Origin of the sequence: Butyrivibrio sp. FCS006, assembly GCF_000424525.1 — a bacterium.
Lineage (GTDB): Bacteria > Bacillota > Clostridia > Lachnospirales > Lachnospiraceae > Butyrivibrio.
Genome location: NZ_AUKB01000008.1, coordinates 519,042 through 576,712, shown reverse-complemented (window position 1 = coordinate 576,712; position 57,671 = coordinate 519,042). Strand labels below are relative to the sequence as shown.

Annotated in this window: 57 protein-coding genes and 1 riboswitch (2 of these 58 cut by a window edge); of the genes, 52 read left to right on the top strand and 5 right to left on the bottom strand. The window is 41.4% G+C overall.

The genetic code is table 11. The features are described 5' to 3' along the window. From G633_RS0102575 to G633_RS0102545, 7 genes are all read left to right on the top strand, one after another. On the top strand, positions 1 to 16 hold the final stretch of the coding sequence (locus tag G633_RS0102575) for a hypothetical protein (protein WP_207638098.1). 944 nt of this gene lie to the left of the window's left edge; only the last 16 of its 960 coding nucleotides appear in the window; its start codon lies beyond the left edge, outside the window; it ends in the stop codon at positions 14 to 16. Between the two features lie 23 nt (positions 17 to 39). Then, positions 40 to 348 (top strand): hypothetical protein, encoded by a 309-nt coding sequence (locus G633_RS0102570; protein WP_026518966.1) that lies wholly within the window; start codon positions 40 to 42, stop codon positions 346 to 348. A 4-nt stretch (positions 349 to 352) separates the two neighbouring features. Beyond that, positions 353 to 955 carry a hypothetical protein gene (locus G633_RS0102565; RefSeq protein ID WP_026518965.1) on the top strand — a complete coding sequence of 201 codons (603 nt, stop codon included), beginning with the start codon at positions 353 to 355 and terminating at the stop codon, positions 953 to 955. A gap of 147 nt (positions 956 to 1,102) precedes the next feature. Further along, positions 1,103 to 2,062: a glycosyltransferase family 2 protein gene (locus G633_RS0102560; RefSeq protein ID WP_026518964.1), complete on the top strand. Its 960-nt coding sequence runs from the start codon at positions 1,103 to 1,105 to the stop codon at positions 2,060 to 2,062. Between the two features lie 26 nt (positions 2,063 to 2,088). Beyond that, positions 2,089 to 2,910: an Mrp/NBP35 family ATP-binding protein gene (locus tag G633_RS0102555; RefSeq protein WP_026518963.1), complete on the top strand. Its 822-nt coding sequence runs from the start codon at positions 2,089 to 2,091 to the stop codon at positions 2,908 to 2,910. Between the two features lie 28 nt (positions 2,911 to 2,938). Then, positions 2,939 to 4,291: an AI-2E family transporter gene (locus tag G633_RS17130; protein WP_051199859.1), complete on the top strand. Its 1,353-nt coding sequence runs from the start codon at positions 2,939 to 2,941 to the stop codon at positions 4,289 to 4,291. A 99-nt stretch (positions 4,292 to 4,390) separates the two neighbouring features. After that, positions 4,391 to 5,425 (top strand): branched-chain amino acid aminotransferase, encoded by a 1,035-nt coding sequence (locus tag G633_RS0102545; RefSeq protein ID WP_022767083.1) that lies wholly within the window; start codon positions 4,391 to 4,393, stop codon positions 5,423 to 5,425. 41 nt (positions 5,426 to 5,466) lie between these two features. Here G633_RS0102545 and G633_RS0102540 read toward each other — a convergent pair whose 3' ends face one another. Then, positions 5,467 to 6,327, bottom strand: a complete 861-nt coding sequence (locus G633_RS0102540) for an AraC family transcriptional regulator (RefSeq protein ID WP_026518962.1) — start codon at positions 6,325 to 6,327, stop codon at positions 5,467 to 5,469. Between the two features lie 256 nt (positions 6,328 to 6,583). Between G633_RS0102540 and rpmF the strand changes: the two genes are divergently transcribed. From rpmF to G633_RS0102375, 33 genes are all read left to right on the top strand, one after another. Next, on the top strand, positions 6,584 to 6,766 hold the full coding sequence (gene rpmF, locus G633_RS0102535; protein WP_022764007.1) for a 50S ribosomal protein L32: 183 nt from the start codon (positions 6,584 to 6,586) through the stop codon (positions 6,764 to 6,766). Between the two features lie 146 nt (positions 6,767 to 6,912). Continuing rightward, entirely contained in the window at positions 6,913 to 7,917 is a 1,005-nt protein-coding gene (gene plsX, locus G633_RS0102530; protein ID WP_026518961.1) for a phosphate acyltransferase PlsX, read from the top strand. A gap of 40 nt (positions 7,918 to 7,957) precedes the next feature. Then, positions 7,958 to 8,194 carry an acyl carrier protein gene (gene acpP, locus G633_RS0102525; RefSeq protein WP_022767086.1) on the top strand — a complete coding sequence of 79 codons (237 nt, stop codon included), beginning with the start codon at positions 7,958 to 7,960 and terminating at the stop codon, positions 8,192 to 8,194. 55 nt (positions 8,195 to 8,249) lie between these two features. Beyond that, entirely contained in the window at positions 8,250 to 8,945 is a 696-nt protein-coding gene (gene rnc, locus G633_RS0102520) for a ribonuclease III (RefSeq protein ID WP_196804216.1), read from the top strand. After that, complete coding sequence (gene smc / locus G633_RS0102515) at positions 8,945 to 12,502, top strand: chromosome segregation protein SMC (RefSeq protein ID WP_026518959.1); 3,558 nt, start codon at positions 8,945 to 8,947, stop codon at positions 12,500 to 12,502. Before rnc ends, smc begins: the two co-directional genes overlap by 1 nt. Next, the gene (ftsY, locus tag G633_RS17125; RefSeq protein ID WP_051199858.1) at positions 12,502 to 13,491 is read left to right on the top strand and encodes a signal recognition particle-docking protein FtsY; all 990 of its coding nucleotides are present in this window, start codon (positions 12,502 to 12,504) and stop codon (positions 13,489 to 13,491) included. Before smc ends, ftsY begins: the two co-directional genes overlap by 1 nt. Then, positions 13,484 to 14,710: a threonine ammonia-lyase gene (ilvA, locus tag G633_RS0102505; protein WP_026518958.1), complete on the top strand. Its 1,227-nt coding sequence runs from the start codon at positions 13,484 to 13,486 to the stop codon at positions 14,708 to 14,710. Before ftsY ends, ilvA begins: the two co-directional genes overlap by 8 nt. After that, positions 14,710 to 15,588 (top strand): YitT family protein, encoded by an 879-nt coding sequence (locus G633_RS0102500; RefSeq protein WP_022767091.1) that lies wholly within the window; start codon positions 14,710 to 14,712, stop codon positions 15,586 to 15,588. The genes ilvA and G633_RS0102500 overlap by 1 nt, the downstream gene beginning before the upstream one ends. Before the next feature lie 3 nt (positions 15,589 to 15,591). Next, complete coding sequence (locus G633_RS17120; RefSeq protein ID WP_051199857.1) at positions 15,592 to 16,677, top strand: glycoside hydrolase family 25 protein; 1,086 nt, start codon at positions 15,592 to 15,594, stop codon at positions 16,675 to 16,677. 1 nt (position 16,678) lies between these two features. After that, positions 16,679 to 17,545 carry an AraC family transcriptional regulator gene (locus tag G633_RS0102490; protein WP_051199856.1) on the top strand — a complete coding sequence of 289 codons (867 nt, stop codon included), beginning with the start codon at positions 16,679 to 16,681 and terminating at the stop codon, positions 17,543 to 17,545. Positions 17,546 to 17,624: 79 nt separating this feature from the next. Then, positions 17,625 to 17,945 carry a YlxM family DNA-binding protein gene (ylxM, locus tag G633_RS0102485; RefSeq protein WP_026518956.1) on the top strand — a complete coding sequence of 107 codons (321 nt, stop codon included), beginning with the start codon at positions 17,625 to 17,627 and terminating at the stop codon, positions 17,943 to 17,945. After that, a complete protein-coding gene (ffh, locus tag G633_RS0102480) occupies positions 17,945 to 19,318 on the top strand; it encodes a signal recognition particle protein (RefSeq protein WP_022767095.1) in 1,374 nt (457 codons plus the stop codon). The genes ylxM and ffh overlap by 1 nt, the downstream gene beginning before the upstream one ends. An 83-nt stretch (positions 19,319 to 19,401) precedes the next feature. After that, on the top strand, positions 19,402 to 19,647 hold the full coding sequence (rpsP, locus tag G633_RS0102475; protein ID WP_022763995.1) for a 30S ribosomal protein S16: 246 nt from the start codon (positions 19,402 to 19,404) through the stop codon (positions 19,645 to 19,647). 36 nt (positions 19,648 to 19,683) lie between these two features. Continuing rightward, complete coding sequence (locus tag G633_RS0102470) at positions 19,684 to 19,911, top strand: KH domain-containing protein (protein WP_022767096.1); 228 nt, start codon at positions 19,684 to 19,686, stop codon at positions 19,909 to 19,911. 56 nt (positions 19,912 to 19,967) lie between these two features. Beyond that, positions 19,968 to 20,726, top strand: a complete 759-nt coding sequence (gene trmD / locus G633_RS0102465) for a tRNA (guanosine(37)-N1)-methyltransferase TrmD (protein ID WP_022767097.1) — start codon at positions 19,968 to 19,970, stop codon at positions 20,724 to 20,726. Then, positions 20,727 to 21,242, top strand: a complete 516-nt coding sequence (rimM, locus tag G633_RS0102460; protein ID WP_022767098.1) for a ribosome maturation factor RimM — start codon at positions 20,727 to 20,729, stop codon at positions 21,240 to 21,242. Between the two features lie 118 nt (positions 21,243 to 21,360). Next, positions 21,361 to 22,137, top strand: coding sequence for a uridine phosphorylase (gene udp, locus G633_RS0102455; RefSeq protein ID WP_022767099.1), 777 nt, complete (start codon positions 21,361 to 21,363; stop codon positions 22,135 to 22,137). A gap of 52 nt (positions 22,138 to 22,189) precedes the next feature. Then, on the top strand, positions 22,190 to 23,410 hold the full coding sequence (locus G633_RS0102450) for a BMP family lipoprotein (protein ID WP_022767100.1): 1,221 nt from the start codon (positions 22,190 to 22,192) through the stop codon (positions 23,408 to 23,410). A gap of 120 nt (positions 23,411 to 23,530) precedes the next feature. Beyond that, complete coding sequence (locus G633_RS0102445) at positions 23,531 to 25,045, top strand: ABC transporter ATP-binding protein (protein ID WP_026512294.1); 1,515 nt, start codon at positions 23,531 to 23,533, stop codon at positions 25,043 to 25,045. Further along, positions 25,045 to 26,196 carry an ABC transporter permease gene (locus tag G633_RS0102440; protein ID WP_022767102.1) on the top strand — a complete coding sequence of 384 codons (1,152 nt, stop codon included), beginning with the start codon at positions 25,045 to 25,047 and terminating at the stop codon, positions 26,194 to 26,196. The genes G633_RS0102445 and G633_RS0102440 overlap by 1 nt, the downstream gene beginning before the upstream one ends. Next, positions 26,196 to 27,137, top strand: coding sequence for an ABC transporter permease (locus G633_RS0102435; protein ID WP_022767103.1), 942 nt, complete (start codon positions 26,196 to 26,198; stop codon positions 27,135 to 27,137). The genes G633_RS0102440 and G633_RS0102435 overlap by 1 nt, the downstream gene beginning before the upstream one ends. Then, positions 27,137 to 27,574 (top strand): cytidine deaminase, encoded by a 438-nt coding sequence (locus G633_RS0102430; RefSeq protein ID WP_442852339.1) that lies wholly within the window; start codon positions 27,137 to 27,139, stop codon positions 27,572 to 27,574. The genes G633_RS0102435 and G633_RS0102430 overlap by 1 nt, the downstream gene beginning before the upstream one ends. A gap of 106 nt (positions 27,575 to 27,680) precedes the next feature. Continuing rightward, entirely contained in the window at positions 27,681 to 28,031 is a 351-nt protein-coding gene (rplS, locus tag G633_RS0102425; RefSeq protein ID WP_022763985.1) for a 50S ribosomal protein L19, read from the top strand. Positions 28,032 to 28,100: 69 nt separating this feature from the next. Next, positions 28,101 to 28,700 carry a signal peptidase I gene (lepB, locus tag G633_RS0102420; RefSeq protein ID WP_022767105.1) on the top strand — a complete coding sequence of 200 codons (600 nt, stop codon included), beginning with the start codon at positions 28,101 to 28,103 and terminating at the stop codon, positions 28,698 to 28,700. A 14-nt stretch (positions 28,701 to 28,714) separates the two neighbouring features. After that, positions 28,715 to 29,587 (top strand): ribosome biogenesis GTPase YlqF, encoded by an 873-nt coding sequence (gene ylqF, locus G633_RS0102415; protein ID WP_022767106.1) that lies wholly within the window; start codon positions 28,715 to 28,717, stop codon positions 29,585 to 29,587. A gap of 31 nt (positions 29,588 to 29,618) precedes the next feature. Then, a complete protein-coding gene (lepB, locus tag G633_RS0102410) occupies positions 29,619 to 30,152 on the top strand; it encodes a signal peptidase I (RefSeq protein WP_022767107.1) in 534 nt (177 codons plus the stop codon). Next, entirely contained in the window at positions 30,152 to 30,805 is a 654-nt protein-coding gene (locus G633_RS0102405) for a ribonuclease HII (protein ID WP_022767108.1), read from the top strand. Before lepB (G633_RS0102410) ends, G633_RS0102405 begins: the two co-directional genes overlap by 1 nt. Beyond that, positions 30,802 to 32,532, top strand: coding sequence for a flagellar hook-length control protein FliK (gene fliK / locus G633_RS0102400; RefSeq protein ID WP_026518955.1), 1,731 nt, complete (start codon positions 30,802 to 30,804; stop codon positions 32,530 to 32,532). Before G633_RS0102405 ends, fliK begins: the two co-directional genes overlap by 4 nt. A gap of 9 nt (positions 32,533 to 32,541) precedes the next feature. Continuing rightward, positions 32,542 to 32,841, top strand: a complete 300-nt coding sequence (locus G633_RS0102395; protein ID WP_022767110.1) for an EscU/YscU/HrcU family type III secretion system export apparatus switch protein — start codon at positions 32,542 to 32,544, stop codon at positions 32,839 to 32,841. A 12-nt stretch (positions 32,842 to 32,853) separates the two neighbouring features. Continuing rightward, positions 32,854 to 33,216 carry a YraN family protein gene (locus G633_RS0102390; protein ID WP_022767111.1) on the top strand — a complete coding sequence of 121 codons (363 nt, stop codon included), beginning with the start codon at positions 32,854 to 32,856 and terminating at the stop codon, positions 33,214 to 33,216. A 24-nt stretch (positions 33,217 to 33,240) separates the two neighbouring features. After that, positions 33,241 to 34,113 (top strand): peptidoglycan editing factor PgeF, encoded by an 873-nt coding sequence (gene pgeF / locus G633_RS0102385; protein WP_022767112.1) that lies wholly within the window; start codon positions 33,241 to 33,243, stop codon positions 34,111 to 34,113. Positions 34,114 to 34,217: 104 nt separating this feature from the next. Continuing rightward, positions 34,218 to 34,913, top strand: a complete 696-nt coding sequence (locus G633_RS0102380; RefSeq protein WP_022767113.1) for a response regulator transcription factor — start codon at positions 34,218 to 34,220, stop codon at positions 34,911 to 34,913. Continuing rightward, complete coding sequence (locus G633_RS0102375; protein WP_022767114.1) at positions 34,910 to 37,396, top strand: sensor histidine kinase; 2,487 nt, start codon at positions 34,910 to 34,912, stop codon at positions 37,394 to 37,396. The genes G633_RS0102380 and G633_RS0102375 overlap by 4 nt, the downstream gene beginning before the upstream one ends. 45 nt (positions 37,397 to 37,441) lie before the next feature. Here G633_RS0102375 and G633_RS0102370 read toward each other — a convergent pair whose 3' ends face one another. After that, positions 37,442 to 38,638, bottom strand: a complete 1,197-nt coding sequence (locus tag G633_RS0102370) for a ribose-phosphate pyrophosphokinase (protein ID WP_022767115.1) — start codon at positions 38,636 to 38,638, stop codon at positions 37,442 to 37,444. Between the two features lie 106 nt (positions 38,639 to 38,744). Here G633_RS0102370 and G633_RS0102365 point away from each other — a divergent pair, with 106 nt between their 5' ends. The 4 genes from G633_RS0102365 to G633_RS0102350 are packed head-to-tail and all read left to right on the top strand — an operon-like array spanning position 38,745 to position 43,156. Beyond that, positions 38,745 to 40,091 (top strand): DUF512 domain-containing protein, encoded by a 1,347-nt coding sequence (locus tag G633_RS0102365; RefSeq protein ID WP_022767116.1) that lies wholly within the window; start codon positions 38,745 to 38,747, stop codon positions 40,089 to 40,091. A 16-nt stretch (positions 40,092 to 40,107) separates the two neighbouring features. Beyond that, positions 40,108 to 41,436, top strand: coding sequence for a ribosome biogenesis GTPase Der (gene der / locus G633_RS0102360; protein WP_022767117.1), 1,329 nt, complete (start codon positions 40,108 to 40,110; stop codon positions 41,434 to 41,436). A 1-nt stretch (position 41,437) separates the two neighbouring features. Beyond that, positions 41,438 to 42,118, top strand: a complete 681-nt coding sequence (locus G633_RS0102355) for a glycerol-3-phosphate acyltransferase (RefSeq protein WP_026518954.1) — start codon at positions 41,438 to 41,440, stop codon at positions 42,116 to 42,118. Between the two features lie 15 nt (positions 42,119 to 42,133). Next, complete coding sequence (locus G633_RS0102350; RefSeq protein WP_026518953.1) at positions 42,134 to 43,156, top strand: NAD(P)H-dependent glycerol-3-phosphate dehydrogenase; 1,023 nt, start codon at positions 42,134 to 42,136, stop codon at positions 43,154 to 43,156. Between the two features lie 49 nt (positions 43,157 to 43,205). Here G633_RS0102350 and G633_RS17115 read toward each other — a convergent pair whose 3' ends face one another. Beyond that, complete coding sequence (locus G633_RS17115; RefSeq protein WP_051199855.1) at positions 43,206 to 43,817, bottom strand: folate family ECF transporter S component; 612 nt, start codon at positions 43,815 to 43,817, stop codon at positions 43,206 to 43,208. A gap of 60 nt (positions 43,818 to 43,877) precedes the next feature. Further along, a riboswitch (THF riboswitch) is annotated at positions 43,878 to 43,974 on the bottom strand. Positions 43,975 to 44,081: 107 nt separating this feature from the next. Between G633_RS17115 and G633_RS0102340 the strand changes: the two genes are divergently transcribed. Continuing rightward, a complete protein-coding gene (locus tag G633_RS0102340) occupies positions 44,082 to 45,575 on the top strand; it encodes a carboxypeptidase M32 (protein WP_026518952.1) in 1,494 nt (497 codons plus the stop codon). A gap of 11 nt (positions 45,576 to 45,586) precedes the next feature. Next, on the top strand, positions 45,587 to 46,807 hold the full coding sequence (gene tyrS, locus G633_RS0102335; protein WP_026518951.1) for a tyrosine--tRNA ligase: 1,221 nt from the start codon (positions 45,587 to 45,589) through the stop codon (positions 46,805 to 46,807). Positions 46,808 to 47,035: 228 nt separating this feature from the next. Here the strand turns inward: tyrS and fsa are convergent, their stop codons facing one another. Further along, positions 47,036 to 47,689 (bottom strand): fructose-6-phosphate aldolase, encoded by a 654-nt coding sequence (gene fsa / locus G633_RS0102330; protein ID WP_022767123.1) that lies wholly within the window; start codon positions 47,687 to 47,689, stop codon positions 47,036 to 47,038. 165 nt (positions 47,690 to 47,854) lie between these two features. Here fsa and G633_RS0102325 point away from each other — a divergent pair, with 165 nt between their 5' ends. From G633_RS0102325 to G633_RS0102310, 4 genes are read left to right on the top strand one after another with little or no spacing between them, the layout of a single operon-like run. After that, a complete protein-coding gene (locus tag G633_RS0102325) occupies positions 47,855 to 50,419 on the top strand; it encodes a heavy metal translocating P-type ATPase (protein ID WP_026518950.1) in 2,565 nt (854 codons plus the stop codon). Between the two features lie 51 nt (positions 50,420 to 50,470). Continuing rightward, the gene (locus tag G633_RS0102320; protein WP_022767125.1) at positions 50,471 to 50,908 is read left to right on the top strand and encodes a dUTP diphosphatase; all 438 of its coding nucleotides are present in this window, start codon (positions 50,471 to 50,473) and stop codon (positions 50,906 to 50,908) included. A gap of 21 nt (positions 50,909 to 50,929) precedes the next feature. Then, positions 50,930 to 52,393, top strand: a complete 1,464-nt coding sequence (gene gltX / locus G633_RS0102315; RefSeq protein WP_022767126.1) for a glutamate--tRNA ligase — start codon at positions 50,930 to 50,932, stop codon at positions 52,391 to 52,393. Next, complete coding sequence (locus G633_RS0102310) at positions 52,383 to 54,308, top strand: ATP-dependent helicase (RefSeq protein WP_026518949.1); 1,926 nt, start codon at positions 52,383 to 52,385, stop codon at positions 54,306 to 54,308. The genes gltX and G633_RS0102310 overlap by 11 nt, the downstream gene beginning before the upstream one ends. On the opposite strand, the gene G633_RS0102305 is transcribed toward G633_RS0102310, so the two are convergent. Beyond that, on the bottom strand, positions 54,242 to 54,613 hold the full coding sequence (locus G633_RS0102305; RefSeq protein WP_022767128.1) for a DUF1292 domain-containing protein: 372 nt from the start codon (positions 54,611 to 54,613) through the stop codon (positions 54,242 to 54,244). The two genes, G633_RS0102310 and G633_RS0102305, sit on opposite strands and share 67 nt — an antisense overlap. A 163-nt stretch (positions 54,614 to 54,776) precedes the next feature. On the opposite strand from G633_RS0102305, the gene G633_RS0102300 reads away from it, so the two are divergent. Both G633_RS0102300 and pepT read left to right on the top strand, forming a co-directional pair. Next, positions 54,777 to 56,738 (top strand): alpha-amylase family glycosyl hydrolase, encoded by a 1,962-nt coding sequence (locus G633_RS0102300; RefSeq protein WP_196804215.1) that lies wholly within the window; start codon positions 54,777 to 54,779, stop codon positions 56,736 to 56,738. Then, positions 56,735 to 57,671: the 5' portion of a peptidase T gene (gene pepT, locus G633_RS0102295; protein WP_026518947.1), read on the top strand. It continues 296 nt past the right edge of the window; 937 of the gene's 1,233 nt are visible here — the first part of the coding sequence; its start codon is at positions 56,735 to 56,737; the stop codon falls past the right edge of the window. The genes G633_RS0102300 and pepT overlap by 4 nt, the downstream gene beginning before the upstream one ends.

Here is a 57,671-nt window from a genome sequence, read left to right as displayed (position 1 = left end):
TTCAACATCCCATTAAAGATTTGGAAGTTGTGAGGTAATATGAAGATTAATGCACTGTTAAGAAAAAAGATAAGGTCAAAATGTGGAGAGACCCTGACAGAAACGTTGTCGGCTCTTCTTATAATCGTGCCTGCCATGGTAATGCTTGCGGGAGCTATTGTCACAGCAGCAAGGATAAATTTCGAGGCCAGAAATTCAAAAGCCACGTCGCTACCGGAACTTACCGAGACGACCGGCACAGCAGGGAGCATAACAGGTTCCGGTGCTGTCAGCTTTACCGGATCTATCAGCTGGTGCAATGAAACTGATGCCGATGGCAAAAAGTCAATCTTTTATTATTTCAGGTAAACGTATGAAAAATATTGCGAAGAAGATTAAAAGCAAATTAAAGAAAAGCAGAGGATTTACTATTGCCGAGCTGTTGTTTTCGGTTATTATCCTGATGCTCTCAACTTCAGTGATAATACAGTGTTTTAACTTAGGCGTTGGAAATGTAGTACGAGAGACAAGGGCATCAGAGGCACAGCTTTTGTGTTCTGCGCTGGCGTCATCTCTACAGAATGAACTGACCTACGCAAGGGACATAGAAATTGAAGGCGGAAAGCTTAAGACGTATTTCAGCAGCTCCAGGAAAATGGGTGAAGGCAGCAAGATTGAAGTCGATTCTAATGGTGAGATAAGGATCAAGAATGCTATGGGTGAAGATTATCCTCTTGTGACTAAGACGAATTATACCGCAGCAAACAGGGCTGCAGTAAAGAGCAGTGATACATATTTCCTGAAAGCATATCTTGATGGAAACGCAATACAGTGGAATAGCACAGATCAAGTATTCATAGTAACACTCTGGGTTGATGATGCCTCCAAAGGAGCTCTTACAGCTGCTGAGGCTAAACAAAAGGCTCTGGCATATACCCAGTTCAGAGTTAAACCTCTCACAGTTGTTAGCAACTAAGGAAGTCAAAATAACCGTCCCCATGACTTATAAACGCCACAGTTTAAGCAAACTGTGGCGCTTTTTTGAATTTCCATGGTATCTATGGTGATTTTTAGCTAAATGTATTATTATAAGAGGGTATGAGAATTATTTGGAGGATATAATATGGGAAGGCTTTTCTGCGTTATCCCTTGCTATAACGAGCAAGAGGTTCTGCCGACTACTTCATCCCTTCTTCGGGACAAATTACACGCTTTAATTGAACAAAACAAGATTTCTTCTGATAGCAGAATTGTTTTTGTTAATGACGGTTCAAGAGATGCAACCTGGGAGATAATAAAGGCTCTTCATGATGAGGATGAGATTTTTCAGGGAATCAATCTCTCCAAGAATATGGGCCATCAGAATGCGCTCCTTGCCGGACTTATGACTGCAAAAGACCTTTGTGATGCAGCCATTTCTCTCGATGCGGATCTTCAGGATGACATAAATGCCATTGATGAAATGATCGATAAGTTCAACGAGGGCTGCGATGTTGTTTATGGTGTAAGAAGCGCCAGAAAAACTGACACATTCTTTAAGAGAACAACAGCAGAAGGCTTTTATAAGCTTATGGACAAGCTTGGTGCCAAGACGGTTTATAACCATGCGGATTACAGACTGATGTCCAGAAGAGCTCTTTTAGGCCTTGCAGAGTTTGGTGAAGTTAATCTGTTCCTCAGAGGAATAGTTCCCATGGTTGGCTATAAGAGCGACGTTGTTTACTACGAAAGAGCCGAGAGGTTTGCAGGAGAGAGCAAGTATCCGTTAAAAAAGATGCTTAGTTTTGCAATTGAAGGAATAACAAGCCTTTCAACAAAGCCAATCAAAATGATCACAGGACTTGGCTTTTTCATCTTTATTGTGAGCATTGCAGTTCTGATCTATTCGCTTGTAAGATACTTTACAGGAAATACTATTCAGGGCTGGACAACAACAGTGATTTCAGTATGGGCCATCGGAGGTCTTATGATGATCTCCCTTGGGGTTATTGGCGAGTATATAGGCAAGATTTACCTTGAGACCAAGAACAGGCCAAGGTTTATCATAGAATCTTATCTCGGTGACGAGAAGGATCAGAAATAAATTCAGAAACAGAGGTAGTAGAAATTATGGCAAACGGACATGGCAAGAAGCCGGAAGATTTTAAGAAACAGATGGAAGATAGCATGAGAGCTCCCTTAAATGAGAACTCTTCGGTTAAAAAGGTTATCGGAATCGTAAGTGGTAAGGGAGGCGTAGGAAAGAGCCTTGTAACAGGTCTTTCGGCATCTCTGATGAATAAAAAGGGCTATAAGACAGCAATTATGGATGCTGATATTACAGGACCATCCATACCTAAGATGTTTGGAATAGGCAAGCTGAACTTTGCCGACGAGAATGGGAATATGCTTCCGGCTACAACAGAAGGCGGAATGAAGGTAATGTCTCTTAATATGCTCATGGAAAATGAGACTGATCCCGTTATCTGGAGAGGACCTGTGATCGCAGGAATCGTTAAACAGTTCTGGTCAGATGTAAACTGGGGCGATATAGATTACATGTTTGTTGATATGCCTCCGGGAACAGGTGATGTGCCTCTTACAGTATTCCAGTCACTTCCCGTTGACGGAATAATTGTGGTAGCAACTCCTCAGGAGCTTGTGGGAATGATAGTCGATAAGGCTATAAATATGGCCAAGATGATGAATATTCCTGTTCTTGGCATTGTTGAAAACATGAGCTATATGGAATGCCCACACTGTGGTGAGCCAATCTATATCTTTGGTGAGAGTAAGCTTGACGCTTATGCAGCTTCAAGGGGACTTGATGTACTTGGAAGAATTCCTATGAATCCTGATTTTGCTTCCAAGTGTGATGGAGGAAAAGCAGAAGATATCGAAGTAGATTGCCTGGACAGTCTTGTTTATGTGCTTGATGGAATGACAGAATAATACTCATATTTATTCTGAGGTAAAAGAGATGAAGAATAAGCCAAATCAAAACCAAATAACCTGGGGCATCACAATATTTTTTGTTGCTGTAGGGACACTTCTTGCTTATTACATTATTTTCCATGGCAGGACATTCCTTTCAACGCTGAATAACATGCTGGATTCAATTTCCGGCGTAATTATGGGCGTGGTTTTGGCATATATACTGATACCTATGCTAAATGGCATTGAGAGAACGATTTTGATCCCTATATATAAGAGAAGAGGAATCGATGTCTCTTTTTCCAAAGATGCAGATTGGAAAAAGAGAAAGCAGATGAGAGGCATAGCAGTTCTTATTACTATTGCCATATTTATTTTGCTGGTCTATACACTTCTTATCATCATTATTCCTCAGCTTGTAAGCAGTATTCGAGAGATCATAAATAATCTGCCGGATTATATCAAAAAGGTTGATGACTACTCCAATTCACTTCTTGATAATAATCCCGATCTGCAGGAACTTATAGATTCGCAGCTGGATTCATACTATGCAACATTATCTGTGTTCATCACAAGGAACATTAAACCTTATCTTCCTGAATGGCAGACGGTTCTTAAGGTTGCTTCAAAAAGTGTAATGTCAGGCGTAAGCGCGATAATCAACATTATAGTCGGTGTCATTGTTGCTATTTATGTTCTTAATTCTAAAGAGAGATTTACGACCAGGGGCAAAAAGATTGCTTATTCTCTCTTTAAAGAAAATGTAGCCAACGAGCTTATATCGGCATTCAGATTTACACACAGAACCTTTGAGAGCTTTATTGGCGGTAAGATTGTTGATTCTATAATTATCGGTATCATTTGCTATATAGGATGCAAGATATTGAAGATAGATTATCCTGTGCTGATTTCGGTTATAGTTGGCGTTACAAATGTAATTCCGTTCTTTGGACCATATATCGGAGGCGGAGCAGGAGCTCTTTTGCTGATATTGATCGATCCTATACAGGCCCTTATATTCCTGATCTTTGTTATTGTTCTTCAGCAGTTTGACGGAAATATTTTAGGACCATATATACTTGGAGGCTCAACAGGTCTTTCAAGCTTCTGGGTTATATTCTCGATCATGTTCTTTGGAGGTCTATGGGGTATAGTTGGATGGCTCATCGGAGTTCCGATTTTTGCTGTATTCTATGCCTTTGTTGCAAGGATTACCAACCATTATCTGCGCAAAAAGAGCTTGAGTACCGATACCAGTGATTATTACGACCTTGCATATATTGAAAACGGTGAGTATAAGCCTTTAAGTGATCAGGCAAATACGAAGTATAATGCGGGTAGAAAAAAGGTATCCGGTCTCAAAAAGCTCTTTGACAGAAAGAAGACTACAAAGAAGTGATTTTTGGATAATGGGCACTTGACGTTAATTTATTTTGAATTATAATTGTTACTAATTAGTGCTTTGACGTGTTAAAGTACGGGAAGGGGAGCTGTTATTATGGCTAAGAAAAATTTAGATTGGGCAAATATTGGATTCGCTTATCATGTTGCCGACAAGAGATTTGTATCCAATTACAAGGACGGAAAATGGGATGACGGTGTTATCACAGAGGATTCCACAATTACCTTAAGTGAGGATGCCGGAGTTCTTCATTACGCGCAGGAGTGCTTTGAGGGCCTTAAGGCTTATGAGACAGAGGATGGAAGAATTGTTACCTTCAGACCTGATCTCAACGCCAAGAGAATGGTTGATTCCGCAAAGAGACTTGAGATGCCTTCTTTCCCGGAAGATAGATTTATTAAGGCAGTAGAAGAAGTTGTTGCAGCTAACGCAGACTGGGTACCACCTTACGGAAGCGGAGCAACACTTTATATCAGACCTGTTATGTTTGCAACAGGCAATGTAATCGGTGTTAAGCCTGCCGATGAATATCAGTTCAGAATCTTCGTAACACCTGTAGGACCTTACTTCAAGGGCGGTGCTAAGCCTATCGTTGTTAAGATCAGTGATTTCGACAGAGCAGCACCTCACGGAACGGGTAACATCAAGGCCGGACTTAACTATGCAATGAGTCTTCATGCTATTGTAACAGCTCATGAAGAAGGCTTTGCAGAGAACGTATATCTTGATGCTGAGTCAAGAACCTACATCGAGGAGACAGGTGGAGCAAACATCATCTTTGTTACCAAGGACGGCTCACTTGTAGTTCCTAAGTCACACACAGATTCAATTCTTCCTTCAATCACAAGAAGATCAATCGTTTATGTTGCAAAAGAGATCCTTGGCATGAATGTAGAAGAAAGACCTGTTAAGCTTTCAGAGGTTTCAGACTTTGTTGAGATGGGACTTTGCGGAACAGCAGCAGTTATTTCTCCTGTAGGCAAGATCAATGATCATGGAAAAGAGATCTGCTTCGTAAACGGAATGGATGAGATGGGACCAGTAATCAAAAAGCTCTATGACACCCTCACAGGTATTCAGATGGGCACTGTAGAAGCTCCCGAAGGATGGATCCACGAAATCAAAATGTAAAAAAATAATGCCTCAGGCCAAGAGCCTGAGGCTATTTTTGTTCATTTGTTGCAGTACTGAGAATACTTCTTTGGTGATATTCCTACTGACTTGGTGAAAGCTTTCAGGAAGTTACTGTAGTCGGAAAAGCCGCAGCGTTCGCATACTTCACTGACGCCGATTCCTTCTGCGAGAAGAGATTTGGCGATGGAAATACGACGAGCTGTCATGTATTTGTTTATTGTCGTGCCGGTAGCGGCTTTGAATATACGGCAGATGTAAGATTCGCTTATGTAGAAGTGCTTTGAAAGATCACCGATACTTACGGGGTACTGGAGGTTGTTGTTTAAGTAGGAGAGAATGGAGTCAACCTGTTCGTTGTAGGTTGAAGGCTTCTCTGCCTCTGTATTATTCTCTCTGTCAGCGACGATCTTGTTGATCATGACGAAAAGTTCCGTGAAGGTTGCGCGTTCTAAGAGGTCATGACCATAGCCGTTGCTGGTGACAAGCTTGTTTATAAAATATAAAAATCTGCCTTGCTGTTCCTGGGTAAGGCTTACCTTGTGGGAGAAATGTTCTGATCTTCCCTGAAAACAAGCGTCAAGATTGGTCTCTTCTGTGGATATGCTTCGCATATACTCGGGATCGATCATGATAACGATCCTCTCGTGAAGCTCTTTATCAATCTGAGTAAGATAGTGAGAATCATACTGATTAATAAGGAAAAGATCTCCGGGAGCGATATCATATACCTGATTATCTATAAGGAACTGTTTCCCACCTGAAATTGAAAAATAGACTTCATAACAGTCATGGATATGCATTTCCATGGCTTTTTCATCTTTATATAAATGTGCAACGGCAAAATACTTATTCTCAATACTTTTAGCCATTGCTTCCTTACAGGAATTAAGTTCTTTCATGATTGTTCTCCGCTTATGATAAAATATATACCGACAGAAGTTATGATACAGTAAGACTTCATTATTTTCAAGATTTGATATGTTTTTGTCAAAAAGTGAGAAATTATAAAAATAATAGATTTCTTATATATTAAAAAACTGTTGACAAATACTTACCTGCTAGTTACAATACATAGGTATGCAAATGATTAAACGTAATTGATTGCCCATAAAAAGGCAGTTTCTTATACGGATACAGTAAGGAGGTGTTACTGAAATGTCAATCTGCCCAAAGAATAAGTCATCAAAAGGCCACAGAGATCAGAGAAGAGCTAACTGGAAAATGACAGCTCCTACTTTGGTAAAGTGCAGTCACTGTGGAGCTCTTATGCAGCCACATTGCGCATGCAAGAAGTGCGGCTATTACAATAAGAAGAGCATTGTTGAAGTTGAGGATTAATTTTTTAGTAAAACCTCATTTTTACAAAGAATTAAAGGCTTTCAGGCTTATGCTTGAAAGCCTTGATTTTTGTATAGCACTTTAGTAGAATGTTTAAAGATTGCGGAATTTGTTTACGCGCAAAATAATCTGAGGATGGACTTAATATGTCTGAACTTGTTAGAGTTGCAGTTGACGCCATGGGCGGAGACAATGCGCCTTTTGTAACTGTAAAAGGCAGCGTTGATGCTGTTAAGGAGAATAGTAACCTCAAGGTATTTCTTGTGGGTCAGGAAGAGTCTGTAAACGCTGAACTCTCCAAATATGACTATCCCAAGGACAAAATTGAGGTTGTAAATGCCACAGAAGTGATCGAGATGGCAGAACCACCTGTAATGGCAATCCGTAAGAAGAAAGATTCTTCTATAGTTAAGGCCATGTATATGGTTAGCCATGGAGAGGCTGATGCCTATGTTTCTGCCGGAAGTACCGGAGCAACACTCGTTGGAGGCCAGGTTATCATCGGAAGGCTCAAAGGGGTAGAGAGAGCTCCTCTTGCACCTCTTATCCCCACAGAGAAAGGCACATCACTTCTTATCGACTGCGGTGCTAACGTAGATGCCAGATCATCACACCTTGTACAATTTGCCAAGATGGGAACCGTTTATATGGAGAACATCTTAGGAATCAAGAATCCTACAGTTGGAATTGTCAATATAGGTGCTGAGGAGGAGAAGGGTAACGCTTTAGTAAAAGAGACTTTCCCTCTTCTTAAGAATTGTCCCGATATCAACTTTATTGGAAGTGTTGAGGCAAGAGATATTCCTGCCGGCGGAGCTGATATTATAGTATGTGAGGCATTTACCGGAAATGTGATACTTAAGATGTATGAAGGTGTTGCTAAATCCATGATGCACATTATAAAAGGTTCACTCATGGGAAGTCTTAAGACCAAGATAGGAGCGCTTCTTATTAAGGACGACCTCAAGAAATCACTTGCTAATTACAGCCTGGATCAGTACGGCGGAGCACCAATGCTTGGACTTAAAGGTCTTGTTGTTAAGACACATGGCAGTGCCAACGAAATTGAAGTAAAAAATTCAATTTTACAGTGTGTAACCTTTACAGAACAGAAGATTAGTGAGAAGATTAGCGCAAAGATATCAGAATGATAATTAGTACTAAATATTTATAAAAGGAACGGAGATTAAAATGGAATTCGAGAAGATGAAAGAAGTTATTGCAAACGTACTTAACGTTGATCCTGAGGAGATCAAGCCTGAGACAACCTTTACTGAGGACCTTGGGGCTGATTCACTTGATCTTTTCCAGATCATCATGGGGCTTGAGGATGAATTTGATGTTCAGATCGATCCTGAGAAGACAGAGAATATCACCACAGTAGGAGAAGCCGTAGAACTCCTTAAGAGCGCTATCGCAAGTAAATAAGATGACTTTGAGGCGGCTATTGTAGCTGCCTCATTATTTATATATTGGAGAAATTATGATTAAGGATGAAGATATAAGCAGATTTGAGCAGCTCATCGGCTACACATTCAGAGACAAACAGCTTCTTGTTCAGGCTTTTACGCACAGCTCTTTTGTAAACGAACAGAAGATAAACAAGCATCCTGACTATGAGAGGCTTGAGTTTCTCGGTGACGCTGTGCTTGAGATGATCTCAAGTGCCTATCTGTTTAGGAAATTTCCTGATAAAAAAGAGGGCGAAATGTCCAAAATGAGAGCATCTCTTGTTTGTGAAGGTGCTCTGGCCTTTGATGCAAAAGTACTTGACCTTAAAAGCTATATTCTTCTGGGAAAGGGAGAGGAAGCAACAGGAGGTCGTGATAAAGAGTCAATCATAGCAGATGTAATGGAGGCTGTTATTGGAGCTCTTTTCCTTGATGGGGGAATAGAGCAGTCCAAGCGTTTTATTGACAGCTATATCCTTACAAACACTGATGCTGTGGTAATGTTTGGAGATAGTAAATCGATGCTCCAGGAAGTAGCCCAGGGAGAAAATTTGGGTGAAGTAAGGTATGAAATATGTGGCGAAAGTGGACCTGAACATGATAAAATATTTGAGGTCCGCGTTTATGTCGGAGATAAGAATTTGGGAGAGGGGACAGGAAAGACCAAAAAGGCTGCGGAACAGAAAGCCGCCAGTCAGGCTCTTCTTGTATTAAAGAATAAGCAGTAATGTACTTAAAAAGTATTGAGATTCATGGCTTTAAATCTTTTGCCAATAAGATAAAGTTCGATTTTCACAACGGTATAACAGGAATCGTAGGACCTAACGGCTCAGGTAAGAGTAATGTAGCTGACGCCGTAAGGTGGGTTCTTGGTGAACAGCGTATCAAACAGCTGCGTGGCGGATCCATGCAGGATGTTATTTTCTCAGGCACAGAGCTTCGTAAGCCTCTTGGCTATGCTTATGTTGCCATCACATTGGATAATTCTGACCATTCCCTGGCTATTGATTATGACGAAGTAACTGTTTCCAGACGTCTTTACCGCTCTGGAGAGAGTGAATATATGATTAACGGATCATCCTGCAGACTTAAGGATGTTAATGAACTCTTTATGGATACAGGTATCGGTAAAGAGGGCTATTCCATCATCGGACAGGGTCAGATTGACCAGATCCTCTCAAGTAAGCCTGAGGACAGGAGAAATCTTTTTGACGAAGCTGCCGGAATCGTTAAGTTCAAGACCCGTAAGGAAACAGCCATCAAGAAGCTCGAAGAGGAAAAGATCAACCTCACCAGACTTTCAGATATTCTCTCAGAGCTTGAGAAACAGGTCGGACCTTTAGAGAAGCAGTCGGAAGTAGCCAAAGAGTTTTTAAGACTTCGTGAAAGACTTAAGACTCTTGACGTAAACATGTTCCTGGTTGAGAACAAGCTTCAGAAACAGCAGCTCGAAGAAGCTGAAAACAATTACAACGTAGCTACAGAGTCCTTGGAAGAAGCAAAAGGCAGCTACGAAAAGACAAAAGAAGAATATGAAAACATCCAGAAACAGCTGGAAGAAATAGATAAAGAGATCGATGAAGCAAGAACTAAGATCACTGATTCATCGGTCAAAAGAGAAAAGCTTGAGGGACAGATCGGTATCCTGAACGAGAAGATCAAGTCCGCAACCGATAATGACGCTCATTTCAAGAAAAGAGAGAAGGATGAGCGTGAAAAACTCGAAGTAAGATACGCAGAAAGAGATAAGTATCTAGAAGAAAAAGAGAAAATAGACAAAGAGGCTGAAGGTCTTTTGTCAGACAGAGAAAGTGCCAGGAAAGAACTCGAGGCAACCCTTTCTCAGATTGAAAACATCAATAACGAAATTGAAGAGTGCAAGAGCACTATCATCAATACCATTAACACAAGATCAAACATCAAGTCCAAACTCAGCTCCCTTGATACCATGAAAGAGCAGGTAAACATAAGAAAAGCTGAACTTACCGGCAAGCTTGTTCGTGCTCGTTCCGACGAATCAAGGCAGGAAGAAACTCTAAAGAAACTCAGAGATGAATTTGACAGTATTACTGCTGAGATCTCTGAGATGAACAAGAATCAGAAAGAGACAGAAAAAGAAGTGCTTAGCATCCGTGAAACCATGAGTATCAAGGATACTGAGCTCAGAAAGACCCAGGAACTCTACCAGCAGGAGAAATCAAGGCTTGAAGCTCTTGCAAACCTGACTGAGAGATATGAGGGATATGGCGGAAGTGTTAAAAAGGTAATGGAGCGCAAGGAAGATACCAAAGGAATAATCGGTGTCGTTGCGGATATCATCAAGACTGAGCCTAAATATGAGACAGCCATCGAGGTTGCTCTTGGAGGAAATATCCAAAACATTGTTACAGACAATGAAGAGACAGCCAAAGAGATGATTGCTTATCTTAAGCAGTCAAAAGCCGGAAGAGCTACATTCCTTCCGCTTACATCTCTTGATAATCCTCCTGAGCTCAAAGCGAAAGAAGCTTTGGAAGAGCCCGGCGTACTTGGTATGGCTGATGAGCTTGTAAAGACCGATCCCAAGTATAAAAAAGTTGCAAAGGCAATGCTTGGAAGGATTGTCGCAGTTGATAATGTCGACAATGCCGTAAAGATTGCAAGGAAATATAAATACACAGTCAGAATGGTAACTTTAGAGGGTGAGCTTTTAGTACCCGGCGGAGCTATCAGTGGTGGTGCTTTCAAGAACAATTCCAATCTCCTTGGAAGACGAAGAGAAATGGAAGATCTTGAAGCTAATGTTAAGAAATACAAGCAGAAAGTAGAAGATACCCAGGCTGAGATTGATGGCCTTAAGTCCAAGAGAAATGAGCTTCGTACTCTTGCAGAAGAGTTAAGAACTGAACTTCAGGGCAAGTTCATTGCTCAGAATACTGCCAGGATCAACGTTGAAAACGAGGAGAAGAAGCAGGAGGAGCAAAAGGGCTCATACTCAGACCTTAAGACAGAAAATGCCGAGATTGAGAGTAAGCTAAGCGAAATAGCTGCTGAGAAGGAACAGGCTCTTTTGCAGTTAAAAGAATCAGAAGAACTTGAGAAACAGTGCTCAGAGAAGGTTCAGACTTTCCAGGGGCAGCTAGAAACTCTCCATCAGGACGAAGAAGTTAAGAACGAAAAGGTTGCAAAATGGGATATCGAATACGAAAAATTTGTACAGAAGCAGGATTTCCAGAAGCAGAACCTTGATCGTATCAATGCTGATATCGAAAGCGAAGAGGATGCCTTGGAAGAGATCCTCGAGACCATCAAGAAAAATGATGAGTTACTTGCACAGAGCAAAAAGGATATTGAAGAGATCAAGCTCACTATAGAAGCTTCTACAGATGTCCAGACCGATGCAACCAAGGAACTTGAAGAAAAGAAGGAAGCCAAGAATGCGCTTTCTGTTTCTCAGAAGGAGTTCTTTGACAAGACACAGGAGCTCAACAAGCAGATGTCAGATCTTGAAAAAGAGGTTATCAGACTTGTTGGTAAGAAAGAGAGAGCTCAGGAAGCCATCGAATCTCAGATCAACTACATGTGGAACGAGTATGAGATTACTCTTGCAGATGCAGCACAGATGAGAGATGAAGAGATGACTGATATTCCATCCATGAGGAAGGAAACTCATACTCTAAAGGATTCCATCAAAAAGCTTGGTGATGTAAATGTAAATGCCATCGAGGATTACAAGAACCTCATGGAGAGATATACCTTTATGAAGACACAGCATGATGATCTTATTGAGGCAGAAGAACAGCTTAAAGAGATCATCAAAGACCTTGATGAATCAATGAGGAAGCAGTTCATTGAACAGTTCGAACTCATCAATAAAGAGTTTGATAAGGTATTCAAGGAGATGTTCGGAGGCGGACATGGTGCTCTTGAGCTTGCTGAGGACGAGGATGTTCTTGAAGCAGGAATCAGGATCAATGCACAGCCACCGGGCAAGAAACTTGTTAACATGATGCAGATGTCCGGTGGAGAGAAGGCTCTTACTGCAATAGCTCTTTTGTTTGCTATTCAGAACCTTAAGCCCTCACCATTCTGTCTGCTTGATGAGATTGAGGCGGCTCTTGATGAAAATAACGTTGTACGTTTTGCCAAGTATCTTCACAAGCTTGCAAGTACACAGTTCATCGTTATTACTCACAGAAGAGGAACCATGGAAAGTGCTGACAGACTCTACGGAATCACAATGCAGGAGAAGGGTGTATCTACCCTTGTCAGCGTAAACCTGATTGATAAGGAGCTTACAAACTAATGGCAAAAGGCTTTTTTGCAAAACTACAGATCGGACTTGCCAAAACCAGAGATAAATTTCTTTGGGGAATGGACAATGTCTTTTACGACGATGCATTTGTAGATGAGGAATTCTATGAAGAACTCGAAGAAGTCCTCATCATGGCTGATATTGGCATAAATGCAACCAGCAGGATCATTGATAAACTAAGGGCTCAAGTCAAGGAGCAAGGAATTATCCACCGTGCCAAGTGCAAAGAGCTCCTGGTTCAGAATATCAGAGAACAGATGAGAACTGATGGTGATGACTACAGCTTTGAGAACAAAAAGACAGTAATCTTTATCATTGGTGTTAACGGCGTCGGTAAGACAACGACTGTTGGTAAGCTTGCTTCCATCTACAGAAATAAAGGCAAGAAAGTAATTATTGCAGCAGCCGATACCTACAGAGCTGCAGCAACCGAGCAGCTTGCTACCTGGGCTGAGAGAGCTCAGACTCCCATCATCACAGGACGTGAGGGAGGAGATCCGGCCAGCGTTATCTATGATGCAACATCAGCTTTTAAAGCAAGGGACTGCGATATTCTGATTGTTGATACTGCCGGAAGACTTCATAACAAGAAAAACCTGATGGAAGAGCTCGCCAAGATGAACAGGATCATTGACAAAGAACTTCCCGGAATATGGCGCGAGAACTTTATTGTTCTCGACGGTACAACAGGCCAGAATGCCATTAATCAGGCAAGAGAATTCGGCGAAGCAGCCGACCTTACAGGTATAGTTCTTACAAAGCTTGACGGAACTGCCAAAGGCGGTATCGCTGTTGCTATCGTATCCGAGCTGAATATCCCCGTTAAATATGTGGGAGTCGGTGAGGGTATTGATGACCTTGAAAGATTTAATTCAGATGAATTTGTCGATGCACTCTTTGATGTAGATAGAGATGATGCAGAGACTGATAATGATAAAGATGAAGAAAATAAAGAGGAACAGGAGAATAGCAATGGCTGACGAAAACAAGATGACCCTGGACAAATTTGAAGAAGCGTATGAAGATGTCAAGAAAGTAACCCTTGATACCAAACTCATTTACAGTGACTACTGGAGTTCAGTAACAGGTGGCAAGGTTTATTTAAAGCCTGAAAATCTTCAGAGAACCGGTGCTTACAAGGTAAGAGGTGCTTATTACAAGATTACGACTCTTACAGATGAAGAGCGCAGTAAGGGACTTATTACAGCATCTGCCGGCAATCACGCACAGGGCGTTGCATATGCTGCAAAACAGTACGGAGTAAAGGCTGTTATCTGTATGCCTACTTCAACTCCTCTTATCAAAGTTAACAGAACCAAGGCACTTGGTGCAGAAGTTGTTCTCTACGGAGACGTATATGACGAAGCATACCAGAAGGCGCTTGAGCTTGCCAAGGAACACGGTTATACCTTGGTTCATCCTTTTGATGACCTCGATGTAGCTACAGGCCAGGGCACTATAGCCATGGAGATAATAAAGGAGCTTCCTACCGTTGATGTAATCCTTGTACCGATCGGAGGAGGCGGACTTGCAACAGGTGTTTCAACACTCGCTAAGCTTCTTAATCCCAAGATAAAAGTAATAGGTGTAGAACCGGCCGGCGCTAACTGCATGCAGGAGTCATTTAAGGCAGGTCACGTAGTAACACTTCCTTCAGTAAACACAATTGCTGACGGTACAGCTGTTAAGACTCCCGGAGAGCATATTTTCCCTTATCTTCGCAAGAATATTGATGAGATAATCACTGTTCCCGATGAAGATCTTGTAGTTTCATTCCTTGATATGGTTGAGAACCACAAAATGGTTGTTGAGAACTCTGGCCTTTTGTCAGTTGCAGCACTCAAGCAGCTTGATCTTAAGGACAAAAAGGTAGCATGCGTACTTTCCGGCGGAAACATGGATATCATCACCATGTCTTCAGTGGTTCAGCAGGGTCTTATCATGAGAGACCGTATATTTACGGTTTCAGTTCTTTTACCTGATAAGCCAGGTGAATTATCAAGAGTTTCCGGAATTATAGCCGAAGTAAAAGGAAATGTTATAAAATTAGAGCATAACCAGTTTGTTTCTATCAACAGAAACGCTGCGGTTGAGCTCAGAATCACTCTTGAGGCATTTGGAACCGAACATAAGGAGCAGATCATGAATGCTCTTAACGACAACGGTTACAAGCCTAGAATCGTAAGGACCAATATTTAATGAATTCAAAGAAAATATCACCAAAGAAGAGACTCAAGGAGTATCTGATAATAACATTTGCAGCTCTTATCTACGGAGTTGGAACGAGTCTTTTGGTAGACCCAAATAACCTTGCACCCGGTGGAATGACCGGTCTTGCAATCGTTCTTAACAGGCTTGTGGGAATAGGAACAGGTATGTGGTTTCTTATACTGAACATACCTATTCTTCTCATAGCCATTATGAAATTCGGCATAAGATTTACAATTTCAACAATATATGCCACAACAATGATTTCTGTATTTACGGATCTGTGTACCAAATACTTCGGGCAGTACATAATACACGATATGATACTGGCTGTTACCATCGGAAGTGCCATGACAGCCGTTGCTATCGGATTGATATTTAAATGTCATGCCACAAGTGGTGGTACGGATGTTATAATTAAACTGTTAAGGCTTCGGTACCCTCATATTAAGACCGGAATTCTATATATCATGACCGATATGATAGTTCTGGTAATAGCAGCTATCGTATTTAACGATCTGGCAGCTGCTATGTATTCTTTCTTATCAGTACTTGTTGTCAGCGCTGTTGTTGACTTTGTTCTGTACGGAAGAGACGGTGCCAAGCTTATTTACATCATTTCAGACAGACCGGACATTATTACCGCAAGGCTGTTAGATGAGCTGGATATCGGTGCAACACACGTATTCGCTCAGGGGGCATACAGCGGAGAAAAAAAGAAAGTAATAATGTGCGCTATTAAAAAGAGGCTCTCACCTCTTGCAGAAGACATCGTGAGAGAAGAAGATCCCAATGCATTTATGATCATTACCAGTGCAAGTGAGATTTTCGGTGAGGGTTACAAAAGCTATTTCGACGAGAGAATGTAAGGTATGAATAATTCAGGGGATTACAGAGTTCGCAGGGGTGTCAGAAATACACAGAATATAGTATCTATTATCTTCCTTAGTCTGGTTGCGCTGATGGCGCTGACCTTCAGCATTGTTCTTCTTATCAGAAATGCCAACCTTCAGAGACAGGAAGATGCCATAAGGAGTGAGCTTGATGCACTGAATCAGGAGGGCTACTATACTGAGGCAGAGGCATCAAAGCTTGTTGAAGACGCAAAAGAAGAAGCTGCGGAAGAGACAAAAAACTCCATCAGAGCAATGATCCAGCAAAAACTTGAAAATGGTGACGGAGCTACAAGTACTATCAGATCTCTTTTTCCGGATCAGATAGTTGTAGCAAGTTCCGGAAGATATTATTTCTTCCCGATCCTTGATGAGATTGAGCATCATGGATTCGGAGAGGATGATTTTGAATTTGACGAAAACGGTTTTCTTACATATGTAGGAGATGACTCTACAGTTGAAGTCAAAAACGGAATCGATGTATCAAGATTTCAGGGTGAGATCGACTGGAAGAAGGTTAAGGCTGCAGGTATCGATTTTGCCATTATAAGAGCAGGCCTTCGCGGAACAACAGAAGGTAAGCTCCTTGTAGATGACTTCTTCGAGGCTAATATTGAAGGCGCAACAGAAAATGGCATCGACGTTGGCGTTTATTTCTATTCACAGGCTCTTGATGAAGATGAGGCAAAAGAGGAAGTTCAGCTAATCCTTGACCTTATCGAGCCATACAAGATCAAGTACCCTGTTGTTATCGATGTAGAGTCTGCAGAGTCTGATTCAGCAAGAACTGTTGACCTTTCAACTGACGATTATGAGCTTGTTGTGAAGACTTTTTGTGATATGGTTTCAAATGCAGGCTATACACCTATGATCTATGGTAATGTAAAGAGCTTCACTCTGCTGATGGATGCAATTGATGTCGACAATTACGATATCTGGATCGCATATTACGGAACGCCTCTTTATTATCCTTACCACTTTGATATCTGGCAGTATACATCATCCGGAAGGGTCGATGGAATCGACGGAGACGTAGACCTTAACATCTGTATAACGGATTATTGATATGGAAAATGGATATGATGCTTCACTATCTTATGAAGCTTATGAGCAAAAAGGATATCTGAACGAGGATTTTCACTTCTTTCATATTAAGACAGAAGAGTCCTTTGATATACCTTTTCACTATCACGACTTTCATAAACTTATCTTAATACTTGATGGAACAGTAAAATATAACATCGAAGGGCTTGAGTATGATCTTATGCCCTTCGATTTTGTGCTTGTTAACAGATTCATGATACATAAGCCGGAAATTGGAGCACAGGCAAAAGGCAAAGGGTATGACAGGATAATCCTTTATCTCTCTGATGATTTTCTAAGTCATTACGGCCTTTTGGATTCATTTGACAAGGCAAAAGAGCTAAAGAGCTATGTGGTAAGATTTCCTGCAAATATCAGTGCAGAAATCTTTAATATGTTTGAAACTGTTGAAGCGGATGAAAAGAAACAGGATAAGGAATATGCCGGAAAACTTACAACAAGGCTGGATCTGATGAAAGCTCTCATTGCTTTTAATAAGGCCTGCATTATGGAAGACTTCGGATTTAAGCCTGAAGCCAGGTATAATCGCAAGATAATTGAGATTATAGAGTATATCGGAAATAACTTAAATAAAGACCTCTCGATTGATCTTTTAGCTGATAAGTTCTACATGAGCAAGTATCATATGATGCGTACTTTCAAGAACGAGACCGGGTATTCAATACACCAGTACATATCGGAGAAGCGCATTCTACTTGCTAGAAGCTACATCATGGGAGGTATGCCTGCAACAAATGCCTGCATAGAATGTGGCTTTCGTGATTATTCATCCTTCAGCAGAGCTTTTAAAAACCAGCTTGGGATAATGCCTTCAGAGGTTAAGATATAGGCGTCAAGAAAAAATACTTGACACCTATATCTTTTTTGTATATTATACTCATTGTGCATATTTGAGGATGAGGTTAACTATGGAGAAAATCGTTGAACAGGGTTTGCTGTACGATTTCTACGGCGAACTGCTTACAGAACATCAAAAGCAGATATATGAAGCAGCTGTTTACAACGATATGTCACTTACCGAAATCGCAGATGAACACGGTATCAGTAAACAGGGTGTTCATGATCTTATAAAGAGATGCACGAAATCGCTTCAGGAATATGAGGATAAGCTCCACATGATCAGACGCTTTGAGGCAATCAAGACTCAGGCCGAGAGACTAAAGGATGCATCCGGCGGAGATAAAGATCTCTTGGATATTTCTGAAAAGATATTAGAGGAGCTTGGTTGATGGCTTTTGAAAGTCTTACTGATAAACTTCAAAACGTATTTAAAGGCCTAAGGAGTAAGGGCGTCCTCACCGAGGCAGATGTTAAGACTGCTTTAAAAGAAGTAAAGATGGCTCTTCTTGAAGCTGACGTAAGCTTTAAGGTGGTTAAACAATTTATTAACTCCGTGCAGGAGAGAGCTATCGGTGAAGGAGTACTAAACGGCCTTAATCCCGGACAGATGGTCATCAAGATTGTTAATGAAGAAATGACCAGCCTTATGGGATCTGAGACAACTGAGATTCAGTTTCAGCCTGTAAATGAGATAACAGTTCTCATGATGTGCGGTCTTCAGGGTGCTGGTAAAACAACTACAGCTGCCAAGATAGCCGGTAAGATCAAACTTAAAGGCAGAAAACCACTTCTGGTTGCCTGCGACGTTTACAGGCCTGCAGCTATAGATCAGCTGAAAATCAATGCTGACAAACAGCAGGTAGATTTCTTTTCAATGGGAACTGACATAAGTCCTGTTGAAATAGCTAAGGCTTCAATCGATCACGCTAAGAAGAACAACAATAACGTTGTTATCATCGATACAGCTGGTCGACTTCAGATAGATGAAGCAATGATGAAGGAGCTCATTGACATCAAGGAAGCGGTAACTGTTCATCAGACCCTCCTGGTAGTTGATGCAATGACCGGTCAGGATGCAGTAAATGTTGCATCTGAGTTCAACGAGAAGGTTGGAGTTGACGGAATTATCCTCTCCAAGATGGACGGCGACTCAAGAGGTGGTGCGGCTCTTTCGACAAAAGCAGTTACGGGTAAGCCTATTCTCTATGTTGGTATGGGTGAGAAGCTCTCAGATCTTGAGCAGTTCTATCCTGACAGAATGGCCAGCAGAATCCTTGGAATGGGTGATGTACTAAGTCTCATCGACAAGGCTGTTGAAGCCAACGCTCAGATGGATGCTGAAAAAGAAAAAGAGATGGCCCAGAAGATGAAAAAGGGCAAGCTCGATTTCGAGATGTATCTTGAGAGCATGAAACAGATGAGAAACATGGGCGGACTTGGAGCTATCATGGGAATGCTTCCCGGAATGGGCAAGATCGGTGATGATCAGCTTCCCGATGAGAAAGAACTCGCAAGGTTAGAGGCCATTGTTCTTTCAATGACACCACAGGAGCGCAAGAATCCCAAACTTATGAGCCCTCAGAGGAAATACAGGATTGCCAAGGGGTCAGGTAATGACATTGCAGCTGTTAACAGATTCATCAAACAGTTCGAGCAGATGAACAAGATGATGAAACAGATGCCCGGCCTTATGGGCGGCAAGAGAGGATTTGGTAAGTTCGGTAAATTCGGTAATCCTTTCGGCGGTGGTAAATTATTCTAACGATATGTCATTGCAGCAATAGCTGTTTGATACATATAAAACTGACAACAATAATTTAATTATTTAAATGGAGGAAATTTAAAATGGCAGTAAAGATCAGATTAAAGAGAATTGGTAAGAAGAAGGTTCCTTTCTACAGAATCATCGTTTCAGATTCAAAGGCTCCTGTACAGGGTAAGTTCATCGAGGAGATCGGAACATACGATCCTAACACAGATCCCAGCACAGTTAAGGTTAACGAGGAGCTTGCTAAGAAGTGGCTTTCAAACGGTGCACAGCCAACTGAGTCTGTAGCTAAGTTATTCAGACAGGCCGGCATTCAGAAATAATATTTTTCTTTTTCATAAATATGCCGGAGGTTAATCATGAAAGATTTAGTTGAAGTTATCGCAAAAGCGCTTGTTGATAACCCCGATGAGGTTGTTGTAACCGAGAAAAAGGACGGGCGTAATATAATGATCGAGCTTCATGTTGCACCTTCAGACATGGGCAAGGTAATTGGTAAACAGGGCCGTATTGCAAAGGCAATCCGCGCTGTAGTCAAGGCAGCATCAACAAGAGAAAACATTAAGGTTGATGTAGAAATTGTTTAATTAAGGATAGCCGAATAAGATATATTTCTTATTCGGCTTTTTTTCTAAGGAGAACAATGAACTACCACATTATGACTCTTTTCCCTGAAATGATAGAACAGGGACTCTCCACAAGCATTATAGGAAGAGCAATAGAAAAGGGCTTCATTTCTTTTGAGGCTATAAATATAAGAGACTATTCAGGTGATCTCAAACACCACAAGGTGGATGATTACACCTATGGCGGCGGAGCAGGCATGCTTATGCAGGCTCAGCCTATATATGACTGTTATAAAGCAATTGAAGATAAAATAGATTCAAAACCAAGAGTTATATATGTAACTCCACAGGGCTCGGTATTTACACAGAAGATGGCTGCTGAGTTTGCACAGGAAAAAGACCTTGTGTTTTTGTGCGGACATTATGAGGGCGTAGATGAAAGAGTTCTGGAAGAGATAGTTACAGACTATGTCTCAATCGGAGACTATGTCCTTACCGGAGGAGAGCTTCCGGCCATGGTCATGATAGACGCAATATCAAGGCTGGTACCCGGTGTTTTAAACAACGATGAGTCAGCACTGACAGAGAGTTTTGGAAACGGTCTTTTGGAATACCCTCAGTACTCAAGGCCTGAGGAATGGATGGGTAAAAAAGTACCGCCGATTCTTTTATCGGGTGATCACAAGAAAGTTGATGAGTGGAGACTTGAGCAGTCCCTTATCAGAACCAAAGAGCGAAGGCCTGATCTCTATGAGCAGTATATGATCGACAATCCGCCAAAACCGGAGAAAAAGAAGCGCAAGAGAAAACCTAAGCCGGAAACAGAAGGAGAATAAATGACAGAATCATTTCAGGTTGGAGTAATTGCATCAACACATGGTCTTGCGGGGGAAGTAAATGTATTTCCCACAACACAGGACCCCGATAGATTTAAAAAGTTAAAGAAAGTTACGCTCCATACAAAGAAGGGTGAGGAGATCCTTTTGGATGTCGTTAGTGCAAGATTCTTTAAAAAGTTTGTTATTGTTAAGTTCAAGCAGTTTAACAACATAAACGAAGTTGAGAAATTCAGGGGATGTGAACTGACAATTGACAGAAAAGATGCCATTAAGCTGGAGAAAGGCGAGTATTACTGTGCAGATCTCATCGGACTTACAATTGTAGATGAGGAAGGTGCTGAACTTGGTACACTCACAGAAATTCTTCAGACAGGTGCCAATGATGTCTACGAGATGACTTTAAAAGGCAGTGAAGAGAAGATTTATATTCCTGCGATAAAAGACTGTGTAAAAGAAATCGATATTGATGCAGGAAAGATCACTATTCATGTGATGCCTGGGCTTCTTGGCTGAGTTATTGCCTTAAAATAGGTCGCAAGAGTTGTTAAAAATCAATATTTGGATTATAATATAAGTTAAATATATTTAGTATGTATAACTTTGCACATACAAGATGTTGGGGTAAAAAATTATGGTAGATTATACAGAAGGTGCCGGATACCAGTACCATACACATGTTAAACCGGGAGATATAGGAAGATATGTCCTTTTGACAGGAGATCCCGGAAGATGTGAATCTATTTCAAAACTCTTTGATAATCCCGTATTTGTCGCTCAGAATAGAGAATATACTACATATACAGGTACACTTTGTGGTGAGAAGGTAAGTGTTATATCCCATGGAATCGGCGGTGCTTCAACAGCTATCTGCGTTGAGGAGCTTGCCAAATGTGGAGCTGACACTTTTATTCGCATGGGTACATCAGGTGGAATGCAGGAAGAAGTGATCGGTGGCGATATTGTTATTGCCAACGGAGCCATCAGAGCAGAAGGAACATCCAAGGAATATGCTCCTATAGAATATCCTGCTGTAGCTAATTTTGATGTGGTCAATGCACTGGTAAACGGTGCTAAGAGCGTAGGAGCTAAATATCACGTCGGGGTTGCCCAGTGCAAGGATTCATTCTTTGGACAGCACGAACCTGAAACCAAACCAGTAGGACCGGAGCTCCTTTATAAGTGGGATGCCTGGATCAAATGCGGATGCCTTTGCTCAGAGATGGAAAGCTCAACACTTTTCATCGTCGGAAGCTACTTAAGACTTCGTACCGGAGCCGTACTTTTGGTAGTTGCCAATCAGGAAAGAGCTAAAAAAGGTCTTTCAAATCCACAGGTTCATGATATGGATGCGGTCTACAAGACCACAATCGAGGGTATCAAGAACCTCATAGCTTTGGATAAAGCCTGAAAAGGTTTTATTATAAATGTTTCTATTATTTCATTACAAACGGAGGGAAATTATGAAAAAGAAACTTTTCGCAGTTCTTATGGCTGCAACAATGGTATCTTCATTAGTAGCATGTGGCGATACAGCTCCTGCTGCAACAACAGATACTGCAGAGACAACAGAGCAGACAGCAGAAGTTGCTGCTGAGCCTGCTGCAGAGCAGACAGCTGAGGCACCTGCTGCAGAGGCAACTGACATGAGAGTTGCTATGGTTACTGACTACGGCGATATCACAGACCAGTCATTCAACCAGTCAACTTATGAAGCTTGTAAGGCATTTGGTGAGGCTAATGGTGTTGACTTCACATACTACAAGCCTGAAGGTGATTCAGATGCTGAGAGAGAGGCTATGATCGATAAGGCTGTAGCTGATGGCTACAACGTAATCGTTATGCCTGGTTACGCTTTCGCAGGCGCTATCAAGGATACAGCTGATACTTATCCTGATGTTAAGTTCGTTGCTCTTGACGTTTCTGAGTATGACCTTGAAGGTGATTCTTCAGACTTCAACAATGAGACATTTGCTAACGTATTCTCAGCAGTTTACCAGGAAGAGCTTCCCGGATACATGGCTGGTTACGCAGCAGTAAAGATGGGCTACACAAAGCTCGGTTTCCTTGGCGGAATGGCAGTTCCTGCTGTTATCCGTTATGGTTATGGTTTCGTACAGGGTGCTGACGCAGCTGCAGCTGAGCTCGGCGCTGATGTAGAGATCAACTATGCTTATGGTAACCAGTTCTACGGCGATGCTGATATCACAGCAGCTATGGATACATGGTACCAGGGCGGCACAGAAGTTGTATTCGCTTGCGGTGGTGGTATCTTCACATCTGCTGGTGAGGCAGCTGCTAAGGTTGGTGGCAAGGTTATCGGTGTAGACGTTGACCAGGCTGCAACAATCGATGGAATGTTCGAGAAGGGCATGACTGTAACTTCAGCTATGAAGGGCCTTCAGGCAACAGTTAACACACTTCTTACAGCAATCAAGGATGGTAACTGGGATTCTTACGCTGGCAAGATCCTTAACCTTGGTCTTGTATCTGCTGATGACATGAGCCTCAACTATGTAGGTCTTGCTGACAGCACAATCTGGACTGACGGATTTACTGAGGCTGATTACAAGCAGCTCGTTGCTGATATGGTAAACGGTAAGGTTGTAGTATCTAACGATTCTTCAGCTGAGCAGCCTTCAGCTACAACAGCTAAGATCAACTTCCAGGGTAACATTAAGTAATTAATTCCCTAAGTTAATAAGGGCCGGATGATTCATAGTCTTCCGGCCTTTTTTCTGACAATAAGAAAATATAATGTGGAGGGAAAACAGGTGGCAGGAAACAGCGAATATGCTATCGAAATGCTGAACATTACCAAGAGATTCCCGGGAATCATCGCTAATGATAATGTTACAGTGCAGCTCAAAAAAGGCGAAATCCATGCTCTCCTTGGGGAAAACGGAGCAGGAAAGTCAACCCTTATGAGTGTTCTGTTTGGTTTGTACCAGGCAGAAGAGGGAATCATTAAAAAGGATGGCGTTGAGGTTAAGATCAATAACCCCAATGATGCTAATGACCTTGGAATCGGAATGGTTCATCAGCATTTCAAACTTGTACAGTGCTTTACTGTACTTGACAATATCATCCTCGGAGATGAGACAACCAAATATGGATTTTTACAGAAAGATGAGGCAAGAAAGAAAATTCTTGCACTCTCTGATAAGTATGGCCTTAAGGTAGATCCTGATGCCAAGATAGAAGACATCACAGTAGGTATGCAGCAGAGAACTGAGATTCTCAAGATGCTTTACAGAGATAATGAGATTCTTATTTTTGATGAGCCTACAGCTGTTCTTACACCTGCAGAGATTGATGAGCTAATGGAAATCATGAGAAATCTCTCCAAGGAAGGAAAGTCAATTCTTTTCATTTCTCATAAACTTGCCGAGATCATGGCAGTTGCTGACAGATGCAGCGTACTCAGAAGAGGTAAGTATATCGGAACAGTTAACATCGCTGATACTAATCAGGACGAACTCTCAAGAATGATGGTTGGTCGTGATGTGCAGCTTGTTGCAACAAAGGAAGACAAGGAGCCAGGAGATGTAATTCTTCATGTTGAGAACATGACTGTTCCCAGCAAGCTCCATCACAATAATGCAGTTAAGAACGTATCTTTCGATGTCAGAGCAGGAGAGATCGTCTGCATAGCAGGTATCGACGGAAACGGTCAGACTGAGCTTGTTTACGGACTTTCAGGTCTTGAGAACTGCACAAGCGGAAAAATCACACTCTCAGGCAAAGATATAACTCATGCATCAATAAGAGAGAGATCAACCAGTGGAATGAGTCATATTCCTGAGGACAGACATAAACATGGTCTTGTTCTTGATTATTCTCTTGCATATAACCTTGTGCTTCAGAGATACTTTGAGCCTCAGTTCTCAACCAAGGCAGGTTTCCTTAAGAAAGCTGAAATCAATAAATACGCCGAGAAGCTCATAGAGCAGTATGATATCAGATCAGGTCAGGGTGCGTCTACAATTGCGCGTTCAATGTCCGGTGGTAACCAGCAGAAAGCCATTATCGCCAGAGAAATTGATAAGAATCCTAATCTTCTTATAGCAGTTCAGCCTACAAGAGGTCTTGACGTAGGTGCTATTGAATACATTCATAAGCAGCTTATCAAGCAGAGAGATGAAGGACATGCTGTACTTTTAGTTTCTCTCGAGCTTGAAGAGGTTATGAGTGTTTCAGACAGAATCCTTGTAATGTACGAGGGTGAGATTGTAGGAGAATTTGATCCTAAGAAGACAACACCGGAAGAGCTTGGTCTCTACATGGCCGGTGCTAAGAGACAGGAGGTGGGCGCATAATGAATAACAAAACTAAATCCAGTTTCCTATCAAAGCCCGCTGTTCAGTCAACTTTAGCAGCTTTATTGTGCATTGTAATAGGTCTTTTGGTAGGTTATATCGCGCTTCTTATTATCAATCCAAAGGGTGCAACCGAAGCTATTATAACAATCCTTAAAAACTATTTTACATATCCGTCACCCAAGGCAGCTATGAAGTACCTTGGAAATACACTTGTTAAAGCAGCACCACTTCTTATGTGTGCTCTTTCAATCCAGTTCTGCTATCAGGCCGGTCTTTTCAATATCGGAGCAGCAGGACAGTATGTAGCAGGCGCCGGAGCAGCTCTTTACTGTGCACTTGCTCTTCACCTTCCATGGATTGTATGCCTCATTGCTGCATTTGTAGCAGGCGGTGTATTCGGAATCATCGTAGGACTTCTTAAGTCTTACCTCAACGTTAACGAAGTTATTTCGGGAATCATGCTTAACTGGATCGGACTTTATTCAGTCAACATGCTTCTTTCAGGAGTAAAAGAGACAGCCAGCCCATATACAGTTCAGCTTGCAAGCACCAATCCAAGCGCTCTTTTACCATCACTTGGAATGGAAAAGCTCTTTTCCAACAATAAGTATGTAACAATTGCCATTCCTTTAGCTGTTATCATTGCAATCGTGCTGAAGATCGTTCTCAGCAAGACTGTATTCGGATATGAGATCCGTGCAACCGGTATTGCAAAGGATGCTGCTAGATACAGCGGTATGAAAGAGAAAAAGAACGTTATCATAACTCTTTTCATCGGTGGTGCTCTTGCAGGACTTGGTGCTGCATTTTTGTTCCTTTCAGGATACGAGCAGTGGTCAGTAACACAGTCATCCGTTCCAAGCATGGGCTTTAACGGAATCGCTGCTACATTCCTTGGCGGACTTGATCCTATCGGAACCATTTTTGCATCATACTTTATTCAGCATATTACCAGTGGAGGATCATATCTTGATAAGAATATTTATCCTTCACAGATTTCAGATTTCATTTCTGCAATCATTATTTACCTTTGCGGTTTTGTTCTTTTCTTCAAGCTTCATCTCAACAGCTATTTGAGATCAAAAGAGGAGAGAGAAAAGCAAAAACCAAGTGTTAAAGCAAATAAAGAGGAAGGAGGTAACAACTAATGGTACTGCTTCTTCAATACACACTTTTATTTGCATCAGTTCTTATTCTGGTAGCTCTGGGAGGATGCTTTTCTGAGCACTCAGGTGTTATCAACCTCGGACTTGAGGGAATCATGGTTATCGGAGCTCTTGGTGGTGCTCTGACACTTAAGTACATAAATCCCGCAACCCCTAAGGCACTTATTCTCTTTGCTGTATTAGGCGCGTCTATAGTCTGCGGCGTTTTATATTCGGTACTTCTTGCCGTTGCCTGCATTAACTTAAAGGCTGATCAGACCCTTGTAGGTACAGCTCTTAACATGCTCGCAGCTGCAGCAGCAACAGTTATTGTTAAGTCCATCAACATGGCAGAGAACCCTGACAACGTATCATCTACAGTACAGTACATGGCAGGTAAGAAAGCTCTTGTTGTTAATTTCGGATCATTCCAGTTCAACTGGTTCATGCTTGTTGCTTTGATAATGCTTATCCTGGCATATATCATTCTTTACAAGACAAGATTCGGCCTTCGTCTCATGGCCTGTGGTGAGCATCCTCAGGCTGCTGACTCTGTTGGTATCAACGTTTACAAGATGCGCTGGTCAGGCGTACTTATTTCAGGTATGCTGGCAGGTATCGGTGGAATTGTTTATATCACAGCCGGCGTAAGTGAGTGGAAGTTCGAAGTCGGTGTTGCCGGATTTGGATTCCTTGCACTTGCAGTTATGATCTTCGGACAGTGGAAACCATTAAACATTGGACTTGCAGCTTTGTTATTCGGTTTCTTCAGAGCCCTGTCAAACGTTTACTCAGGCTTTGACTTCCTGGCAGCCCTCAATATTCCGGGCTCCGTATATAATATGATGCCTTATATCATCTCACTTATCGTTCTTGCATTTACATCATCCAACTCAAGAGCGCCTAAGGCAGAGGGTATTCCTTACGATAAGGGATCAAGGTAATAAAGAAAGAAAAAACTATGGATTCACAGCTACAGGAATTAGTAAAAACAGCTCTTTCCATGAGGAAAATGAGCTACACACCATATTCGCATTTTAATGTGGGAGCAGCACTGCTTTCTGCTGATGGCAAGATATATACCGGTTGTAACATCGAGAATGCTTCATATACACCCACAAACTGTGCCGAAAGAACAGCTTTTTTCAAAGCAGTAAGTGAAGGAGTACGAGATTTTACCGCAATTGCCATCGCAGGCGGAAAAGAGGATGCCACAGAACTGGACTATTGTCCGCCATGCGGAGTCTGCAGACAGGTTATGAGTGAATTCTGCAAGGATGACTTTAAAATATACCTTGTAAAATCAGAAACTGAATATAAAGAGTATACTCTTACAGAGCTTGTACCTGAAAGATTCACTCCAAATAATCTTTTGGGTTGACGAATACGCGCTTTATATGTTATATTAAAATGCGTTGTGACAATCAGACGGTCCTCTGATGTACAAATGTTACATTTAAGAACGTCCATTGAATAGGAGAAAAGATATGAGTACTATTATCGAAGAGCTCGAGAAAGAGCAGCTGAACGCTAACGCGCCTCAGTTCCACACAGGTGATACTGTAAGAGTACACGCTAAGATCAAAGAAGGAAACCGTGAAAGAGTTCAGGTTTTCGAGGGAACTGTCAAGAAGATCCAGGGCGGTAGCAACCGTACAACCTTCACAGTAAGAAAAGAGTCTTACGGTGTTGGCGTAGAGAAGACATGGCCACTTCACTCACCTATCGTTGAGAAGGTAGAGGTTGTTAGAAGAGGTAAGGTAAGAAGAGCTAAGCTGAACTACCTTAAGGGACTTACAGGTAAGAAGGCTAAGGTTAAAGAGCTTGTTACCAGATAATATGTTTTTTGAAGGGCAGTTACTATTAAGTAATTGCCCTTTTACGTGTTATAAAGCAGTGGGGTAAATATGAGATCAAGACGGAATACTTTTACATTTCACCAGAAGAAAAAGAGAATAACCTCAAAGCTTATACGTGAAATCTTTTCATGGCTGTTTATAACCATTCTTGCAACAGTCATTGCATTTGCGCTTGTTTTTGCATTTGGAATGCAGGTTAAGGTAATCGGCGATTCCATGGAACCTGCTCTGTATAATTCACAGGCAGTACTTGTAGATAGAGCGCTTTCTAAGATAATTAGTCCTAAGACAGGCGATATTATCGTGTTTTTGCCAAACGGCAATGTTAATTCCCATTATTATGTAAAAAGAGTTGTGGCAACTCCCGGAGAAAAGGTTCAGATCATAGACGGCAATCTCTATGTCAACGATGAGATTAGGATGGAAGATAGCGATATCTATGATAAAATGGAAGATGAAGGGATAGCAGCAAATCCGATCAAGCTTCAGAGCGGAGAGTACTTTGTCCTTGGCGATAACAGAAACAGCTCTGAAGATTCAAGAAGCGCTAATATTGGTATTGTTAAATCCGGTATGATTGTAGGAAAGGCCTGGTTTAAGCTAAAAAGCGAAAATGCCCAAGGTGGTCCTATATTAAATCACTACTAAAGAAAGGTTAACTTATGAATTATCAGTGGTATCCCGGACATATGACAAAAGCCATCAGAATGATGCAGGAAAACATCAAACTGATCGATATAATAATTGAGCTTACCGATGCGAGGATCCCTGCTTCAGGAAGAAATCCCGATATAGATGAGCTTGGCAAGAATAAATTCAGACTTATCATTCTTAATAAAGCTGATCTTGCCGATCCTGAGATCACAGCTAAGTGGCGAGATCTCTACCAGTCACAAGGCATGTTTGTCCTTGAAATGAACTCCAAGACCGGCAACGAAGCAGGTAAAGTAAAAGATCTGATCTTAAAGGCCTGTGCAGAGAAGATTGAGAGGGATAAAAAGAGAGGCATCGTTGGCAGACCCATAAGAGCTATGGTTGCCGGAATCCCCAATGTCGGAAAATCCACTTTCATCAATAAGTTATCAGGCAGATCCTCTGCCAAAACCGGTAATAAACCCGGTGTTACAAAGGGTAAACAGTGGATTTCACTTGGCAAGAACATGCAGCTGCTTGATACTCCCGGTATCCTTTGGCCCAAGTTCGAGGATGAAACAGTAGGACTTCATCTTGCGTTGATAGGTTCAATGAACGACGAGAACCTCGATACAACAGAACTTGCATGTGAACTTATAAAGATATTAAAAGAGCTTTATCCCGGCGTTATAGAGTCCAAATACAATATTACCGAAGATCAAATAAGGAAATTTGAGGAGGAACAGTATGCAACTCCTCTAAGCGCATATCTCTCAGCCATCGCCGAGAGTAGAAAGCTGATAAAACAAGGTGCCATGCCGGATATAGACAGAGCATCCGCACTTATTTTAGATGATTTCAGAAACGGAAGACTTGGAAGACTATCTATAGAAAGACCATAAAAAGTGCTAAGCACGGAAAAGAGATGATGACATGAATAAAGTATTAAAAGAAATACTAAGTACAGTTTTGTATCTGCTGGTTATCTTTGCTCTAACATTTCTGTTTATCACATTCGTTGCTCAGAGAACAGAAGTTAGCGGACAGTCAATGGAGCCTACTCTCCATGATGGAGATTCTCTGCTTGTAGATAAGGTTACTTACAGATTCTCTGATCCTGCAAGATTTGATATTGTTATTTTCCCTTATAAATACGGGAACAGACAATATTTCATCAAACGTGTCATTGGACTTCCCGGTGAGACCGTTAGAGTTGATACCGATGGAAATATCTACATTAATGATACTCTTTTATCTGAGAATTATGGTGCCGAGGTTATATTAGACCCCGGAAGGGCCATAGACGGTGTAAAACTAGGCCCCGATGAATATTTCGTCATGGGAGATAACAGAAATCACAGTATGGACAGCAGAGATATCACCGTTGGAAGCATCAAAAAGAGTGAGTTTTTGGGAAAAGCTTTCATAAGGATCTATCCATTTTCTGCTTTCGGAGGTGTTGACTGATGCCTTCAGCTTCTGAGCAAAAGAAAATAGAGCGCTTAAACAAGGAGAGAGAGCGCATCTATGAACTTAGCAAATATGAGAGAGAAAACGTAGGCTATGGCCTGTTATGTGGAATAGATGAGGTGGGAAGAGGCCCTCTTGCCGGTCCTGTCTATGCTGCAGCCGTTATCCTTGATCCGGAAAAAGAAATCTTATATCTAAATGATTCTAAGAAATTATCCGAAAAAAAGAGAGAGGCCCTCTATGATGAAATCATGGAGAAGGCTCTTGCTGTTGGAATCGGATGTTCTTCTCCCGAGCGCATTGATGAGATCAATATTCTTCAGGCAACCTTTGAAGCCATGACTATGGCTGTAAATAGCCTAAAGGTTAAGCCCGGAGCTCTTTTGATCGATGCTGTTCATATACCACAGCTAGAGGAATATAAGCAGATATCCATTATAAAAGGTGATGCAAAGAGCGTATCAATAGCCGCTGCAAGTATTATAGCCAAAGTGACAAGGGACAGATTGATGAAAGAAATGGCTCAAAAGTACCCTCAGTACGCTTTTGATTCCAATAAAGGCTATGGAACAGCAGCTCATATTGCAGCTTTAAAAGAATATGGTCCCTGTGAAATACATAGAAGGTCATTTATAGGAAACTTCGTATGAATGTCATAAGTAATGTATCACAACAAAATACCGTCGTAATTGATGGCAGACACTTCGGAAATCAAAAAGCTGAAGAGCAGCCTTTAGAGTTAAAAAGAGGTGGAACCATCCAGGGTACGGTTGTGTCTGTAGCTGACGGCGAAGGTGGCGAGAAAATCGCCACTATCAGCGTTGGTGATAATGTTATAAATGCCAAGCTTTCAGAAGGAATGGGCCTTAGAGAAGGCCAAACCCTTAATTTTTCTGTTAGAAGCACGGGTTCTTCAGGTGTTACAATAACTCCTCTTTATGCGAATACATCTATTGATCAGAGTACTTTAAAAGCTCTGACAGCTGCCGGGATTGAAATAAATAACGACACTGTTCAGATGGTTAAGGATATGATGGAAGCAGGACTTCCCATTGGGAAGGATGCGCTTCTTGAAATGAACAAAAACCTGTCTACTTATCCAAATACTTCAATTTCAACCCTGGTTGAGATGAAGAGTCTGGGAATTCCAATCAATGACAACAATTTAGTCCAGTTTGAGAGCTACAAAAACTACGAGCATCAGGTTACATCTGCCATGGAAGACATTATGAATGAGCTTCCGGGCGCATTTTCAGAGCTTACAGCTGCGGGGAATGACAAGGCTGCCCTTGACCTTTATGGGTCGGTTTTGAAGCTCTTTTCCGGGGAAGAAGGACAGGTTACTTCAGAGACTCTAGCAGCGTCAGAGGAAGCTCTATTACCAAATGCTGCTGAAACAGCACAGCAGGGCGAAGCTGTAAATCCTGAAACAGCACAGGCACAGGTACAAGGCGAGAAAGCTGTAACAGATGGTAATCAAGCTCAGACTACTGATACAGCAGTAAATGGAAATGTTCTATCTGATAGTTTCATAAAAGATCTCAAGAATCTTGGAGTTCCTGAAGAGTCAATTAAAAACTATGAAAATGCGCTTAAGGAGATTAAGCAAAATCCCGATGGCGATAATGCTGCAGCACAGGCCAAACTTGAGACTGCGCAAAAAGAGATTTTAAAAGAGCTGTCAACAGCCTTTGAAAAATCAGATATCACCTCTGATCAGACTGCTCAAACCTGGAAAAATGTCTTTTCCAATAATGACTATACAAAGCTCCTCAAGGACAACATGTCAGCGCAATGGCATTTAAAGCCCGGTGAAGTTGAGAAAAAGGAGAATGTTGAACAGCTCTATCAAAGACTTGGTAATCAGGTAAAAGGTCTGACATCTGCAATTGAACAACATTTGGGAGCAGAGTCCAAGCTTGGTCAGACAGCAAATAACCTGCAGAACAATTTGAATTTCATGGATCAGCTCAATCAGATGTTCCAATATGTTCAGCTTCCTCTGCAGATGGCCGGACAAAATGTCCACGGAGACCTTTTTGTATATAAGAACAAGCACAAAAAAGTCAGTGAAGATGGATCAGTAAGCGCCGTTCTTCACCTCGATATGGAGCATTTAGGTCCTCTTGATGTATATGTCAAAATGAAGGATACCAAGGTTTCTACCAATTTCTACGTGGCAGATGAGAGTATACTGGATCTTATCAATGACAATATCCATATTCTTAATGAAAGGCTTGAAAAGCGTGGTTATACCATGAGCGTCAAGATGATGCTCCACGATGAAATGGATGGACAGGATGCGGCAGTTGATGAAATGCTGGATGTAATGAAAACACCGTTCCTTTCAACAGCATCATTTGATGCGAGGGCGTAGGGATTATAAATGCCGGATAATAATGAAAAGCAAAAAGTAAAAACCGCTGTGGCTCTGGCTTATGACCCAAATGAAGACGGAGCCCCCAAGGTCATAGCATCAGGTAAAGGTGCGCTGGCAGAAAAGATCATTGAACAGGCAAAGGACAACAAAATCCCTGTTCATGAGGATGACAAACTGGCAGAGACATTATCGCGCCTTGAAATCGGCGAAATGATCCCTCCCGAGCTCTACGAAGTAGTGGCAGAAATTCTGGTATTTGTCGATGCCATGGACAAGATTAAAGCAAAAGATAAATCAAGACATTAGAGGTTTAAATAATTGAATAAAAGAGTAGTTGGCGAAACAAGAGAGCTTCTTGCCTGCAAGTATATTGTCGAAAACGGAGGGGTAATCCTTCATCGCAATTTCAGATGCAGGTTCGGAGAAGTCGATATTATCGCAAAAGACGAAAATTACCTGTGTTTTATTGAAGTCAAGTTCAGGACAGACGACAGGTTCGGCGCTCCGCAAGAGGCCGTTGATATAAAAAAGCAAAAGCATATTTGCAAAGTCTCACAATTCTATTTATATTCTAAGTATAAGTCTTTAGATATTCCCATCAGATACGATGTAATAGCAATTTCCCAGAAAGACAATATATTTGCGTTCAAATGGATCAAGAATGCATTTGATTATATTTAAAATGAGTATTGGAAAGGATTTACTATGGAAAACAATATTAGGATAAAGCGCTGTGGCGGTGAAAAAACCTTGGAACTTCGAGACCACAACGGACTGAAATACCTTGTTTTTCCGAAAATCGAAGAACTTGGTATGGTAGATCATCTCTTTAGCACAAGACTTGGAGGTGTTTCAAAAGGATATTATTCAGAATGCAACCTAAGCTATACAAGGGGCGATGATAAAGAAGCTGTAGATGAAAATTACAGATTAGTTGCAGATGCACTTGGACACGGCAAAACGCTTGATGACTTTGTTTGCACTTTCCAGACGCATACAACAAACATCAAGGTTGTAACAGAAGAAGACAGAGGCAAAGGTCCTGCGCGCCTTCGTGATTATACGGATATAGACGGCCTTATAACCAATGTTCCGGGCATAATACTCGGAAGCTTTCACGCAGATTGTCCTCCTGTATATATAATTGATCCTGTCAAAAGAGCTATCGGCCTGGTTCACTCGGGTTGGAAAGGCACTAAAGGTAAAATTTCTGCAAAAGCCATCGAAAAAATGAAAGATAACTATGGGTCAAATCCAGAAGATCTCGTTTGCGCAATCGGACCGTCTATATGCGGACCTTGTTATGAGATCGGAAGGGACGTTGCAGAGGAGTTTGGAAGCTCTTTTACCGAAAAAGAACTATCTGAATATGAGATTCTGATTCCCTATCCGGAAGATAAATTCAGGCTGTATCTCTGGAATGCCATAAAACTGACACTTCTTCAAAGTGGCGTGAAAAATGAAAATATTCTGGTTACCGATATCTGTACAAGATGTAATCCGGATCTTTTGTTTTCTCACCGTATACACCATGAAAACAGAGGAAATTTATGTGCTTTTCTGTCAATCAAAAAGTAATTATCGTAAATACGTCTATTTCTTAAGAAATCTTAAGAAATTTCGACGGTAAATCTTAAGATTTTAATGATTTAATAGTTTATAAGAGATTATGTGAGGATGCTATGGAGAATATTTTAGTTTGTGATGACGACAAGGAAATAGTTGATGCCATTGAGATTTATCTCGAACAGGAAGGCTTTAACGTCTACAAAGCCTACGACGGTGAAGAAGGATTGTACGTTCTTCGTCATGAGGAAATCCATCTTGCAATCATCGATATCATGATGCCCAAGCTTGATGGTATCCATCTGGTAAAAGAGCTAAGGGAATTCAGTACCATACCGGTAATATTCCTTTCTGCAAAATCAGAGGATTCCGACAAGATCCTTGGCCTTAATATCGGTGCCGACGACTATGTGACCAAGCCTTTTAATCCGCTTGAGCTGGTTGCCAGGGTTAAATCTAACGTAAGAAGATATACATCTCTTGGAAAAGTGGTTGAAAGAGCTAATGTCTATACTTCAGGTGGGCTTATGGTCGATGATAATGCCAAGAAGGTCACAGTATTTGGAGAAGATATCAGGCTTACTCCCATTGAATACAAGATCCTTGTTTTCCTTGCCAAGAACAAAGGTAAAGTTTATTCCATTGATCAGATCTATGAGAATATTTGGAACGATATTTCTGTGCGCACCGACAATACCATAGCAGTTCACATCAGGCACATAAGAGAAAAAATAGAAGTAGACCCGAGAGAACCCAAGTTCCTTAAGGTGGTTTGGGGTGTCGGCTACAAAATTGAGGATGACAGAAAATGAAAAGTGTGACAACAAAGATGAAGGCAATTAGGTTTTTTCAGCATGTTCTGGCAGCATTGATTGCCTTTGTTATTGCAACTTCTCTCGCAGGAAGCAGCATTATGATACAGGGTATAAACGGATATTATTCATATAGCCTGTATGATTCAGATAGAAACAGGTCTTACGAGGACTCATATCTTTTTAATAATATTCTTGGAAACAATATATCCGATGTTTTAAGACACGTTGCCATCAAGACTCAGATGGAAACAAACGGCATATATGACAGCAAGAAAAAGGTTGATGTTACAGCTTATGTTAACAGAGGTGCAAATCTGACCGGAGACTATGTAACTGCTGTTTACTACCTCTCAGATCTTCTTAAATGGGCTCAGAGCGGCTTTAATTATGAAACCAAGAATTTCACAGAGGAAGAGAGTGAAGTTTTCTTAAGTCCGACAACGACTTATACGCATCTAAAGAGTAACGCTTATTCCGGTGGTCTTAATTCTTATCTTAATTCACAGATAGAAGGAAACAGCTTAAACTTCTCAATTTCCGGCAACTCGGTTCCAAAGGAAGGTGGAGAGCACACATATCTCATAAACAGATATCAGACCGTTGACGGCAAGAACATAGAGAATATTGTATCTACCTGGGAAGAGTATAACCTTGTATGTTCCTATGTAGAAGAGGCAGCAAAAGATCTTTTGTCCAATTATGAAGAGTACAACAAGGCTGAAGGTTACTATGATTACGCAACAACCAACCTTAGATACTATATTGTAAGGACCATAAACGGGAAAAATGATGTCTATACCAATATTTCAGAGCTATCCGGCGAGACAACAGGCAAAAACATCAAGTCTATCTTTGAAGATTACGGGAAATATATCTATTACTGTCCTTACGAGCTAAATTATGAGACTAATACGCTGATAAAAGAAGGCGTGTTAAGAACAATAGTCAAATCCTTTAGCTATGCTTATCCTGATCAGATTAAGATGTACATCGCAGTTGACACTAATGATTACCCTGCTTCGGATGCCTTTACGGATGGTCGTAACAGCTTTAACAGGTTTATGCCTTATAAATCACAGCTTTATATTCTGGGAATAGTATTTGCGTTTATTTACATTTTCCTGTTTGTTCTTTATCTCAGGCTTATGAACAAAAAGGAAATTCCGGTTTCATCGACAGAAGAAGCTCCTGCAGAGTCTCATGGACTCTACACTGAGGGTGTATTTCTCATCGGCGTTCTGATAATGGCAGTTCCAATTGTCGGAGGGTTCCTTTTAAGGTTTATGACCGGCAGTCTTTCAGCAATAATGCGTGAGACATATTTTCCTTATGCATGCGCGTTGGCAGGATTTATATTTAATATTGGCCTGCTGTTCGCAATTTATGGAATTATCCGCAAGGTTAAGAATAAGACTGCTTATCAGGACAGCTTGCTTAGAACCATTATCCTTTCTGTTAAGAACCTGATAACTAATACAACTGACAACGGTAATGTCATAATCAGGACCTGGATTCCATTCGTATTCTTTGTGGTGATGAACATATTACTTACCCGAATAGGAATTGCAGGAATTGTAATAGCCTGCCTCCTTGATCTTCTTGTAGGAATTTACCTCTACAGGCAGAACCTCGACAGAGATAAAATCATTGCTGTTATAAATGATATAAAGAACGGCAATGTGAAATCCAAGGTCGAGGTAAAAGAGCTTCATTCAGACAATATAGCTCTTGCAGAAGCCGTTAATTCCATCGGTGAAGGAATAGAAGAAGCAGTAAACACAAGTATGAAGGATGAAAAGCTCAAGGCAGACCTTATAACCAATGTGTCCCACGATATAAAAACGCCTCTTACATCCATTATCAATTATGTTGATCTTATCAAGAGAGAAGATATTGATAATGAGAGGGTAAAAGAATATGTTGATGTCCTTGAACTTAAGTCGCAGAAGTTAAAACAATTGACTGAAGATCTTGTTGAAGCTTCTAAGATAAGCTCCGGAAATATCAGCATTCAGCTTACCAAGATCAATTTCGTTGAGCTTGTTAATCAGACAATAGGAGAGTTCTATGAAAAGCTGGAAGATAACGGCCTTTCTGTTATCTTTAAGCCTGAGCAGTCTAATATGACAATTATGGCTGATGCAAGACATTTGTGGAGGGTTATTGAGAATCTTCTAAACAATGTATGTAAGTACGCTCTTACAGGGACCAGAGTTTATCTCGATATGCATTATGAGACTGTTGAAAATGCTGAAAAGGTTATTTTCTCAATCAAGAATATCTCAGCAAAAGAGCTGAACATCGATGCTTCAGAACTTGCTGAAAGATTTATAAGAGGAGATGAATCAAGAACAACAGAAGGCAGTGGACTGGGTCTTTCAATTGCCAAGAACCTGACAACTGCACAGGGCGGAACATTTGATATAAGGCTTGATGGAGATCTCTTTAAAGTAGTTATCACATTTGACGCCTGCAAATAAAATATCCAAAAAAGAAGCCTCCGGAGATAATCCGGAGGCTATTTATTACTCGTAAAGTTCAGGTGCTATAAGACCCTTATTGTATTTGTCTACGATCTCATGGATCTTGTCAGTTGGCATATTAACCGTTGACATTGATGCATCATGATTGAGGAAATCGATGATCGTAGCAAGGAATTTACCCATATCTGCGATGAAGATGTATTCTCTTGACTTAACATCGTCATTCATGTAGGTGAGGTTAGTAGTAATGACTGCGTCAAAGTACCCCTCCTTATAACCTTCATCAAATTTCTTCATTCCATCTGTGAAAAGACCAAAGGTTGTGCAGATGAATACTCGCTTAGCGCCCATGCTCTTAAGCTGACGGGCAGTATCTATCATACTTGATCCTGAAGAGATCATATCATCGATGATGATGACATCACGTCCCTTGATGTCTGAACCAAGGAATTCATGAGCAACGATAGGATTGGATCCGTTTACGATGTGAGCGTAGTCACGCCTCTTATAGAACATACCGGTATCTGCGCCGATTACGTTGGCAAAATATACGGCTCTGTCCAAAGCACCCTCATCCGGGCTGATTACAGTAAGATGGTCTTTATCTACTGTAAGGTCATTGATGTGTGAGAGAAGTGCCTTCATAAACTGATAGGAAGCAAGGAAATTATCAAAGCCTCCTAAAGGCTTGGCATTGGATATTCTGGGATCATGAGCATCGAAAGTGATAAAGTTCGATATACCCATGTCATGAAGCTCTTTAAACATCTGAGCTGCATCAAGGGATTCCATTCCGGATCTCTTATGCTGACGTCCTTCGTACAGGAAGGGCATGATAACATTTATTCTCTTGGCTTTTCCTGTGATTGCGCCGATGACTCTTTTAAGATCCTGATAATGATCGTCAGGAGATTTGTGATTCTCATAATTGTACATCTTATAAGTGATGCTGTAGTTACATACATCAGTAAGGATATACACATCATGACCACGAACTGATTCATTGATTGTAGCCTTGGCTTCTCCGCTTCCGAAGCGATCAAGAGAGTAGGCTATCTGATAGCTGTCCTTGGCATATCCGTGAAAAGCAGGATCGCCTTCGGGCATTTGGTGTAGATTTCTTCTGAATTCTGCGATATACTTGTCAACGCTCTCACCAAGTTCTTTGGCTGACTCCATAACAATAAGATTGAGAGGAGCTACAGGAATGAGAGACTCAAGCTGGTGAAAATCTGGCATGTTTAATCCTTCCTTACGTTTTGTATGTCGGTACATATCTGTTTTACCATTCAAATTACTGACACGTCAAGGAGAATAAGTTATAATATGATGATAAAGGTAAATTATGAAAAAACACAGTATTCACATTATAAAATCAATAGCACCGGGTAGTATTGCCGAGGAAATGGGAATTGAAACAGGCGATCAGCTCCTTAAGATAAATGATAACGAGATAGAGGATATCTTTGATTATCAGTATCTTGTTCAGGACGATCATCTTGATGTTCTCATTAAGAAAGCAGATGGCGAAGAGTGGCTTCTTGATATAGACAAGGACTTTGATGAGGATCTTGGCATAGAGTTCGAAAATGGACTTATGGACGATTACAGGTCCTGTAGCAATAAGTGTATCTTTTGCTTCATAGATCAGATGCCCAAGGGTATGAGGCCTACACTTTATTTCAAGGATGATGACTCCAGGCTCTCTTTCCTTCAGGGGAATTATGTGACCCTGACAAACATGTCCGACGCAGACATTGACAGAATCCTTAAATATCACCTTTCTCCCATCAATATTTCTTTTCAGACCACCAATCCTGAGCTTCGCTGTAAGATGCTGGGTAACAGATTTGCAGGAGACGCTCTTAAAAAGGTGGACAGACTATGCGCAGATGGCTCAGGTATAGAGCTTAACGGCCAGATTGTGCTCTGCAAAGGTGTTAATGATGGGGATGAACTTGAAAGGTCAATAAGAGACCTCACCAAATATCTTCCGAATCTTCAGAGCGTATCAGTTGTTCCTGTAGGTTTATCCAAATACAGGGATGGTCTGTATCCGCTTGAGCCTTTTACTTCAGAAGATGCAGCAAAAGTGATAGAAACAATAGAGAGCTGGCAAAAAAAGGTCTATAATGAATACGGTATGCATTTCATACATGCCAGCGATGAGTGGTATTTCCTCGCAGGAAGAGATTTCCCTGAAGAAGAGCGATATGATGGCTTTCTTCAGCTTGAAAACGGCGTTGGTATGATGAGGCTTCTTATCAACGAATTTGATGAGGCATTTGATGAGATCATCACATCTCATTCAAAAGAGCTGCCATCTATAAAAAGAAATATTTCCATTGCAACTGGAAGACTCGTTTATCCCTGCATAAGAGATATGGCTAAGAGAGCTATGGATATATGCCCGGGACTTAACGTTAAGGTCTACGAGATAGTAAATGAGTTCTTCGGAGAGAGAATTACTGTCTCAGGTCTTTTGACCGGACAGGATATTATAAAACAGCTTAAGGGAAAAGATTTGGGAACAATGCTGTATCTTCCTGAAAATCTCTTAAGAAGCGGAGAAGATTATCTTCTGGATGATGTTAAGGTCTCAGATATTGAAAGAGAGCTTGGCACTACGGTAGGCATTGCAAAGAGCGCCGGAAGAGATCTTGTATGTGAACTATTTGGAATTGAAATTTAAAAGATAAGGAAACAAAATGAGTAAGAAAAATATTGTAGCGGTTGTAGGACGACCGAACGTAGGAAAATCCACACTTTTTAACGCCCTGGCCGGTAGCAGGATCGCTATTGTACAGGATACACCGGGTGTAACAAGAGACAGGATCTATCAGGATGTAGAGTGGCTTAATCACAGCTTTACTATCATTGATACCGGTGGTATCGAGCCTGATTCAAAGGATGTTATCCTTTCACAGATGAGAGAGCAGGCTCAGATAGCCATTGATACTGCAGACGTTATCATCTTCATGGTAGATGTTAAGCAGGGACTTGTGGATGCTGACGCCAAGGTTGCAGATATGCTTAGACGCTCAGGTAAGCCCATAGTTCTTTGTGTAAATAAGGTTGATAACTTTAACCGCGATTCCATGGATGTTTACGAATTCTATAATCTCGGAATCGGAGAGCCTTTCCCGATTTCAGCTGCCAACAAGCAGGGAATCGGCGATCTTCTTGAAGAAGTAGTTAGCCACTTCAGGAAAGACTCCACTGCGGAAGAAGAGGATGATTCAATAAAGGTTGCCATAATCGGTAAGCCCAATGTAGGAAAGAGCTCGATCATCAACAGACTCATCGGAGAGAACAGACTTATCGTATCGGACATTGCAGGAACAACACGAGATGCCATCGATACTGAGGTTAAACACAACGGCAAAAAGTACGTATTTATTGATACTGCCGGTCTTCGCCGTAAGAATAAGGTAAAAGATGCTCTTGAGCACTATATGATAGTCAGAACTGTTGGGGCAGTTGAGAGAGCAGACATTGCAGTCCTTGTTATAAATGCAGAAGATGGTGTAACCGAGCAGGATGCCAAGATAGCCGGAATAGCCCATGAAAGCGGAAAGGCTGTTATCATAGCAGTTAACAAATGGGATCTTATTGAAAAAGATAATCACTCTGTTAAAGAGTTTACCAAGAACATCAGAAACACTCTTGCCTTCATGAATTATGCAGAGATCATGTTCATCTCGGCTGAGACAGGCCAAAGGCTTGTTAAGCTCTACGACATGATCGACATGGTAAGCGAAAATCATGCACTCAGAGTTGCAACAGGTGTCCTTAACGAGATCATGACTCAGGCAGTTGTAATGCAACAGCCACCGAGTGATAAGGGCAAGATTCTAAAGCTCTTTTACATAACTCAGGCATCCGTTAAGCCGCCGACATTTGTAATCTTCGTCAACGACAAAAACCTGATGCACTTTAGCTATACAAGATATATTGAGAATCAGATCCGTGAGGCCTTTGGATTCAGAGGTACTCCGCTTAGATTCATAATTAGGGAGAGAAAAGAGGACAAATAGTATGTTGGAGAGAATAATCTGTTTACTTGTAGGCTATGCTTTTGGTCATATTCAGACCGCTGTAATGTATGGAAAACTTAAAGGTATCGATATCAGAAAGGTAGGAAGCGGAAACGCCGGAACTACCAACACTTTAAGAGTTATGGGTGCAAAAGCGGGACTTATAGTACTTCTTGGCGACATGCTCAAGTGCATGGCAGCCATTTTAGTCACTTATTTCCTGTTTGGAAGAAATACACCAAACCTTCAGATCCTTTACATGACATATACAGCAGCCGGAGCTGTACTTGGACACGATTTTCCTCTTCATCTTAAATTTAAGGGCGGAAAAGGAATTGCCTGCACAGCAGGATATACAATTCACCTTGGAATTGTCTTCCATTGGAGCTTCATTCTTATGGGAGTTATCGCATTTTTCCTGCCGCTCAATATCTGTCATATAGTTTCTGTTTGCAGTCTCTGCTATTACACAGCACTGTTTATCATGGTTATCATCTGTGGACAGAACGGCTTTTTCTTTGATAAGTTCGGAGCAGTTCCTCAGGGTGCTTTGATCGAAGTATATGTGATCCTTTTCCTTTTAACTGCTCTTGCTTATTTCCAGCACAGGGGTAACATCAAAAAGCTCCTTGCAGGAAACGAAAGAAAAACATATATTTTCAAGAAGAATAAAATTGATTAAAACTGGAGGGATTTTTTGAGTAAGCAGATTGGCGTCATAGGCGCCGGAAGCTTTGGAATAGCTCTGGCATTTCTTTTATCAAACAACGGACATGAAGTTACGGTTTGGTCAAGAAGTCAGGCTTCGGTTGATAAACTTATTGCTTATCACGGTAATGAAGAAAAGCTTCCCGGCGTAATCTTAAATGACAGTGTTAAATTTACCAGCAGTATGCAACAGGCAGTTTCAGGAAAAGACATGGTGGTTTTAGTTGTACCATCTGCTCATATGAGAGAGACTGTTAAGCTCGTTGCTCCTTTCATCGATACGGAATCTGATGACCAGCCCATAATCGTAAACTGCACCAAAGGTATTGAAGAATCTACCTTGATGATCATGAGTGATGTAATCCTCGATGAACTTCCCGGAGCTCGTGTCTGTGTTTTATCAGGCCCTTCTCATGCAGAGGAAGTAGGCAAAAAGCTTCCCACAACCATCGTTGTAGGAGCATTTGATAAAGAGACTGCAAAAGAAGTTCAAAACGTGTTTATGAACGATGTTTTCAGAGTTTATATAAGTCCTGATATGCTTGGAATTGAAATCGGAGCGGCTCTAAAGAACGTAATCGCACTTGCAGCCGGAATGGCTGATGGATACGGCCTTGGAGATAATGCAAAGGCAGCTCTTATAACAAGAGGAATCGCTGAGATATCCAGGCTTGGAATGGCCATGGGCGGCAAATTCGAGAGCTTTGCCGGACTTTCGGGAATCGGAGACCTGGTTGTAACCTGTGCTTCAATGCATTCCAGAAACAGAAGAGCAGGAATACTTATTGGACAGGGCAAATCCATGCAGGAAGCAATGGATGAAGTAAAGATGGTAGTCGAGGGCGTATACAGTGCCAAGGCAGCACTTGCACTTGCCCGTCAGTATGATGTAGATATGCCAATAGTTCAGGGAGTTAATGAGATCCTCTTTGAAGGAAAATCCGTTGAAGAGGGAATCACAGAACTAATGATAAGAGAACGAAGAATAGAGAATTCATCTCTTGACTGGTAAAAATTTAAGCCGAAATCATTGCCACGGGGTAATGACTTCGGCTTTTTGATTAGCTTACTTTCTTATGCTTTAAAGATTTCAAATTTATACTAAGAGCTGGCTTGATAACCTTGTTCACAACCGGTAATAATATCATAAGAATAATTACATCGGCGGGAAGCTTACCGGCATTTGCAGCAATTCTAGGAACCATTATTGCCTTAAATGCATTTCCGGTGGTCATCATAACCCAGAGAGTGTTAAGACCAAGATTGCAGAACACTTTTACACAGGCTTCTGCAGCAATTACTCTCCAGAGTTTAACAGGTCTTTTGTAAAGAAAGATACCGTAGATAATGCCGGCTACAATAGCAGTAATGGTGTATCCCGGGAAGAACTCACCTGTAGGATTTATGAACCATTTAATGATGTCCATGGCGCCACCAAAGCAGGCTCCGATCCATGGTCCGAACAAATATGCAACTATTTGATTCGGAATGCTTGAAAAGCCGATCCTGAGGAAATCACCGATTCTGATAGTAGCTACTGTGCCAAGAACAATGGCAACAGCGCCCATTAGTCCGCAAAAGCACAGCACAGGAAGCCTTTGAAGTTCAAGCATTGATTTGTAGCTGAGTCTTTCGCTGTTTTTGAGAGTTAGGTCACTTCTTTTTTCAGACATAAAAACACCTCCTTTGCAGTTTCCTTTAACCACATCGGAGGACACGAACACAATCGATGTAGCAGCGGGATGCGACATTAAAACCGCGGATAAATCCTTCGTCCTGATGACAACTCCCTGTTCAAAAGGCACTTAACGCTTTAACGTCTACTCTGCATAACATATTATTTTCGTGCTTATAATACTTCATTTTTACTTGTAATACAATACAATTTTGGTAAAATTGTTGATGGTGTAATTTTAAATTAGTAAGGAGCAGTACTGATGACTAAGCTTGAAGAGTACAAGAAGATAAATAAAGAGCTCGCACACCTTGCACATGCTGTAAATCTCATGTATTGGGACATGCAGACAACAGCCCCTGACGGAGCCAAGGAAAGACTTTCAGAGAGCATAACATATTTTTCTACTGAGATTTTTAAGAAATCAACCAGTGATGAGATCTACAAACTGGTTTGTGATCTTTCAGACCCTATAGAATTCGATAAACTTGATGATGTAATGAAATTCGACATCACGAAGGCGAAAAAAGACCTGGATGAAAAGAGAAGAATCCCTGCGGATTTTTATGAGGAATATGTAAAAACAACCACAAATTCCAGCATGATCTGGCCTAAGGCCAAGCAGACCAATGACTATGCGCTTTATGAGGAGCCTCTTAAAAAGACAATAGAGGCGGTTAAGAAATATCAGAAGTATAAAAGACCTGACATGGAAGTATATGATTCCCTCATTGATCAGTTTGAAGAGGGAATGGATACAGCTACAATCGACAGAGTCTTTGGAGAGTTAAAAGAGGAGCTGGTTCCGCTACTTGAAGATATTTTAAGCAAGCCTCAGCCCGATCACAGCAAGTTTACAATGTTTATTCCGGCACATAAGCAGGCCGAGCTTTGCAAGATGCTTGTTGAGTATATGGGCATGGATATGAACTGCTTTGCACAGGCTGAAACTGAGCACCCATTTACCACAACCATCGCTCCAAGAGATGTCAGGATAACAAACCATTATCATGAGAATGACATAATACAGCCGATTTTCTCAGCAATTCATGAGGGTGGTCATGCGATCTTCGAACAAAATGTAGATCATAAATATGATGATACAGCCGGCGGTCAGATCAATCTGATGGGACTTCATGAATCTCAGAGCAGATTTTATGAGAACATCCTCGGCAGAAACATAAATTTCTGGAAGCCCATTTGGCCTAAGGTTTTAGAGATCATTCCTGAATTTAAGGATATTACGCTGGAGGAGTTCGTTAAGGAGATAAATCACGTCCAGAATAGCTTCATCAGAACAGAAGCTGATGAACTTACCTATTGCCTTCACGTAATTTTAAGATATGATATTGAGAGAGCAATATTTATAGACGGTGCAGATGTAAAAGACCTTCCTAAGATGTGGAACGAGCTAATGGAGAAGTATTTACACATTACTCCAAAGACTGACGCTGAAGGTATCCTTCAGGACATGCACTGGTCTGATGCAAGTTTTGGATACTTCCCATCTTATCTGCTGGGCAGTATTTATGACGGAATGTTCCTCGAGGCCATTGAAAAAGACCTCGGAAGCATAGATGATATCCTGGCTGCAGGAGATATCAAGAAGATCACAAAATGGCTCAATGAGAATATTCATCAGTATGGATCCACAAGAACTTCCAAAGAGGTACTTGATGCTGTTTGTCATAAAGAACTTTCAGCACAGCCACTGATCAGATATTTCAAAGAAAAATACAAGAAGATATACGGTTAAGGAGGAAAGAAATGAAGATTTTTGAGGAACTTAAAGCAAGAGGCCTTATCGCTCAGGTTACAGACGAAGAGCAGATAAGAGACCTTGTCAATAACGGTAAGGCTACATTCTATATTGGATTTGACTGTACAGCTGATTCACTTACAGCAGGTCACTTTATGGCACTTACTCTTATGAAGAGACTTCAGGAAGCCGGCAACAAGCCCATCGCTCTTATCGGTGGCGGTACAACAATGATCGGTGACCCTTCAGGAAGAACCGACATGAGAAAGATGCTCACAAGAGAAGACATCGATCACAACGCTGAGTGCTTCAAGAAGCAGATGGAGAAATTCATCGACTTTGGTGAAGGCAAGGCTATGATGGTAAATAACGCAGACTGGCTCATGAACCTCAATTACATCGAGCTTCTTCGCGAGGTTGGTGCATGCTTCTCAGTAAACAACATGCTTCGTGCTGAGTGCTACAAGCAGAGAATGGAAAAAGGACTTTCCTTCCTTGAATTCAACTACATGATCATGCAGTCTTACGACTTCTACTACATGTTCCAGAAGTACGATTGTAACCTTGAGTTCGGCGGAGATGACCAGTGGAGCAACATGCTCGGCGGTACAGAGCTCATCAGAAGAAAGCTCGGTAAAGATGCTCACGCCATGACAATCACACTTCTTACCGATTCAAACGGAAATAAGATGGGTAAGACAGCAGGAAACGCTGTATGGCTTGATCCTAACAAGACATCACCTTTCGATTTCTACCAGTACTGGAGAAACGTTGGCGATGCAGACGTAGATAAGTGCATCAAGATGCTTACCTTCATCCCTATCGAGGAGATTCTGGAGATGGAGAAGTGGGATCCTTCAAGAATCAACGAAAAGAAAGAGATCCTCGCATTCGAGCTCACAAGTCTTGTACATGGAAAAGAGGAAGCCCAGAAGGCTCAGGACGCTGCAAGAGCACTCTTTGCAGGCGGCGGAGACATGGCAAACGTTCCATCCGTATCTCTCAAGGAAGAAGACTTTAGAGACGGCGTAGTAGACATTCTTCAAGTCCTCGTATCCGCAGGCCTCTGCGCAACACGTAGCGAAGCAAGACGCGCAGTAGAACAGGGCGGCGTACTCTTTAACGACGAAAAAGTAACCGACGTAAAAACTACCTACACCAAGGAATCCTTCGGTGATGGAGTAATGGTTCGTAAGGGAAAGAAAAACTTCAAAAAAGTTACAGTATAATTCATCTATCTTTTATACTATTTGATTGAATGCTTTTACATTCTTCCACAATCCATGGGGGATCGGGTAAATATTTACATTTTTGTGAGTTATGCCCATGAAAGGAGACTTAAAAAAGCAGGTGCCTATGCACCTGCTTTTTTTGTATAAGGCTCATTGAGTTCTTGAGGCATCCGAGCAAAAATGGAAATATTTACCCGATCCCCCAAGGCTTATCGATAAAGTAAATCACTCACCAAATACAGCAAGATAATCCTTCTGGAACTTTTCGATTCCGGCGTCGGTGAGAGGGTGGTGGGTCATCTGCTCGATTACTTTGTAAGGAACTGTTGCGATGTCAGCACCTGCAAGAGCGCAGTCTGTTACGTGCATAGGGTGACGTACGCTTGCTGCAATGATCTCTGTCTGGATGTTGTGGATGTTGAAGATCTCAGCAACCTCTGAAATAAGGTCTGTACCACGAACACTGATATCATCAAGCCTTCCAAGGAATGGGCTAACAAATGCAGCGCCTGCTCTTGCGCAGAGAAGAGCCTGATTTGCTGTGAAGATAAGAGTCATGTTAACTTTGATTCCTTCGCTTGAAAGAACTTTGCATGCCTTAAGTCCCTCGATTGTCATAGGGATCTTAACAACCATGTTCTTGTGGAGCTTGGCAATCTCGCGACCTTCTGTGATCATGCCTTCTGCATCTGTTGTTGTAGCCTTAACTTCCCCGCTGATAGGGCCATCAACTATAGAAGCAATTTCCTGAACAACCTCGTAAACGTCACGGCCTTCTTTTGCGATAAGAGAAGGGTTTGTTGTAACGCCGCAGATTACTCCCATTTCGTTTGCCTTTTTGATCTCTTCGATATTGGCAGTGTCTAAGAATAACTTCATTTTTCTCACTCCTTTTTAGCTGTGTTGTTTTATTTACCAAAAAACATTCTAACACTATTTCTTGGTTTTATGTGGTTAATTTTTGCTATTTTCCTATCAAATATCACGCGAATTACATAAATTGTTTACAATTTATTTTTAAAAAATTTGTGTTACAATAGACTCATGGAAAAATATATGATAACCGGCATGAGCTGTGCTGCATGCCAGGCACGAGTTGAAAAAGCAGTAAATAGTGTAGATGGGGTTTCATCCTGTAACGTAAATCTTCTGACAAACTCAATGGGCGTAGAGGGAAGTGCGTCAAAAGAAGAAATTATAAAAGCCGTAGAAGAAGCAGGTTACGGAGCAAGCCTTATGGATGCAGAAGAGGAGGCTCTTAAGGATACGCAGACTCCGGTTCTGAAAAAGAGACTGATCACCTCTTTAGCATTTCTGATAGTTCTTATGTACATCTCAATGGGTCACCATATGTTTGGTTTTCCGCTTCCTATGTTTCTGACCCATAACCACATAGCTATGGGAATCACACAGATGATCCTTTCACTTATAGTGATGATCATCAATAAGAAGTTCTTTACAAGCGGCTTTAGCTCACTTGTCCATGGTTCACCTAATATGGATACGCTGGTAGCTCTTGGAAGTTCAGCATCATTCATCTACAGTGTCTTTTCCATAATTCCGGGAAATGACCTGTATTTCGAGTCAGCTGCCATGATTGTTACCCTTATCACAGTCGGCAAAATGCTTGAGGCAAAGAGTAAAGGCAGAACCACTGATGCAATAAAGAGCCTTATGAAGCTTGCACCTAAGACAGCTACTATCGTTGATAATTATGGCAAGGAAAAAGAGATTCCCATTGAGCAGATAAAAGTAGGTGATATCTTTGTTGTAAGACCGGGAGAGAGCATTCCTGTTGACGGAGTAGTTGTTGAAGGAAACAGCGCAGTTAATGAGTCAGCACTTACAGGCGAGAGTATTCCTGTAGATAAATTCATTGGATCAGAAGTTAGCGCTGCTACAATGAATAACTCAGGATTTATAAGATGCAGAGCAACAAGAGTAGGCAGGGATACAACACTTTCACAGATTATTAAGATGGTAAGTGATGCTTCTGCCACAAAAGCGCCAATAGCCAAGATTGCAGACAAAGTTTCCGCTGTTTTTGTTCCTATAGTTATCTGCATTGCCATAATTACATTCATTATTTGGATGATTGTAGGCGTTCCATTTGGCTATGCCTTATCAAGAGCCATCGCAGTTCTTGTTATAAGCTGCCCATGCGCTCTTGGACTTGCAACTCCGGTTGCTATTATGGTCGGCAACGGAATGGGTGCCAAAAACGGGATCATGTTTAAGACCGCAACGTCTTTGGAAAACGCAGGTAAGACTCAGATTATAGCACTGGATAAAACCGGCACCATCACAAAGGGCGAGCCTATTGTCACAGATGTATTCACCGTAGATTCCATCTCAAGAAGCGGCTATTCACTGATAAACAACTCAGAGAATGAGCTTCTTAAGATAGCAGGTCTTTTGGAGAATAAGAGTGAACACCCTCTGGCAAAAGCTATTGTTGATTATGTAGGTGATCCGTACTCATATACAGAAGATCCTTATGCTGAAGAGAAAGATGATGTGACGGATTTTGAAGTCCTTCCGGGCCAGGGCCTTAAGGCAAACTACAGAGGCAGTGAAGTAATTGGTGCATCCTTCAAATATATCAGCACTATATGCAAAATAATTCCTGAAGCCAGGGAAAAAGCAATAGGACTTGCAAATCAAGGGAAAACACCTCTTTGCTTTGCAAAAGACGGTAAACTGATCGGTATAATTGCAGTTGCTGACTCTATTAAGGAAGATTCAGCAGAGGCTATTAAAGAGCTCAAAAACATGGGAATTCATGTTGTAATGCTCACAGGTGACAACCAGAGAACAGCAATGGCCATCGGTGATGAAGCAGGTGTTGATGAGATAGCATCAGAGATAATGCCTGAGGGAAAAGAGGCTGTAATCAGAAAACTCTCAGAATATGGCAAGGTTGCAATGGTTGGAGACGGAATAAATGATGCTCCGGCTCTTACAAGAGCTGATACAGGAATCGCCATTGGTGCAGGAACGGATGTTGCAATTGATGCCGGTGACGTAGTGGTAATGAAAGGAAGTCTGAAAGATGTTTCCGCTGCAATAAGGCTTTCAAGAGCAACTCTTACAAATATCTATCAGAACTTATTCTGGGCATTCTTCTATAATGTTATCGGAATTCCTCTTGCTGCAGGCGCTTACATAAAGGCCTTCGGCTGGGAGCTTAGCCCTATGTTTGGTGCTGCGGCCATGAGTCTTTCAAGCTTTTTTGTAGTGACCAATGCACTGAGATTAAATCTTTTGAAAGTACATGACCCGTCCAAGGATAAGCCACTTAAGAATGCAATTACTAAAGAAATACTTACAACAGAAGTACTTAATGAAATAAAAAGCCAGACAGATAAAACAATAAACGAAAGGAAGGAAAAAAATATGGCAACAAAGACATTAAACATTGAGGGAATGATGTGTGGACACTGCGAGATGTCCGTAAAGAAGGCTCTTGAGAGCTTAGAAGGAGTTAGTGCTGCAGAAGTAAGCCACGAGAAAGGAACAGCTGTTGTTACACTTGAAGGTGACGTTGCAGATGACGTTCTCAAAAAGGCTGTAGAAGATAAAGACTACAAAGTTACTTCCATTAATTGATTTTTGTGGTATTATATTTAGACGGCCAAAATTTATGGGGAGGGGAGAAGTATGGAGAAAAAGATCAAGATCAAATACTTCAATGACAAGATTGAGAAGCTGCAGTATATTGACGGAAAGTCCGATTGGATCGACCTTAGAAGTGCAGAGGACGTTGATCTGAAAGAGGGAGAATTTCATCTTATTCCCCTGGGAGTAGCCATGGAAATTCCGCAAGGCTATGAGGCTCATGTTGTTCCAAGGAGCTCAACCTTTAAGAACTTCGGAATCATCCAGGCCAATCACATGGGTATTATCGATCACTCATATTGCGGAGATAATGACCAGTGGTTCGTCCCTGTTATAGCCATGAGAGATACTCATATTGGCTTTAATGACCGTATTTGTCAGTTTAGGATCATGGAGAACCAGCCAACCATCGTCTTTGAGGAGTGTGACCACTTAGAAGGCGCAGACAGAGGTGGTTTTGGTTCTACAGGAACAAAATAATCATCACAAAGAGGAGTTAAAATGACTAAGATTCGTACAAGGTACGCCCCGAGCCCAACAGGACGCATGCATGTGGGCAATTTAAGAACAGCTCTTTATGCTTATCTTATTTCCAAGCATGAAGGCGGAGACTATATTCTTCGTATCGAAGATACAGACCAGGAGAGATTTGTTGAAGGTGCAACAGAGATCATCTACAAGACTCTTAAGGACACAGGTCTTATCCACGATGAAGGTCCCGATATCGGCGGCCCTGTAGGTCCCTACGTTCAGTCAGAGCGTCAGAAGGCCGGAATTTATATGCAGTATGCAAAAGAGCTTATCGACAAAGGCGAGGCTTATTACTGCTTCTGTGACGAGGAGAGACTTAAGACCCTTGTTCAGAAGATTGAAGTAGAGGGCGAAGTAAAAGAGATCAGCGTATACGACAAGCATTGCCTGCATCTTTCCAAGGAAGAGATTGAGAAAAACCTTGCTGAAGGCAAGAAGTTCGTCATCAGACAGAACAACCCTACAGAAGGCACAACAACCTTCCACGACGAGCTCTACGGAGATGTAAGCGTCGAGAACAAAGAGCTTGATGACATGATCCTTATCAAGTCAGACGGCTATCCTACATACAACTTCGCCAACGTAGTAGATGACCATCTCATGGGAATCACACATGTTGTAAGAGGTAATGAGTATATTTCTTCATCACCTAAATACAACAGACTCTACGATGCATTCGGCTGGGAAGTACCCAAGTACATTCACTGTCCTCTTATCACAGACGAGGAGCACCACAAGCTTTCAAAGAGATCCGGTCATTCATCTTTCGAAGATCTCATTGAGCAGGGCTTTGTACCTGAGGCGGTTGTAAACTTTGTAGCTCTTCTTGGATGGTCTCCGGAAGATAACAGCGAGATTATGAGTTTAAAAGAGCTTGTTGAGAAATTCGACTATAAGAGAATCAACAAGTCACCTGCCGTATTTGACTACACAAAGCTCAAATGGATGAACGGCGAGTACTTAAAGAAGATGGACGAGGATGAGTTCTTTGCACAGGCACGTCCTTATCTTGAGAAAGCAATCAAGAAGCCTTTGGATCTTAAGAAGATTTCAAACATGGTTAAGACCAGAATTGAGATCTGGCCTGATATCGAAGCAATGGTAGACTTCTTTGATGAGCTTCCTGAGTATGACACAGCAATCTATGCTCACAAGAAGATGAAGACAGACAAGGATTCCTCACTTAAGGTTCTCAAAGAGGTTCTTCCTTTACTTGAAGCACATGACGATTACACAAATGATGCTCTTTATGCGCTTCTTTCAGACTATATCAAGAAGAATGAGTATAAGAACGGTTATGTACTCTGGCCTGTAAGAATAGCAGTTTCAGGAAAAGAGATGACTCCTTGCGGAGCTACAGAGCTCATGGAGGTAATCGGCAAGGACGAGACCATTAAGAGAATTAAAAAAGGAATTGAATTACTTGAAGCTTAATACACTAAACGATTCACAGCTACAAGCTGTAAGCCACGTAAAAGGCCCTGCAATAGTACTTGCAGGGCCGGGAAGTGGTAAAACCAAGGTGATCGTGGAGCGGCTCAGATACATGATAGAAAACAGCCGCATATCGCCTTCTGAAATTCTTGTTATCACATTTACTAAGGCTGCAGCCATAGAGATGCAGTACAGATTCTTAAAAATCACGGATAGTTCTTATCCGGAAGTAGTCTTTGGAACTTTTCATTCTGTCTTTTACAAGATCATTCGAAACAGTAAATCCAAAAGCGAAAAAAATATTGAAATAGCACCAGAAAAGATAAAATATGAAATCCTGAGAGATTGTCTGTCAATGCTTAGAAGCAAAAGAAAAATTGATGACCGCATCTATGAGGATTCTCTTTTAGAGCTCTCTGACATAATCTCTGAGATATCAAGGATCAAAAACCTTGGCATAGAGCCTTCGGAAGCTTTGGAAAGCTTGTCTGTAAGCAGCGTATTTCCTGATGTTTTTGAATATTATAATAAAAGACTTATAGAATTTGGCATGATTGATTTTGACGACATGCTGGTAAGATGCAAGAAGCTGCTGGAAGATAAACCGGGTATCCTTAAACTTTGGCAGGATAGGTTTAAGTATATACTTGTTGATGAATATCAGGATATCAATCCTGTTCAATACAGTGTTCTAAGGCTTCTTCTTGGAGACAGGGCAAATATTTTTGCCGTGGGGGATGATGATCAGTCTATTTATGGCTTTAGAGGTTCAGACCCGCATATAATGCTTGATTTTAAGAACAGTTTTGAAAAGCTAAATCCAAAAGTCTTTAACCTCAGCATCAACTATCGCTGTGGAAGTGACATTCTAAACAATGCTCTAAGAGTAATTGAAGAAAATGAGATCAGATTCAAAAAGATTCTCTCAGCATTTGAGGGAAACGGCAAAGGATCAGTAATCACAAGGCGTTATGAGAGCAGAAAGATTCAAAATGAGATGATAGCTCTTTTCCTCAAAAAGCACATGGATAAGCTTGATGATATAGCGATTCTCTACAGAACAAACTCTGAAGCACAGCAGCTTGCGATGGTTCTAAATGGATATGGAATTCCGACAACTATAGATAAGAGTGATCAGAGCATTTTTAGCGAAAAGTCAGTTGAGCTTTGCATTTCCTATATGTCTTTTGCCTATAAAGGTCAGAGGAGAAGCGATTTCTATAAGATAATTAACAAACCAATGAGGTATATTTCACGAGACTGTGCGCCGGATGAAATAGTAAAGGAAGCTGTCATAAACAGGTTTTACAGAAACAATAACAACAGACTACGGACAGTCCGGGATTTCTTTTCCCAAATTGAGATGATAAGGCACTTAAGACCTACGCTTATGATGAGGTATCTAAGAAGAACGGTTGGAATTGAGAGTCTTTTTCCGGGTGAGAAAGCCGCGCTTGATGAACTCGAAAGAATAGCACTGGATTTTACAGACAGCAGGAAATTTTTGGAATATTTACTAGCAAAAAGAGAAGAAGAAAGCAGTAAAGACTCTATAAAAGAAAGCTGTGTATCAGATGGGAAAAGAGTTAATATCATGACCATGCACGGATCAAAGGGTCTGGAATTTGAGATAGTTTGGCTTCCTGATCTTAACGAAGGTATAATACCGTCAAGGAGCGCAACATCAAAAGAGCAGATAGAAGAAGAGCGCCGAATGCTCTACGTCGCAATGACCAGGGCAAAAAAGGCGCTCATAATGTCATATATTACGGGAAACAAGGAAAATCAGATGCTTCCCACAAGATTTATTCGTCCAATAAGAGATCTTTGGGAAAAGACCTATAAGAATCAGACTTCTTCTGAGCCATCTTCGGGAAGATCGATGAGCTCATCAAATTCTACATCATCGAGATAGAGGTTAAATGCCTCAGCTACAGCTTCATATTCTGCATCGTCGCTGATATAGCCAAGCTCAGGCTCTGTATCGTCTCCATTTACAATAAATTCATAGAACCATACATTTCCGTCGTTGTTCTGCCCATTCTCATCGAGAGGTAGAAGAACGATATAATCCTTGCTATTTACGGTAAGAACAATGATGATAGCGCAGGTAACAACCTCGATCTTGCCATCTTTAGTCTCTATCTCAACATCAACGGTCATCTGCTCATCATTTTCAATCTTGGTGTTCATGTCAGTTGCAATCTTGGAAAATTCCATGCCGGCCTCCTTGGGTAATGATAAAAATTACTATTTATAGCCTTAGTATAGCATAAACCTAGCGTTTTGGTGTGCATATTAAGGGCAAATGTGTTAAAATAATACGGCGTATTGAAAAAAATGGGGAAACAGGTGCAAAATGACGTCTAATATCAAGATTTCAATGGAAAAACCTTATCCGCTGGGTTGTTATATCGACTATGACAAGAGCCTTGTTGTAAGAAGCGTATTCGATGACAATAAGAGCTGTGGAATAGTTCTTTATCCATCTGATAAGAATAAAGCTACAAACCCTCTTAAGATCGAACTTCCAAAGTCTCTGAAAAGAGGCGATATTTATTCGGCACGTATTTCCGGAATCGATAATATTGATGACTATAAGACCTATAACTACTTCTGCGATGAGGAGTTCTTTTGCGACCCTTATGCCAAGCAGTTCTACGGTCTTGAGAAGTTTGGCCACTTTGTTCCCGATGCTAAGATAAAAGCCAAGCTTGATAACAAGGCTTCTTTTAAGACTTCACATGATACCTTTGACTGGACCGGTGATGATCACACCTTCACCAAATACGAGGACAGCTTCGTATACCTGCTCCATGTAAGAGGCTTCACCAGGTCTGCAAGCAGCGGAGTAGAGCTCTCTAAAAGAGGAACTTTTTCAGGCATACTTGAAAAGATACCGTATCTTAAGTCTCTTGGCGTAACAGCAGTTGAACTTATGCCTGCTTATGAGATGAATGAGATTGACGAGTCTTTAAAGAGGTCCGATAAGAGAAGAGCAAGCCTTTATTCGAACAACGGCAATATATCCGACAAAAATATGCTTGAACTTCGGCCTAATTTCTGGGGCTATAAAAAAGGCTATTACTTTGCCCCAAGAACAGCATACTGTGAGAATCCTCAGGATGCAGAAAATGAGTTTAAAAGCTTTGTAAAGACCATGCACAAAAACGGCCTTGAAGTTATAATGCAGTTCTATTTCGACGAGCATGAGAGCGGAACTCTTATAATTGATGCTCTTAGATTTTGGAGATGTACTTATCATGTGGACGGCTTCCACCTGAAGGGAAGCAGGATTCCATTAAGGCTTATAACAAACGAGCCACTGTTTACGGATATAAAGATCTGGAACGAGTACTTTAACTACGGCGAGATTTATGAGGGCAAAGCTCCTGCTAACAGGCTTCTTGCCGACTATAACAACGCATTTCTTTATAACAGCCGCAGATTCCTTAAGAGCGACGACAATGCAGTCTCTGACTTTATGAAAGCTATGATTGCCGGAAGTAATGACCACGGCATTATAAATTACATCTGTGATTATGAGGGCTTCAGGCTTGCCGACCTTGTTTCCTATGAGCACAAGCACAACGAGGAGAACGGCGAGAACAACAAGGACGGAACCGACAACAACCTAAGCTGGAACTGCGGAATTGAAGGCCGTACTCGTAAGCACGACATTTTAAACCTTCGTAAGAAGCAGATAAAGAATATCCTGACCATGCTGTTTTTGGCTCAGGGAACTCCCATGATCTTTAGCGGAGATGAGTTTGGCAACTCCCAGAGCGGCAATAACAATCCATATTGCCAGGATAATGAGATAGGCTGGGTTGACTGGAAAGCCATGGATAAGAATACCGATATCCTTGATTATGTGAAGTACTTATCCAAACTAAGATTCAGCCACAAGGTTCTTCATGAAAGTGCACCGTTTAAGCTTATGGATTACATTTCCTGCGGATATCCGGATCTATCATGCCACGGCAGAGAGGCCTGGAGACCCGATCTTTCCGGTCATAGCCACATGCTGGGAATGCTTTTCTGCGGGCTTTATGAGGGCAAGGATCAGCCGTTTATCTATGTTGCCTTTAACATGAACTGGACACCACAGGAACTGGCTCTTCCCGATCTTCCGGACGGATATACCTGGAAGCTTGTCCTTGATACTGATGATAGAGGCATGAAGCCGGAATCCAAGCCAAAGACAGGAAGCAGATCAAAAGAAAAAGAGCCTGAAAATAATGTATTTACAGAACTTCTTGCTGACAGATCAACTCGCATATACATGAGCGTTCAAAGCAAGAAGCAAACCAAAAAGAAAGTAACAGGTAAAAAGAACAAATGAGTAATATAAACGTTATTGAAGATTTTTTAAGATATGTGAAGATTGACACTCAGTCCGATGATACAACAGGAGCATCTCCTTCAACAGCCAAGCAGCACGATCTTGCTTCTTTACTTGAAAAAGAGCTGATAGAGATCGGCGCAAGTGATGTTTTCTATGACAAAGAGCATTGCTATGTATATGCATCCATACCTTCAAATACAGGTGCAAATACTCCTGCTATAGGCTTTGTATCTCACATGGATACATCCGATGAAGTAAGCGGAAAAGATGTAAATCCAAGGATCGTTGAAAATTATGACGGTAAAGACATCGTGCTTTCAAAGGATGGAAGCGTAGTTTTATCTCCAAGTGACTTCCCTGAGCTTAAGAATCACATAGGAGAAGATCTTATAGTTACAGATGGAACAACACTCCTTGGAGCAGATGACAAGGCAGGTATCGCCGAGATCATGACAATGGCCAAGACTCTTTTATCTGACCCGTCCATCAAGCATGGCGATATTAAGATTGCCTTTACTCCTGATGAGGAAATCGGTGAAGGAACAGCTTATTTTGATATAGACAGATTCGGCGCCAAGTATGCATATACCGTCGATGGTGGTAAGCTTGGAGAGCTTGAATATGAGAACTTCAATGCTGCAGAAGGTGTTATAAAGGTCCAGGGCAGAAGCGTTCATCCCGGAGATGCCAAGAATAAGATGGTTAATGCATCACTTATCTGTTATGAGTTCCAGTCACTTCTTCCTGCATTCCAGAATCCTATGTACACAGAGGGAAGAGAAGGGTTCTTTCATCTTACCGAGATAAACGGCGGCTGTGAGAGTGCTACAGCATCTTACATCATCAGAGATCATGATGAGAAACTCTTTGAGACCAAAAAACAGCTCTTTAAGGATGCTGCAGAGTTTCTTAACAAAAAATACGGAGAAG

What these genes read in the sequence shown, in the direction of transcription:
- G633_RS0102305 (WP_022767128.1), bottom strand. Translation starts at nt 54,613, where the DNA reads ATGGAATTTTCCAAGATTGCAACTGACATGAACACCAAGATTGAAAAT.
- G633_RS0102365 (WP_022767116.1), top strand. Translation starts at nt 38,745, where the DNA reads ATGAAAAAACACAGTATTCACATTATAAAATCAATAGCACCGGGTAGT.
- rplS (WP_022763985.1), top strand. Translation starts at nt 27,681, where the DNA reads ATGAGTACTATTATCGAAGAGCTCGAGAAAGAGCAGCTGAACGCTAAC.
- G633_RS0102435 (WP_022767103.1), top strand. Translation starts at nt 26,196, where the DNA reads ATGGTACTGCTTCTTCAATACACACTTTTATTTGCATCAGTTCTTATT.
- ftsY (WP_051199858.1), top strand. Translation starts at nt 12,502, where the DNA reads ATGGCAAAAGGCTTTTTTGCAAAACTACAGATCGGACTTGCCAAAACC.
- G633_RS0102375 (WP_022767114.1), top strand. Translation starts at nt 34,910, where the DNA reads ATGAAAAGTGTGACAACAAAGATGAAGGCAATTAGGTTTTTTCAGCAT.
- rpmF (WP_022764007.1), top strand. Translation starts at nt 6,584, where the DNA reads ATGTCAATCTGCCCAAAGAATAAGTCATCAAAAGGCCACAGAGATCAG.
- smc (WP_026518959.1), top strand. Translation starts at nt 8,945, where the DNA reads ATGTACTTAAAAAGTATTGAGATTCATGGCTTTAAATCTTTTGCCAAT.
- lepB (WP_022767107.1), top strand. Translation starts at nt 29,619, where the DNA reads ATGAATAAAGTATTAAAAGAAATACTAAGTACAGTTTTGTATCTGCTG.
- G633_RS0102490 (WP_051199856.1), top strand. Translation starts at nt 16,679, where the DNA reads ATGGAAAATGGATATGATGCTTCACTATCTTATGAAGCTTATGAGCAA.
- trmD (WP_022767097.1), top strand. Translation starts at nt 19,968, where the DNA reads ATGAACTACCACATTATGACTCTTTTCCCTGAAATGATAGAACAGGGA.
- G633_RS0102570 (WP_026518966.1), top strand. Translation starts at nt 40, where the DNA reads ATGAAGATTAATGCACTGTTAAGAAAAAAGATAAGGTCAAAATGTGGA.
- rimM (WP_022767098.1), top strand. Translation starts at nt 20,727, where the DNA reads ATGACAGAATCATTTCAGGTTGGAGTAATTGCATCAACACATGGTCTT.
- G633_RS0102320 (WP_022767125.1), top strand. Translation starts at nt 50,471, where the DNA reads ATGGAGAAAAAGATCAAGATCAAATACTTCAATGACAAGATTGAGAAG.
- plsX (WP_026518961.1), top strand. Translation starts at nt 6,913, where the DNA reads ATGTCTGAACTTGTTAGAGTTGCAGTTGACGCCATGGGCGGAGACAAT.
- gltX (WP_022767126.1), top strand. Translation starts at nt 50,930, where the DNA reads ATGACTAAGATTCGTACAAGGTACGCCCCGAGCCCAACAGGACGCATG.
- G633_RS0102500 (WP_022767091.1), top strand. Translation starts at nt 14,710, where the DNA reads ATGAATTCAAAGAAAATATCACCAAAGAAGAGACTCAAGGAGTATCTG.
- G633_RS0102395 (WP_022767110.1), top strand. Translation starts at nt 32,542, where the DNA reads ATGCCGGATAATAATGAAAAGCAAAAAGTAAAAACCGCTGTGGCTCTG.
- der (WP_022767117.1), top strand. Translation starts at nt 40,108, where the DNA reads ATGAGTAAGAAAAATATTGTAGCGGTTGTAGGACGACCGAACGTAGGA.
- G633_RS0102445 (WP_026512294.1), top strand. Translation starts at nt 23,531, where the DNA reads ATGCTGAACATTACCAAGAGATTCCCGGGAATCATCGCTAATGATAAT.
- G633_RS0102450 (WP_022767100.1), top strand. Translation starts at nt 22,190, where the DNA reads ATGAAAAAGAAACTTTTCGCAGTTCTTATGGCTGCAACAATGGTATCT.
- G633_RS0102405 (WP_022767108.1), top strand. Translation starts at nt 30,152, where the DNA reads ATGCCTTCAGCTTCTGAGCAAAAGAAAATAGAGCGCTTAAACAAGGAG.
- G633_RS0102380 (WP_022767113.1), top strand. Translation starts at nt 34,218, where the DNA reads ATGGAGAATATTTTAGTTTGTGATGACGACAAGGAAATAGTTGATGCC.
- ylxM (WP_026518956.1), top strand. Translation starts at nt 17,625, where the DNA reads ATGGAGAAAATCGTTGAACAGGGTTTGCTGTACGATTTCTACGGCGAA.
- G633_RS0102545 (WP_022767083.1), top strand. Translation starts at nt 4,391, where the DNA reads ATGGCTAAGAAAAATTTAGATTGGGCAAATATTGGATTCGCTTATCAT.
- G633_RS0102565 (WP_026518965.1), top strand. Translation starts at nt 353, where the DNA reads ATGAAAAATATTGCGAAGAAGATTAAAAGCAAATTAAAGAAAAGCAGA.
- udp (WP_022767099.1), top strand. Translation starts at nt 21,361, where the DNA reads ATGGTAGATTATACAGAAGGTGCCGGATACCAGTACCATACACATGTT.
- G633_RS17130 (WP_051199859.1), top strand. Translation starts at nt 2,939, where the DNA reads ATGAAGAATAAGCCAAATCAAAACCAAATAACCTGGGGCATCACAATA.
- G633_RS0102470 (WP_022767096.1), top strand. Translation starts at nt 19,684, where the DNA reads ATGAAAGATTTAGTTGAAGTTATCGCAAAAGCGCTTGTTGATAACCCC.
- fsa (WP_022767123.1), bottom strand. Translation starts at nt 47,689, where the DNA reads ATGAAGTTATTCTTAGACACTGCCAATATCGAAGAGATCAAAAAGGCA.
- G633_RS0102560 (WP_026518964.1), top strand. Translation starts at nt 1,103, where the DNA reads ATGGGAAGGCTTTTCTGCGTTATCCCTTGCTATAACGAGCAAGAGGTT.
- G633_RS17115 (WP_051199855.1), bottom strand. Translation starts at nt 43,817, where the DNA reads ATGTCTGAAAAAAGAAGTGACCTAACTCTCAAAAACAGCGAAAGACTC.
- ffh (WP_022767095.1), top strand. Translation starts at nt 17,945, where the DNA reads ATGGCTTTTGAAAGTCTTACTGATAAACTTCAAAACGTATTTAAAGGC.
- lepB (WP_022767105.1), top strand. Translation starts at nt 28,101, where the DNA reads ATGAGATCAAGACGGAATACTTTTACATTTCACCAGAAGAAAAAGAGA.
- G633_RS0102325 (WP_026518950.1), top strand. Translation starts at nt 47,855, where the DNA reads ATGGAAAAATATATGATAACCGGCATGAGCTGTGCTGCATGCCAGGCA.
- fliK (WP_026518955.1), top strand. Translation starts at nt 30,802, where the DNA reads ATGAATGTCATAAGTAATGTATCACAACAAAATACCGTCGTAATTGAT.
- G633_RS0102300 (WP_196804215.1), top strand. Translation starts at nt 54,777, where the DNA reads ATGGAAAAACCTTATCCGCTGGGTTGTTATATCGACTATGACAAGAGC.
- acpP (WP_022767086.1), top strand. Translation starts at nt 7,958, where the DNA reads ATGGAATTCGAGAAGATGAAAGAAGTTATTGCAAACGTACTTAACGTT.
- G633_RS0102370 (WP_022767115.1), bottom strand. Translation starts at nt 38,638, where the DNA reads ATGCCAGATTTTCACCAGCTTGAGTCTCTCATTCCTGTAGCTCCTCTC.
- rnc (WP_196804216.1), top strand. Translation starts at nt 8,250, where the DNA reads ATGATTAAGGATGAAGATATAAGCAGATTTGAGCAGCTCATCGGCTAC.
- tyrS (WP_026518951.1), top strand. Translation starts at nt 45,587, where the DNA reads ATGAAGATTTTTGAGGAACTTAAAGCAAGAGGCCTTATCGCTCAGGTT.
- rpsP (WP_022763995.1), top strand. Translation starts at nt 19,402, where the DNA reads ATGGCAGTAAAGATCAGATTAAAGAGAATTGGTAAGAAGAAGGTTCCT.
- G633_RS0102440 (WP_022767102.1), top strand. Translation starts at nt 25,045, where the DNA reads ATGAATAACAAAACTAAATCCAGTTTCCTATCAAAGCCCGCTGTTCAG.
- G633_RS0102340 (WP_026518952.1), top strand. Translation starts at nt 44,082, where the DNA reads ATGACTAAGCTTGAAGAGTACAAGAAGATAAATAAAGAGCTCGCACAC.
- G633_RS17120 (WP_051199857.1), top strand. Translation starts at nt 15,592, where the DNA reads ATGAATAATTCAGGGGATTACAGAGTTCGCAGGGGTGTCAGAAATACA.
- ylqF (WP_022767106.1), top strand. Translation starts at nt 28,715, where the DNA reads ATGAATTATCAGTGGTATCCCGGACATATGACAAAAGCCATCAGAATG.
- ilvA (WP_026518958.1), top strand. Translation starts at nt 13,484, where the DNA reads ATGGCTGACGAAAACAAGATGACCCTGGACAAATTTGAAGAAGCGTAT.
- pgeF (WP_022767112.1), top strand. Translation starts at nt 33,241, where the DNA reads ATGGAAAACAATATTAGGATAAAGCGCTGTGGCGGTGAAAAAACCTTG.
- G633_RS0102355 (WP_026518954.1), top strand. Translation starts at nt 41,438, where the DNA reads ATGTTGGAGAGAATAATCTGTTTACTTGTAGGCTATGCTTTTGGTCAT.
- G633_RS0102540 (WP_026518962.1), bottom strand. Translation starts at nt 6,327, where the DNA reads ATGAAAGAACTTAATTCCTGTAAGGAAGCAATGGCTAAAAGTATTGAG.
- G633_RS0102555 (WP_026518963.1), top strand. Translation starts at nt 2,089, where the DNA reads ATGGCAAACGGACATGGCAAGAAGCCGGAAGATTTTAAGAAACAGATG.